This window comes from Mesorhizobium sp. M1312, assembly GCF_040318115.1.
Taxonomy (GTDB): domain Bacteria; phylum Pseudomonadota; class Alphaproteobacteria; order Rhizobiales; family Rhizobiaceae; genus Mesorhizobium.
In genome coordinates this window covers 1-47,620 of sequence record NZ_JAMYLQ010000040.1, presented here as the reverse complement: position 1 = coordinate 47,620, position 47,620 = coordinate 1, and the positions used below count along the sequence as shown (strand labels likewise).

Sequence of the window (47,620 nt, the reverse complement as noted above, 5' to 3'; positions counted from 1 at the left end):
TCGAGAAAACCGCCCGCAATTACCGCGCCGTTGTCACTCTCGCGGCTATTGTCCTATGGTTGCGGTAACTGTCCACACGGCCTAGAGCTTCCCTTTGAACCCGCTGGGCAGCTACATCACAGGCGAACGAATGCTGTAAGCGGCAGATGATCGGAGGCGACCCGCGAAAGCGGCGTGTCATGGGCTTCGACGGTTGAGATCATTCCGTGTCGATTTGCCATGATCCGGTCCAGCGCCAGCAGCGGCAGACTCGATGGAAAGGTGGGGACCGCCAGCGGCGCAGGACCGAAAGTCGTGTGCAGCGTGTTCAGCGCGGAACGGTTTCCGAGTCGCCATTCGTTCAAATCGCCGAGCAGCAGTGTTGGTTTTTCGTCCGGGCTGTTCATGATATCGAGCACGACACGGGCCTGTTCGGAGCGCGATCGGCGCAGCAAGCCGAGATGGGCTGCGATGATGCGCAGAGTTCGGTTCTCGTCCAGATCGATTTCGGCAACCAGGGCTCCGCGCGGCTCCAGCCCCGGGAGCTTTATCTGATGGACATCGCGAACGATGCCCCGTTTGAAAAGCAGAACGTTGCCGTGCCAGCCGTGTCCCTTGCCGTTTCCGAACACCGGCACCGGCACCAGGCCTGTTTCCAATTCGAGGCGCGGCAGATCCAGAAGGCCGGCACGATCTCCAAAGCGATTGTCCGCTTCCTGCAACGCAATGACATCCGGGCCGATTTCCCGGATGACGCGCCCGATTCGTTCGGGATCGAACTTCCTGTCGACGCCCACGCATTTGTGGACGTTGTAAGATGCGACCAGAGTCCCTGCGGCGCGTGTCCCTTCGGACGGCGCGGCCTTCGCCTTCTGCTTTTTTCTGTCCCGAATGGATTTGAGCACACTTGCAGGAAAGCTACGTCCGATTCTTTGCATGAGTCTGCTGCTCGTCCTCACTGCCTTCAAGACTTAGCTTTGTCTCACTCAAATAGGATCTGCAATCGCTGCTTCCATGCCCTGACGAGATTCGGCGAGAAAGCCTCTAAAGGTAGGGCGATCCCAACCACAACACTCGGTCGAACAGGCGGACGATGAATGGCCGGGCTCTCAAGGTTTCGATCGTTACAGACGCGGCGGAGGCGATTGCCGATCCGATCCGCGCTTCAATCTCCGCGGCAAAGCCTGCATCAAGAATCTCTACATCAATCTCAAAATTCAGCCGCAGAGACCGGGCATCAAGATTGGAGGATCCTATAAAAGCCCAAACTCCATCGACCGACAGCAGCTTCGAATGATCGAACGACCCCTCCGTGCGCCATACTCGGCAATAGTGCTTCAGGACCTGATCGAATTGCGCCGTCATCGCCCGGTCGACAAGGAAAAGATTGTTCATCGCCGGTACCACGATGTCGATCTCGACGCCTCGCCTGGCCGCGGTCGTCAGCGCGCTGATCAGTTCCCGATCCGGCAGGAAATAGGGCGACATGATGCGGATCGATTTGCGGGCAACGGAAAATGCCCCGATCAGCAATTTGTGGTTCGTTTCGATGCTGGCATCCGGCCCGGACGCAACCGCCCGCGCCAGCATCGGCTGACCGGGAGCCGCGGGAAGCGTGGCCACGTCCCAGGTGTCGCCTTTCAAGAGCTCGCCGCTCACGAAGCGCCAATCCTCGGCGCCAACCGAAAAAAGGTCGGCCACGACCGGCCCGGTGACCTGAAAATGCGTGTCCCTCGCGCTGGAGGAGCCGGCGAACTCGGCTGAGAATCCCTTTCGGATGTTCATCCCTCCGGTGAACGCAATCGTGCCATCGACGACCAGGATCTTCCGGTGCGTTCTGAGATTGGCGTAGGGAAGACGCAGGCCCATGACAATGTTGCCGTTGAAGAGGTCGGCTGTGATTTTTGCCTCTCGCAGATGCCCAAGAATGCTGGGGACGGAGTAACGCGCGCCCACGGCATCGATCAGCACGCGAACGCTGACACCCCGCTGGACGGCACCGGCGAGAGATTTCACGAAAAGCCGCCCGACATCGTCATTGTCGAAGATGTAGGTTTCGAGAAGGATACTGCGTTGAGCGCCATCAATCGCGCGGCACATTGCGGCATAGGCCTCGTCACCTGTCTCCAATATCGCAATTGCGTTTCCCGAGGTCAGGGTACGCCGCGCCACCCTGTCGCCCAATGTCTTCAGGCCGGTGAAGCGTTGGCCGTACCGCTCGCCAATCAATTCCTCGGCGGCAGTATCGCGCTCATGTTTGGCGGAAGCCGCCTCGCTGGAAAGGGGCCGCATGGCGCTGATCGTTGCACGACGGATACGGTTTATGCCGGCAACGGCGTAGATGATCGCGCCAAGGAACGGCGACAGGAACATCACGCCGACCCAACCTGTGGCGGCGCGGACGTCTTCCTTCGTCATTATGGCGTGAACGATGCCGATGGTCGCCATCACCACCGAAATGATCGCGAGGATCTGGGGCCCATGAGTCATTAAGGTCTGCAACATCGCCAGGACTATCCAGCGAGCGGTTGCAGAACGCAATGCAGCTCATTCCCGGCGCTGATACTCAACAGGAAGCCCCACCGGCCCCATCGCGCCGGCCAGCGGCAAACCCTAGCCAGGGCGCCGAGTGAAAAGCGCTCATCGGCAGGTACTTCGGCCCATTCCCTTCAGCGGTGAAGCACCTTGTGCGGCCGAGGCCGACGGCATGCGATTCGTCTGCGATGGTGGCCTCAAATGCCTTACATTGCAGGCAATTGAGAGACTTCCGAGATCGGCAAAGAATGCTGGAAACCCTGCCCGCATCGAGCCGCTCTTTTTTTGACGACGCAGTGCCGACCGTCGTGGCCGATCTGGCAGGCGATGAGCCCCGATAGCCGGCACAGCGACCGCTTGCAACAGTTCTCCAGAAATTCAATCGATACTGTTGATGTCACTGTATTAATTGTGAAATTTATGCGGACTGCGGATCACCGCGATTGCGTCAGCTCATCACCGATGCCGAGGTCGACGTCCCGATCGACAGATCCAGACACTGGTCGATGCCCCGCTCAACGATCGCAAAGGATCGCCACGCCGTTCTGATCACCGGCCCGGAAGTTCGCATGGTACGCGCGGCCCTGGGCCGTAGAAGAAGAAAGGCGCGGCAACGACGACACTCACGCCGCAGTCACCTTGTCGTTGATCCTGCAACCCATTCGGACCGGTACCAGTCGACGAATTTCTTCAGACCATCTTCGATTGAAACGCTCGGCTTGAAGCCGAAATCGCGCTCCAGTGCCGTCATGTCGGCATAGGTCCGCTCGACGTCGCTGCTCTGCATCGGCTCGCTGTGGCGGATCGCCTTTACACCGAGCAATCTTTCCAGAGTGTCGATGAAATCGCCCAGCCGCACCGGCCGATTGTTGCCGACATTGTAGAGCCTGCTCGGCGGAACTTCTGCCGATGGCGGCTTGTCGAGCACGGTAACGACTGCCCGCACCACATCGTCTACATAAGTGAAATCCCGCCACATCTCGCCATTGTTGAACACCCGGATCGGCTTGCCTTCGAGCATCGCCTTGGTGAATATCCAATAGGCCATGTCGGGCCGGCCCCACGGACCGTAGACGGTGAAAAATCGCAAGCCGGTTTGCGGCACCCCGAAGAGATGGGCGTAGGTGTGGCTCATCAATTCATCGGACTTCTTGGTGGCGGCGTAGAGCGAGACGGGCCTGTCGACCTGATCGGTCTCGCTGAACGGAACCTTGCGGTTGCCGCCATAGACCGAGCTCGACGAGGCATAGACCAGATGCTCGAATGCTGGCTGCGCGCGACAGAATTCGAGCACTTCGAGATGGCCGACGACATTGGAACGGACATAGAGCCTCGGATTGTCGAGTGAATGGCGCACACCCGCCTGAGCGGCGAGATGGACAATCCTGGTTATGCCTCGCCCGGCCAAAGCGGTAGCGAGCGCGCCCTGTTCGGCGATCTCGATCTCATGAAATGAAAAATCCTTGTGGGGCTGAAGGCTGGCGAGGCGCCCCTTTTTAAGCGCCAGGTCGTAATAGTCGTTCATGTTGTCGACGCCGACGACCGCTTCCCCCCTGTTCAAGAGGTGATGGCAAACATGGCTGCCGATGAATCCCGCGGCTCCAGTGACAAGTATAGGCAACAAGGCTCTCCACGCATATGCTGGCACATGATCGCGAAATCGAGATCGATTTCCGAAACGACCATGCACAACATCAAAATGCTACATCCGAATGAAGGACCGTCTCAGTTCGTGCCATAGCCGATAGGCGCCACCGACAAGCTGATCGCTTTAGCTCGCCTCGCGCAGGGCCTCGGCCGCCTGCAGGTCGACCGACACGAGCTGGCTGACGCCCTGCTCGGCCATGGTCACCCCGAACAGCCGGTTCATGCGGGCCATGGTGATCGGGTTGTGCGTGATGATGACGAAGCGCGTCTCGGTCGTGGCGGCCATTTCGTCCATCAGATTGCAGAAACGCTCGACATTGTGATCGTCGAGCGGTGCATCGACCTCATCGAGCACGCAGATCGGCGCGGGATTGGTCAGGAACACGGCGAAGATCAGCGACATCGCCGTCAACGCCTGCTCGCCGCCGGAAAGCAGCGTCATCGTCTGCGGCTTCTTGCCGGGCGGCCGCGCAAGGATTTCGAGACCGGCCTCGAGCGGATCGTCGGACTCGATCAGTTGCAGTTCCGCCGTGCCGCCGCCGAAAAGATGCGAAAACAGCCGCTGGAAATGGCCATTGACGACCTCGAAGGCAGCCAGCAACCGTTCGCGGCCTTCGCGGTTCAGGCTCTGGATCGCCTGCCGCAGCTTGCGGATCGCCTCGATGATGTCCTCACGTTCTGAAACGATGGTCTCCAGCCGGTCCGACAGCTCCTTCTGCTCTTCCTCGGCGCGCAGATTGACGGCGCCAAGCCGCTCGCGCTCGATCTTCAGCCGGTCGAGCTGACGCTCGATCTCAGTCATCTCTGGCATCGGGCTGTCGGCTTCCAAGCCGGTGTGGCGGATGACCAGATGCGGCGGCGTGCTCAGCGCTTCCTGGATGCGCGCCTCGACCTCCAGCCGTCTTTCGTCGGCAGCGGTCAGCCGCTCTTCGGCGCGGACGCGCGTTTCGCGCGCCTCGGCCAGCGACTGGATCGCTGATGTCGCGGCCTTGTCCAATTCGGACTGCCTGTTCTCCGCTTCCTGCAACCGGTCGCCGGCTGCCTGGCGCAGGCTTTCGGCCTCGGCAAGCTGCGACAGCAAGGCGCGCCGCTTGGCGTCGATCTCGTCGGGTGCGTCGGCCAGTCTTTCGCGCTCGGCCTCGGCCTCGGCCTTGCGTTCGCCGAGCGCCGCGATCTGCGTCGCGGCGTTTTCGGCGCGCGCCAGCCAGTTGCGGCGTTCCGCGCCGATGGCGTCGAGGCGGCGCGTTCGCGCTTCGGCTTCCCGCCTTAAACCCTCATGAACGGCGCGGGCATCGGCAAGGGTGGCGCGGTCGCGAGCGACGTTGGCGACCGACCGTTCGAGCTGCAACTGCAGATCACCGAGATCGGGAGCGCTTTGCAGCAGCATCTCAGCCTCGACGAACGCCGCCACCGTCTCTTCATGGCTGTCGACGATGCGCGCGCTGGCCTCGTCAAGTGCGGCACGTCGGCTCGACAGCTCGCCGCCGGCCTTCTCGGCCTCGGCCAGCGCGTTGCGAGCGGCGTCCAGCCCATGCTGGGCATCACGCCCGGCCTGACGGGCGTTGCGCTCGGCCTCGCTCGCTCGAGCAAGCGCCTGCTCGGCATGCGCAAGAGCCTCTTCGGCCTGGCGCAGGATGCGCGTTGCGTGGACCGCCTCGGCGTCGAGCTCGGCCAGTCGGTTTTTTTGCGCCAGCCGCTGCGCGGCGGCGGTCGGCGCGTCGGCGCTGGCGGTGAACCCGTCCCAACGCCACAGCGCCCCTTCGCGACTGACAAGCCGCTGCCCGGGAGCAAGCAGCGCCTGCAGCCGCTTTCCGTCGCCAGCCTCGACGATGCCGATCTGCGCCAATCGGCGGGCCAGTTGCGCCGGCGCGCGCACCACACTGGCAAGGCTCGTGATGCCCTCGGGCAGAGCAGCGTCGCCGGGCTGAACCTCGCTCTGGCCCCAATGCACCGGCGCGCTGCGGTCGAGCGGCACGTCGAGATCCTCGCCAAGGGCCGCGCCCAACGCCGTCTCATAGCCGCGCTCGACGCTGATCTGCTCCAGGACGGAAGGGAAGAGGTCGCCACTCGCGGCATTCAGGATCTTGGCCAGCGTGCGAGCCTCGGTTTCGATTCGCGCCAGCTCGGCCTTTGCATCCTGAACCGGCGGGCGGGCGGCACTTTCCACCGCGCGCGCCTCGGCGACAGCATGTTCGGCGGCAATCGCCGCAGATTCGGTCTCCTCGAGCAGCGCCAGCGCCTGTTCGACTAGAAGCTGCTTCTCGGCGGGATCGGGTAGGCCGGCGACCCTGGAGGCAATATCGGACAATTCCCGGTCGACATCGGCGAGCTGGCGGGCGAAACGGTCGCGGCGCTCAGCGGTGTCGCGCAGCGTTCGTTCGATCTGGTTGCGGGAGGCGGCGGCCTCCGCCCGTTCGGCGGTCAGCCTGGCGAGTTTGGCTTCACTGGCGGCAAGCGTCGACGCCGCCTGTTCGACCGCCGCGCGGGTGCTGGCCTCGCGCTCGGCGGCGCCGGCATTCTCCGTGGTGAGCGCGGCTTCTTCGGTGGCGAGGCGTTCGAGGATATCCGCATTGTCGCGGACCATCCGCTCCTCGCGGGTGATGTCGCCGTCGAGCTGCTGGAGCCGGCGGTCGAGTTCCACTTGGCGGGCGCGGATGCGGCCCGCTTCTTCCTCGATCTGCGTCTTGGCGATCGACAGGCGCTGGAAGGCGGCAGCGGCGGCGGCTTCCGCATCGCGCAGGTCCGGCAACCGGTGGGCGCCGATCCCTTGCTCCCTGGCGGCAGCCATCTGGGCGGCGGCGCGGTCGCCGACCAGTGCCGTGGCAATCGCCAGCGCCGAGCGCGCCTCACCCTCCTGCGTCTTGGCCAGCGTCCAGCGCAGATGCAGCAGTGTCGCTTCGGCCTTGCGGATATCGGCCGACAGGTTCTTGAAGCGCGACGCCTGGCGGGCCTGGCGCTTCAGGCTTTCGATCTGGCTTTCCAGCTCGCCGACGACATCGTCCAGCCGTTCCAGATTTTGTTCGGCCGCCTTCAGACGCAGTTCGGCCTCGTGGCGGCGTGTGTGCAGACCCGAAATTCCGGCCGCCTCTTCCAGCAGCGCGCGGCGCGCCTGCGGCTTTGCCTGGATCAGCTCGCCGATGCGGCCTTGCCCGACCATCGAGGGCGAGCGCGCGCCAGTCGACTGGTCGGCGAAAAGCAGCTGCACGTCCTTGGCGCGGGCTTCCTTGCCGTTGATGCGGTAGAGCGAACCCGCCTCACGTTCGATGCGGCGCGAAACCTGCAACTCGTCTGCGTCATTGAAGGCCGAGGGCGCGGTACGGTCGCTGTTGTCGAGGAAAAGCGTGACTTCGGCGGTGTTGCGGGCCGGACGCGTTCCGGAACCGGAAAAGATGACGTCGTCCATGCCGGACGCGCGCATATTCTTGTACGAGCTTTCGCCCATGACCCAGCGCAGCGCCTCGACAAGATTCGACTTGCCGCAGCCGTTCGGCCCGACGATGCCGGTCAGGCCACGTTCGATGACGAACTCGCCGGGTTCGACGAAAGACTTGAAACCGAGCAGGCGAAGGCGCGAGAACTTCATTCGCGCCACCCCGTAGCCAAGTTCAGCAAAAGTGTTCCGCGGTTTTGCGACAAGAATCCGCGGCACAGCAAAAAGTCGCGCACGCCGAAACGCAGCCGCTTCGGCGCTGCCGAAACATCAGAGCAGAGGGTCAATAATGGCCGAGATTTCCTCAATCGACAGCGCCCCCTTGTAGGTCTTCCCGTTGATAAAGAAGGTCGGCGTCGAGTCGACCTTGAATTCATCGGCGCCGCGCTTTTGGATCGATCTCACATCGTCCAGAAGTTTCTGGTCGGTCAAGCAGGCCTCGAAGGACTCCTGTGTAAAACCGGCCATCTTGGAGATTTGCAGCAGGGCGTCCTTGGTATTGGCGACACCTGCCCAGTTCGCCTGCTGCCTGAACAGAACGTCCACCATCGGGAAATAATTGTCTTTGGAGCAGCGCGCCAGCATGAAACCGGCCTCGGCGCTGGGGTCGAAGGGAAATTCGCGCAGGATAAGGCGGGCCTTGCCGGTATCGATATATTTCGTCTTCAGCGCCGGGAGGGTGGTTTCGTGGAAATGCGCGCAGTGCGGGCAGGTCATCGAGGCATACTCGACGATGGTGACCTTCGCGTCGTCCTTGCCGAGCTGCATGTCGGGCAGTGCGCCGGGCTTAAGCAAGGCGGCCATATCCACCGTCCCCTGGGCCTCGGGCGCCTTGGCCGCGGCAGGAGCGGCCGGCTTCGCCGGGTCGGCCGGCTTCATCGCATCTGCAGGCGCCGCAGGCTTCGCATCCTCCGCCACGGCTTTCTCGCCCGAGTCGCTGCAGGCGGCGAGCAGGGCCACCGCCGGAATGGCGGCCAGCGACGACAGGAGGTTTCTGCGGGACAAAAGACTGGGCATACGAATCACCTGACGATGTTGGATTTTGCAATGCAATGGCTAGAAAAGGCGAGAGTTGGCGCGAATTAAGGCATCGCCGTCACCATTCCAATCGCCAAATCTTATGTACGCGATCACGAACGCGCGAGATTATACCTTCTTTTGACCGAGAATGGTGGCGCCGAGCCGCTCCAGCGAAGCGCGCAGCCCGTCATCCTCGATCCTTCCGACGGTGCCTGACAACTTCATCTTCTCGGCCGCGGTCAGCGGCCGGAAGCTTGGTTTAGGCCGCCCTTTGTCCGCCGTTACCGGCTTTTGCACGATTCTGATGCGGCCGATAGCGTTGAAGCCGAGGAAGGCGTTGACCCTGTTGATGATCTCGCCGGTCTCGTGCTGCAGATGGAGCGCGGCCATGCCTTCGCAGGCGATGACCAGCACCGCCGGCTCGAACGGATCATCTTCATGCATGCGGCGCGGCCACTGGATCTTTTCAGGGCGCGAACGGCTGGCAAGCCGCGGCCCGGCAATCTCCTCCCATGACTGGACGAGCCCGATCGACATCCCGGCCCGCTTGCGCAACACCGGATCGAGAATCTGGGTCGCGAGATCACTCACCGGAACGGGATTGCCGAAGGGCCTTTTCCCTGCCATGTGCGTTCTCCAGTCACGACCTTCACCTCGCATCGGTTAGGCCAGTCCTCGATCAATGGCACTGTACGACCAGACCCGCAAGACCGCATCCGGAGACAGCAGCAAAGCTGCATCTGGAGACAGCGGCAGAGCCGCATCCGGAGACAGCGACCATATCGCGTCCCGCCTGCTCGCCTGGTACGACGAGCATCACCGCGACTTGCCGTGGCGTATTGCGCCGCGCGAGCTGGCACGCAGCGTGCGACCCGATCCCTACCGCGTCTGGCTTTCCGAAGTCATGCTGCAGCAGACCACGGTCGAAGCGGTAAAATCCTATTTCCGGGCCTTTGTCCAGAAGTGGCCCGATGTCGAGGCGTTGGCCGCCTCACCGACCGAGGATGTCATGAAGGCCTGGGCCGGGCTCGGCTATTATTCCCGCGCGCGCAATCTCAAGGCCTGCGCCGATCTCGTCGCACGGCAAGGCGGCAGGTTTCCGGATACACAAGCTGGCTTGAGAGAGCTGCCCGGCATCGGCGCCTACACGGCGGCGGCGATCGCGGCGATCGCCTTCGACCAGCCCGCCGCGGTCGTTGACGGCAATGTCGAGCGGGTCATTTCCCGGCTGTTTTCGATCGTCACGCCGCTGAGCGAAGCCAAGGGTGACATACGCGCCCGTGTCGAGCGCATGGTTCCAGCGACCAGACCGGGCGATTTCGCCCAAGCAATGATGGACCTGGGCGCGACGATCTGCACGCCGCGGCGACCGCGCTGCATGCTGTGCCCGCTGCGAGAGGATTGCAGCGCCACCGTTTCAAGCGATCCCGAACGCTTCCCTGTCCGCCGGCCGAAGGGCGAGAAACCATTGCGGCGCGGGGCTGCCTTCGTTGCCGTACGCGGCGACGGCGCCATTCTTTTGCGCAAACGTGCGGATAAAGGCCTGCTCGGCGGCATGACCGAAGTACCGACGACCGGCTGGACCGCGCGGATCGACGGCGCCACCACGGACGCGGCGGCGCCCTTCCCCGGCAACTGGCGTCCAGCCGGCCGGATTGGCCATGTCTTCACCCATTTCGCGCTCGAACTCGACGTCTTCAAAGCGATGACCGATGGCGCCGCCCCTGCGGGGCATTTCTGGTCGCTGGCCCATGAAATTTCTGGCGAAGCGCTGCCCACTGTCATGAAAAAGGTAATCGAAGCGGCGATACCGGGCGCGACGAAGAAGCAGCGCGCACATTGAATCGCCCACATTGTATCGCCCCACATTGAATTGCCTTGAACGAGGACAAGAATGACCGAAATCCGCCACATCGTTTTCGACATCGGCAGAGTGCTGATTCACTACGATCCGAACTTGCCCTTCAGCCGATTGATCCCCGACGCCGAAGAGCGGAAATGGTTCTTCGGCAATGTTTGCACGCATGATTGGAACATCGAGCAGGATCGCGGCCGGACTTGGGAAGAGGCCGAGGCGCTGCTGATCAGCGAACACCCGGACCACGCCGAAAACATCCGCAACTTCCGCCGCCTCTGGCACGAGATGGTGCCGCACGCTTATGACGACAGCGTCCAGATCATGGACAAGCTGATCGAGAGCGGCCACGACGTCACCATGCTGACCAATTTCGCCGCCGACACGCTGGCTGAAGCCCGGCAGCGTTTCGACTTTCTCAATCGTCCGCGCGGTGTGACCATTTCGGGCGAGATCGGCATGATCAAGCCGGATCGCGGCATCTATGATCATCATGTCGCCGCCTTCGGCCTCGAGCCCGCGGCCACGCTGTTCATCGACGACAGCCAGAAGAATGTCGACGGCGCCAAGGCGGCGGGCTGGCAGTCGGTGCTGTTCATCGACGCCAAGACGCTCGAGGCGGACCTCGATCGCCTGGGGATCAGAGTGTGATCATTGCGACGGGCCTGACTGATTACCCGCTTCAACACGGCGGAGTGCAATAGCATCCTTTGTCGGCCCAGGGCAATCGGGTGAGCTTAATAGGTGGCAAAGCGCGCAACGGCTGTATCTGTGTTTGTCCTCTCAAGTTGATGGACAAGACGGCGTGTGATGGTGGTGGTGCAGTCGCTGAGACGCGCGCTCCACGGCGCTACCATTGGATCGCATCGTCGGGCGCTACTTGACGTGAGAATCGTAGATGCGGTCGAACTCACCCGTCGCCTTGGCAAGATGCAGCCACTGGTCGACGTAGGCCTTGTCCCCTCTTTTGTGTGACGGCTTGTTGGTCAGGAGCAGAATGTGTATAATTAGTCCAATTCATGCACATTGAGAACCGCCATGAGAACCAACATCGAACTCGACGACAAACTGATCGCGGAGGCCATGGCGGCCTCCGGTCTCAGGACCAAGAAAGCGACGATTGAGGCGGCCCTGCGCACTCTGGTGCGCCGGCACCGGCAGGATATGGCTATCGCCGCCCTTGCTGGCGCCGGTTGGGAGGGCGATCTTGACGCCATGCGGGAAGGCCGTTCGCCCGATCAGCATCGATGATCGTCGTCGACAGTTCCGTGTGGATCGCCCATCTCCGCAATACGGAGAGCGTCTCGGTCAGTAAGCTCAGGCATCTCGATGACGCTCAGGAGATTCTGGTCGGAGACTTGATCCTGCTGGAAGTGCTACAAGGCGCGCTCAACGAACCGCATGCCCAACTGATTGAACGAAACCTCCGACAGTTCGCCATTGTACCGATGCTGGATCCGGCGAGGGCAGTCGAAGCTGCCCGAAACTACCGCATGCTCCGGCAGCGGGGCATCACCATCCGCAGGACAGTCGATATGATTATCGGCACATTCTGCATCCAGGGCGGACACGCGCTGTTGCATGATGACCGAGACTTCGACCCGATGGTTCGTTACCTCGGTCTGCGACTCGCATGATCGTGAGATTCCACGGTGAGCGCGCTGTGCGCGGCATCAAGGTGTAACCCGGCGAAAAGGCAAGCCAAGATGCCTGACCCAGCCCGTTCATCGATCTTTACAGCGATACGAAAACCAAACCGATCGAGGCGATGCGACGAGCAGAAGGACGAAGACCGACGACGGCATTGGCGGAACGCGTCGCGACACTTCTCGGTCGAGAAAGCGCGACCCTGCTTCGGGAACGATGTGCAACGAGACCGCCATAGCGGTTATTGTCAGGCCCCTGCCCGCTCCATGCCGAGGCGGGCGATGCGGCGAAGCTCGTCGATCGGGGTCAGGCCGCCGCTGCGCTCATAATGCCAGAAGGTCCAACCGTTGCAGGCATCCAGCCCCTGAACTTCCGCGCCGACCTTGTGGATCGATCCGGCGCTGTCGCCGACCGCCACCGTGCCGTCGGCGCGCACCCGGGCCGCCCAGCGCTTCTTGGCATCATAGAGCGTGGCACCCGGCAGCATCAGCCCGGTGTCGATGAGGCTGACGAATGCAACGCGCGGCTCGGCGCGCTTGCCGGTAAGCACGGTAAGATCAGCCCGATCCAGCGGCCGGACTGCATCGATGCGCTCGTTGGCGGCGTCGATATAGGCCTGCTCGCGCTCGATGCCGACGAAATGGCGGCCGAGGCGCTTGGCCACCGCGCCGGTGGTGCCTGAGCCGAAGAAAGGATCGAGCACGATATCGCCGGGCTTGGTCGAGGCCATCATGATGCGGGCGAGCAGCGCTTCGGGTTTCTGCGTCGGATGCAGCTTGTCGCCATTTTCATTCTTCAGGCGCTCGCCGCCGGTGCAGATCGGAAACAGCCAGTCGGAACGCATCTGGATGTCATCGTTCGACGCCTTCAGCGCTTCGTAGTTGAAGGTGTAGCCCTTGCCCTTTTGGTCGCGCGAGGCCCAGATCATCGTCTCATGAGCGTTCTGAAAGCGGCGGCCGCGGAAATTCGGCATCGGATTGGTCTTGCGCCAGACGACATCGTTGAGGATCCAGAACCCCAGATCCTGCATCTTGGCGCCGACCCTGAAAATGTTGTGGTAGGAGCCGATGACCCAGATGGTACCGTTGGTTTTCAGCACGCGGCGCGCCGCCAGCAGCCAGGCCCGGGTGAAGGCGTCGTAGACCTCAAAGCTGGCGAACTGGTCCCAATCGTCGTCGACGGCATCGACCTTGGACTGGTCGGGCCGATGCAGATCGCCGTCGAGCTGCAGATTGTAGGGCGGATCGGCAAAGATCACGTCGATGGATTTTTCCGGCAGCCGGTCGAGCGCGGCGACGCAATCGCCCTTCAGGATCGTATCCAGCCATTCAGATTGCTGAGGAGCATGGGAAAGCTCGTCGAGAAGACGCACGGCAGACATTGTGACACCCAAAGCACGCGTTACTGTTTACTCCCTGTTATGGTTACCGATCAGCGTAAATATTCGGTGAAGGCCTGGAGGTTCGGACCCCAGGTAATTTGCGAAGATCGGCCTGTTGGTGTATGCCGCGCCGCCTGAACCGTCCCAGCTTCCTCCCTCCCGCTTTCCGGATCGCCAATGCCCCAGCCAGACCTTGTCATCTTCGATTGCGACGGCGTGCTCGTCGATTCCGAAATCATCGCCGCGCGCATCGAAGCCGAGCTTTTGACGTCGGCCGGTTACGAGATATCGGCCGAGGAGCTTTCCGAAACCTATGCCGGGCTGACCTTCAAGGACATCATGATGCGGGTCGAGGAGAAGTCCCGCGTCCCGTTCCAGGCCTCGCTGATCGATCGCGCCGAAGACCTGGTCGACCGTCGGCTGCGCAGCGAGGTTCGCGCCATCGACGGGGTGCACGAGGCGGTCGCCGCAGTGTCCGTGCCGCGCTGCATCTGCTCGAATTCGCGCACCGAGCGGATCGAATTCATGCTGGAGAAGGTGCGTCTGCTGCCGTTTTTCGCCGGGCACATTTTTTCCTCGCTGGAAACGCCGAGCGGAAAATCCAAGCCGGCGCCCGACGTGTTTCTCTTTGCCGCGGAAAAGCTCAAGGCCGATCCGGCGAATACTTTCGTCATCGAGGATTCCGTGCATGGCGTGACCGGCGCCAGGACAGCCGGCATGCGTGTGATCGGCTTCACCGGAGCGGCGCACAGCTATCCCGGGCATGCCGACGCGCTGACCGAGGCCGGCGCCGAAACGGTCATCCGCCGCTGGGCGGAGCTGAAAAGCGTGATCGCCGCCCTGTCGGAATGGTCGGCAGATGCGTGACGCATGCGCCTCCGCCGGAGGCGGCTCCAACGCCGCCGCTATTCGACCGCGGCAATCTTCTTGTCGGTCTTCTTCGGCGGGCCTTCGTCATAGCCGGCGAACGCCTGATAATCCTTCGCGGTCGGCTCGGGAACGACAACGTTCGAATCCGTGAAGACGAACTGGGTGGCACTGGAGGGATTGGTAACCTGGACCTGATGTTGGTGAAGCTGCGAGTAAAGGACCTCGGTGCCGTGCATCACAGCGATACGGATCGGCATGGTGATGGTGCCCGGGCTGAACATCGGTCCCGGAACGACCTTGCCGGCGACGGCGATCGTCATCGTCAGCGAGCCGTTGGCACGGATGCAGTCGCGGGTCACATCGGTGATCGAAGCCTGGTAGATGATCTTCGCGGAATCGTCCTGCTGGTCGCTGCTCGCATCAAGCGCGGCAGCTTCGGCGTCTTGGGCGGCGGCTTTTCTCTTGGGCTTTTGGCTGCCCTTGGCGTAGGTGTTGAAGTAGGCGGTGCCGTCGCGCAGCGTCACTTTCGGACAATAGGCCTGCAATTGGCTGGCGAGAACCTTGGGGTCCGGCGGTGGTGGTGGTGTCGTGTCCGTCTTTCCGAAGCCCAGGATGCCATTGCCGCCTGACTGGCAGCCGGAGGCGGTAAGCATAAAGCCGGTGAGCGCCAGACCCGCGACAAAACGACCGTTGAATGTATGAAACGCCATGAACTGCACTTCCCTCTCGCAAAGCGGGTGACGTATATCAACCGCGCGGCAAAAATGCGACTGAGCAAGTGCGGAAATTAACCACTTTGCCGCGGACGAAACCGCCCGGCAGCAATGGAAGATAACGATGCAATATGTGAGTACCCGCGGGGAAGCGCCCGTGCTTGGATTTTCCGACGCGGTGCTGGCGGGCTTGGCGCGCGATGGCGGTCTTTATGTGCCTGATACCTGGCCGCAGTTTTCGGCGGCCGAGATCCGCGCCATGCGCGGCCTTGCCTATCCCGACCTCGCCATCCGCGTGCTGTCGCCGTTTCTCGGCGGCGAGATCGCGATGCCGGTGTTCGAACGCCTGCTGCGCGAAACTTATGCGACCTTCCGTCACGAGGCGGTCTGTCCGCTGGTGCAGACCGGCTCGAACATGTTCGTTCTGGAACTCTTCCATGGCCCGACGCTTGCCTTCAAGGACGTCGCCATGCAGCTTCTCGCCCGGCTAATGGACCATATGCTTGCCGAACGCGACCAGCGCGCCACCATTGTCGGCGCCACGTCCGGCGACACCGGCGGGGCTGCCATCGATGCCTTCGCCGGGCGCAACCGCACCGACATCTTCGTTCTTTTCCCGCACGGCCGGGTCTCGCCGGTGCAGCAGCGGCAGATGACAACGTCCATCGCCGCAAATGTCCATGCACTGGCGGTCGAAGGCAATTTCGACGATTGCCAGGGCCTGGTGAAGGACATGTTCAACGATCACGGTTTTCGCGACCGGGTGTCGCTGTCCGGGGTCAATTCGATCAACTGGGCCCGCATCATGGCCCAGATCGTCTATTACTTCTCATCGGCGCTGTCGCTCGGTGCGCCCGACCGGCCGGTTTCCTTCACGGTGCCGACCGGCAATTTCGGCGACATCTTCGCCGGCTACGCCGCCAAGAAGATGGGGCTGCCGATCGAGCGGCTGATCATCGCGACCAACGACAACGACATTCTGGCGCGCACGCTGTCGAGCGGCGAATATCGCACGAAAGGCGTCTTTTCGACCACGTCGCCGTCGATGGACATCCAGGTTTCTTCGAATTTCGAGCGCTTGCTGTTCGAGGCGGCCGGCCGCGACGCCTCGACCGTGCGGCGCTACATGGGCGGCCTCAAGCAGTCCGGCGCCTTCACCATCGAAGCGGGCGAGATCGCCAGGATCCGCTCCGAATTCGATGCCGGCCGTTCGACCATGGACGAAGTCGCCGCAACGATCCGCTCAACGCTCGCAGCCAGCGACTATCTGCTCGACCCGCACACGGCCGCGGCCATGCATGTTGCGGCTGCGAAGGCCATCAATTCCGTGCCGATGGTGGTGCTGGGCACTGCCCATCCGGCAAAGTTCCCTGCCGCCGTCGAAGCCGCCAGTGGCGTGTCGCCTGCCCTGCCCGCATGGCTAGGCGGGTTGATGACATCAGAGGAAAAATACACGGTACTTCCATCCGACCTGAAAATGGTGGAAGATTATGTTAGCCGCCACACGCGGGCGGCAAGTTAGGGAGTATTTGCTATATGGGTGTTGAGGTAAGCCGTCTGTCGAACGGCCTGACAGTCGCCACCGAAACCCTTCCAAGCCTCGAATCCGTCGCTCTTGGTGCCTGGGTCAAATCAGGCGCCCGCAACGAGCGTAGCGAAGAGCACGGAATGGCTCACTTGCTTGAACATATGGCGTTCAAGGGAACCAGAAGGCGCAGCGCCTTCGAAATCGCCTCGGAAATCGAGGATGTCGGCGGCGAGATCAATGCCGCCACCAGTGTCGAGACCACCTCCTATTATGCCAGGGTGCTGAGCGACGACGTGCCCCTGGCCGTCGATATCCTCTCCGACATCCTGCAGGAATCCGAGTTCGACCCGCAGGAGCTGGAGCGCGAGCAGCATGTGATCCTGCAAGAGATCGGCGCCGCTCACGATACGCCCGACGACATCGTCTTCGACCGCTTCACCGAGACGGCTTTCCGCCACCAGACGATCGGCCGCTCCATCCTCGGCACGCCGGAAACCGTCAAATCCTTCACCTCGAAGCAATTGCACAAATTCATCGAACGGCAATATGGCGCCGAGCGCATGGTGGTCGTCGCCGCCGGCGACATCAAGCACGACAATTTCGTGCGCGAGGTCGAGAAGCATCTCGGCGGTTTCCGCAGCAAATCCGACAACACGATGCCGCAATTTGCGCAATATGTCGGCGGCGATTTCCGCGAGGACCGCGACCTGATGGACGCGCAGATCGTGCTCGGGTTCGAGGGCCGCGCCTATCATGTACGCGACTTCTACGCCTCGCAGGTCCTGTCGATGATCCTTGGCGGCGGCATGTCGTCGCGTCTTTTCCAGGAGGTCCGCGAAAAGCGCGGGCTGTGCTATTCGGTCTATGCCTTCCACTGGGGCTTTTCCGACACCGGCATATTCGGCGTCCATGCCGCGACCGGGCAGAGCGACATCGCCGAACTGGTGCCGGTGGTTATCGACGAGTTGCAGAAGGTCGGCGAGAGCATCCTGCAGGAGGAACTCGACCGGGCACGCGCCCAGTACCGCGCAGGCCTGATCATGTCCGCCGAAAGCCCGGCCAGCCGTGCCTCGCAGATCGCCCGGCAAATGCTTCTGTTCGGCCGGCCGATCGCCAAGGAAGAGCTGATGGAACGACTGTCGGCGCTGACGGTCGAGCGGCTGACGGACCTGTCGTCGCGGCTGTTTTCGACCAAGCCGACGCTGACCGCCGTCGGACCGGTGGGTACGCTCGCTCCCTATGAGGCGGTCCTCGAATCGCTATCGGGCACGCAGACCACGGCCCGAAAGCTCGCCGGCTAAGTCCATCAAAGCGTCATGTTCGCGCTCCCTTTCTTTCGCCGTGACCTGCCGGCACTGAAGGGCGACCGGGTCACGCTGCGCGTGCCGCTGACCAACGACTATCGCGAATGGTCGGTGCTGCGCGGGGAAAGCCGCGCCTTCCTGGAGCCGTGGGAGCCGCGCTGGAACCCCGACGAGCTCGACCGCACGGCATGGCGGCATCGCCTCAGCCGCTATCGCGAAGACTATGCGCAGGGAACCGCTATAGCCTTCTTTATCTTCGAGAAAGGCAATGGCAAGCTTGTCGGTGGAATCACCCTCGGCAATATCCGCCACGGGGTCGCGCAAAGCGGCCATATCGGCTACTGGATCGGCGAGCGCTACAGCGGCCGTGGCCTGATGACCGACGCCGTCAAGGTGGTGACGCGGTTCGCCTTTGATACGCTGAGGTTGCACCGGATCGAAGCTGCCTGTATTCCCGACAACGCCCGGTCGATCCGCGTGCTTGAAAAAGCCGGATTCCGGCGCGAAGGACTTCTGCGATCCTATCTCAGGATCAATGGCATCTGGCAGGACCATTACCTCTACGCCCGGATCGAAGACGATCCGCCGGGCGCGGGAACGAAGGACTGATTTTTGACGAATTTCCTGCGAATCGGGTCGTTGTTTGCCTTTGTGCTGACGGCAATCGTCGTGCTCTGCGCGGCGTCCTCGGCCGTCGCCGTCGAGCCGATCAAGATCGCCCGCGACGATGTGGCGCTCGACCTTTCGGGCGCCGTCGAAATCTACCGCAACCAGGGCGAGAACTTCCAGGTGTCGACCGCGCCGGGTCCGGACGGCATCGTGCGGCGCATCGAGGTCGAAGCCAATGATGCGCGCTCGACCGGCGACTGGGCGGTGTTCGCGCTTGCCAACACCACCGACCAGCAGCTCGACAGGCTGATCGTCGCACCGCATTTCCGGCTGGTGAATTCCGGCATCTTCTGGCCGGATCTCGGCTCGACCCGCATTGCCGCGATCACGCCCAGCGAGGGCTTCGCGCTCGACCGCCAGACCAGCCCCGACGCCGATGTGTTCCGGGTGACGCTGAATCCCGGAACGGTGATCACCTTCATTGCCGAACTTGCCTCGCCCAAACTGCCGCAGGTCTATCTATGGGATCCGGAATCCTACAAGGACTCGGTCAACTCCTACACACTGTTTCGCGGTATCGTCATCGGCATCGCCGGCCTCCTGGCGCTGTTCCTGACCATCCTTTTCGTCGTCAAGGGGACCTCGATGTTCCCGGCAACCGCAGCACTCGCCTGGGCGGTGCTCGCCTATATCTGCATTGATTTCGGCTTTCTCAACAAGGTTTTGGAAATATCGCCCGGCAACGAGCAGATGTGGCGAGCCGGAACGGAGGTGGCGCTTGCGGCGACCTTCGTGGTCTTCCTGTTCGCCTATCTCAACCTTAACCGATGGCACGGCCATTTCAGCTACGGCGCGCTGGTCTGGATTCTGGGACTGGTGTTGATCGCAGGCGTTGCAATCGTTGATCCGGCGGTCGCCGCCGGCATCGCCAGGCTGTCCTTCGCCGCCACCGCGCTGACCGGCCTCGGCCTGATCATCTTCCTCGGCATACGCGGCTACGACCGTGCCATCATGCTGGTGCCCAGTTGGGTCATGGTCCTGTTGTGGCTATGCGGGTCGTGGATGGCGATCACCGGCATGCTCGACAACGACATCGCCCAGCCGGCATTGGGCGGCGGGCTGATCCTCATCATCCTGCTGATCGGCTTCACCGTCATGCAGCACGCCTTTGCCGGCGGCGCGCTGCATCAGGGCCTGTTCTCCGATCTCGAACGGCAGGCGCTGGCCGTCGCCGGATCGGGCGACACGGTGTGGGACTGGGACGTGATGCGCGACCGCGTCGTCACCAAGCCGGATGTCAGCATCCAGCTTGGCCTTGCGCCCGACAGTCTGGGCGGCGCCGCCCGCAACTGGCTGCCGGTGCTGCATGCCGACGACCGCGACACGTTCCGTACCACGCTCGACGTGGTGCTCGAACACCGGCGCGGCCGGGTGTCGCAGAATTTCCGCCTGCGCGGCGCCGACGGGCACTATCACTGGTTTTCGCTGCGTGCCCGGCCGGTGATCGGATCGGACGGCGAGGTCATCCGCTGCGTCGGCACCATGGTCGACGTGACGGAGCAGAAGAAGTCCGAGGAGAGGCTGCTACACGATGCCGTGCACGACAATCTGACCGGCCTGCCGAACCGGGAATTGCTGATGAACCGGCTGGAGGCGATCATCTCGATCGCGCGCACGGAAGAGAAGGTGCGTCCGACCGTCTTCGTCATCGACATCGACCGGTTCAAGCAGGTCAATGACGGGCTCGGCATCTCGGCCGGCGATACGATCCTGCTGACCGTTGCGCGCCGGCTGCACCGGCTGCTCAAGCCGAAGGATTCGCTGTCGCGCTTTGCCGGCGACCAGTTCGCGCTGATGCTGCTTTCCGAACAGGACCCGGCCCGCATCGCAGCCGTTGCCGACGCCATCAAGCATGCGATCAACAATCCGATCACCTTTGCCAAGCGCGAGATCGTGCTGACCGCCTCGATCGGGCTGGTCACCTGGACCTCGGCGCAGAGTTCGGCCGAGGATATGGTCAAGGACGCCGAGCTTGCCATGCACCAGGCCAAGCGTTTCGGCGGCGACAGGATCGAGCCGTTCCGCCCCGCCTTCCGGACCGTCGGCACCGACCGGCTGCAGTTCGAGTCCGACCTGCGCCGCGCCATCGAACGGCGCGAATTCACACTCGCTTACCAGCCCATCGTGCGCCTCGAAGACGGCAGTGTCGCCGGCTTCGAGGCGCTTTTGCGCTGGGACCATCCGCGCCGCGGCATGATCCCGCCTGGCGATTTCATCCCGGTCGCCGAGAGCTGCGGCCTCATCGTGCAGCTTGGCCTGTTCGCCATGCAACAGGCCGCCGAAGATCTGGCCGGGTGGCAAAAGCAGATCGGCGACGCGCCGCTGTCGGTTTCGGTCAACTTGTCCAGCCGCCAGCTCATCCGCCGCGATCTGGTCAGCGACGTCCGCTCGGTGATCGCGCGGGCCAATCTGAAGCCGCGCTGCTTCCGGCTCGAACTCACCGAATCGTTGGTGATGGATAACCCGGAGCAGACAGCCCATGTGCTGAACAAGCTGAAGAAGCTTGGTATCGGCCTGTCGCTGGATGATTTCGGCACCGGCTACTCATCGCTGGCCTATCTGACGCGCTTCCCCTTCGACACGATCAAGATCGACAAGAGCTTCGTCGACGACGCCACACCGAAGCGCGCGGTGCTGCTCAAATCCATGGTCAACATGGCGCATGAACTCGGCCTTTCGGTCGTGGCGGAGGGCATTTCGGATGAAAGCGATGCGCTCGAACTGCGCCAGATGGGCTGCGAATATGTGCAGAGCTTCATGTTCGGCGCGCCGATGCCCGGCGATCAGGTGCTGAAGACGCTGAAGGAACAGTATCCGCTGACCCAGGTTTGATTTCGTGCAAGTCGTTGTCCCAAAACCGCTGCGCACTTTGGGCGACATGCCAGGGGTCTGCTTCCTGGCGCTCGGAGGTTGCGAGTAACCCGTTTTGGTCACGCGGTATCGAAAACTAATTTGCTACCCGCGGCGCGGCTCCGTCAATATTGGAAGGCCTGAATTAACGGTGGCGATAGAGATAGCTCTCGGAAAGGCCGAGGCGACGGCACGACTGGACGGCCGGGGATGAAGGGATTACGATGCTCTCGCAGATTGCAGCCGTCGTCTTCACAAAAGCACGCTCCCACGGCTTCAACGTCCAGCGGTCGCCGAGTGCCAAGCGCGTGCGAACCCAGCGGGGTAGGATCTCGACTGCCGCCTTCAGAAATGGCCGCTGAAGCGGTCGAGCCACTCCCGGCAAGGCGGGGACGTCTTCCATGATCTCCAGGAACTCCGAGACGATCGGCGACGGGACGAGTCTTTGCCGCATCACATCGAACAGCGCGTAAAGCTCGGCCTGCGACGTGGGGGCGCCGGCCGCACCATAGAGGAGTGCGACGGGGCGAGCCTCAGCAGACATCGCGTCCCGTTCGAAAAAATGCAGACGATGCACATAGACGTGATACGCCTCCATGAAACCAAACCCGGCCGTCGCTTGCACCCAATTCAGCAACTCCGGGTCGGTGGCGTGGTATGGCTCACCTTCGCTGGTTCGACCTGAAACGCGCCCATGCATCCTGACCACACCTTCAATCATGACCTTAGCCTTAGTTCGAGGGCCGTAGACCGTAACCAAGGCAGCGAGGCCCGTACGCTGTAATCGTCGGAGCGCCTGCGAGCGGAATGTGCTGTGCTGCCAAATAGCGTCGCGAACCCGCGGCTCTGCCAATTCGAGCAGCACCGCGGTAACCCCGCCGATGAACAGCGCAACGGGGTTCTTGAAAATACGCCAGGACACCGAGTTGGGCGCTAACAGCGCCGGCTCGCCTTCCGGGGTCGAGAAGTCCATCTGAGATCCGAGCCGCTGGCGCATAAACGACTGCGCAAGAGTATCCACACGACGCTCAAGCGGGCGAGGCAGAGGAATGGTGCCCGAATTGCCAAACATGGTACGCCTCCGACTCCTGGAACAACAAGCGTTGAACCTATGGCTAGGGGATGCAGTATGCACGAACGTCTTGGTCTTTCCGTCGTTCCAGAGTGAACAGCCTGGCGCACTGCGCATGATTCCGCAAGAACACCGGGCCCGGATGGTCATCACGAGCCCGGTCGTGCTGGCCTTATGGGGTAAGATCGAGCGCCGGCACGATTCTGTGATAGGGCAGCCCCGCATCGTCGTTTAGACGCTTCACGTCGGTATCGGAGACAGCATCAAACAGGCACATGCAGCGCCCATCCTCGGGTGCGAAGGTCGAGCGCAGATAGCTGATGTCGGTGCCGTTGGAGGTCATCTCGGCGGCTTTGCTGATCGCCGCCTTCTGCGCACCTCCCAAAGCTTCCATGCTGATGCCCTTGAGGTCGCGTTCCACCATGTAGACAGTCATTTCCAGATCTCCTCCTGTGAACAGTGACCACAGGAGTTGAATGCAGCGGCGGGCGAAAGAGAACGACATTTTTTCTATCGATCGATAGCCGACAGTTATCGATGAAAGGGCTACAATGGCGTTTCGTGGAACCGCCTCGGGAGGGCTCGCCATGGAGATGTTTCAGGTCCGCTACGTGCTTGCCGCCGCGAAGATGCTGAACTTCACCAAGGCCGCCACCGATTGCAATGTGTCTCAGCCGGCGCTCACCAAAGCGGTCAAGACGCTCGAGGGTGAGCTTGGCGCGCCGTTGTTCCACCGCGAGGGAAAGCGCATCCTCCTGAGTGAGTTCGGGCGCTCCATTCTGCCTCATCTTCAGCAGATCATGCAGGAGGCCCACGCAACCAGAACGCTTGCTGATAATTTCAGGCTGCTCAATCAGGTGCCGATCCGCCTCGGCGTCATGTCGACCATCGGCCATGTGAAGCTCGCCCGGTTCCTGGCAAAGTTCCAGCGCGACTATCATGGCGTCGAGCTTGAAGTTAGCGAGGCGAGCGTTCAGGAACTGAAAAACAGGCTTGAGCAAGGCGATCTCGATCTGGCCGTTCTCAATCCGCTGGAGGGATTGGGAGCGGCTTTCCGCGTCCATGATCTCTACAGTGAGCGCTACGTCGTCGTATTCGCGCCGGATCACCGGCTTGCGAGCCTTAATGCAATCAAGTTGGTCGATCTCTCTCAAGAACCCTATGTCGATCGTCTGTCCTGCGAAATGCGGGACCTGGTGATGGGTGTGTGCCGGGAAAGAAACGTCAGCCTTTATGCCCGCTTTCGTTCCGAGCGCGAGGATTGGGTCCAATCAATGGTGCTGGCGCGGATCGGCTTCGCCTTCATGCCTGAATATTCGGTGACATCGCCTGAACTTCTGCAGCGTCCGCTGATCGAACCCGCGGTGGCACGCACGGTGTCCCTGGCTAGCGTTCCGGGCCGGCCCTATAGCCCAGCGACGGCGGCAATGGTCCGAGCTGCCCAGACGTTCGATTGGCCCGGCTAGGCGTCTGTTGCTGAGACTTGAGCTATGCTGATTTGAGATGCCTTCTCTTTTTTTGCGAAACGACTGAAACTTTCTTGCTTCGTTGAAATCGTGCTCGCCCAAGGAGCGCGGGAGAAGGCTCACAATGGCCCGATGGAAATTTGAAGGAGGACAATCATGACGCTACCCAGTTATGCAATGGGTCAGGCAAGTTTCCCGGAGATGTACGAGCGGTGGCTCGTTGGCCCTCTCTTCCGTCCATGGGCCGAGATGGCTCTTGACGAGCTGAAATTGTCTTCGGGCGATCGCGTCCTCGATATCGCTTGCGGAACAGGAATAGTGGCGCGCGTTGCAAGAGAGCGGCTGGGTGAAGCCGGATATATCGTCGGCGTCGACATCAGCCCCGACATGCTTGCCGTGGCGCGGGCTGTAGAACCAGCCATCGACTGGCGTCAGGGCAATGCCGGCGAGCTGCCTCTGCGTAACGGTAAGATGTTCGACGTGGTCGTCTGCCAGCAAGGACTGCAGTTCTTTCCTGACAAACCGGCGGCGGCGGCGCAGATGCGTCGCGCGCTGGCGAAAGGTGGTAGGCTGGCGGTCGCCACATGGCGCCCGGACGACGAAATCCCGTTCTTTCGCGAGTTGCGCCGCGTCGCGGAGCGCCATTTGGGCGCCATCGCCGATCAACGGTACAGCTTCGGGGAAGCGGCTCCACTTGAGGCGCTGCTGCGAGACGTCGGCTTCCACGAGGTCCGATCGAGGATTATTTCGCGCACCATCCATTTCGGGGAAGGCGTACCTTTCCTGCATCTGAATACGATGGCGCTGGTCGGGATGAGTTCCTTAGCCAAGGAAATGGGTGATCAGGAACGCAAGCGCGTCGTGGAGGCGATCGTGAGCGAGAGTGCGCCCGTGCTGCAGCCATACACCATTGGGTCGGGACTGGCCTTCGAGCTCAGCACCAATCTGGCGACAGCCCAAGGCTAAATGACTCTCACCAACGGAGAACTCGTTCGATCGAGTATTGTGCCGAGAATGGCTGCTCATGCACAATCTTCTGTTCGAGAACCGAAGGGATTGCCCCGCTGCGGTCGAGGGCAGACCACCTCAGGGAAATTCCTGCTCGCAATCGAGATGCTTCACAAGCAACGCATTGGCTACGTAGCCCTCGATTAAAATCCGCTTGTTTTACATTTCGAATTATTTTGCCGCACTGTGGCCATTGTGCCGCCATTATCCATGACTAGCTAAATGAAGCACTGACCGTTCTTCTTGTCTTTTTCGACGTTGACGGCTCAACGTTGGAAATAGACCTGCCCCAAGTATCTGGGCGGCTAGACAAGGAACGGAGGGGGACCTGGCGTCACTCCAAGGAACATTTGAATTATTTGCTTGCGGAGCCGTCATCCTTTCGGGCGGACGGCCTTTATCGAAAAGGATCGCAGGGCTTGGCCTGGCGGCGACAGTGGCAGCCATGCCATGGCCGGTCTATTCGGGAGTCTTGGCCAACGGAGTGACCGAAGCCGCAGTTGCCACTGCTGTTCCGTACTCGGCTCTGAGTTTCCCCTCGGCCGCGCCCGAGTTCGACATCATCGATCCAGACACCATATCGACCTCTGGACGCGAGGGAGAACGCACGCTGGCCGACGCATTGAAGGGCACCGTCTCCATCCTTTCCGAAGGCGCGGAACAGATCGTCCTCGGCATGTCGATGCACGAGTTCGGCGAGTACAAGGTGTCGCAGCACATCGCCAGCGAAATCCTTCGTGCAGCCAAGGACACCCAATTTCCTGCCGACACCCTTTTTGCGATCGCCGAGAAGGAATCCTCCTTCGACATCAACAATCGCCCGTCTAAAGGGTCGGCGCTTGGTCTTATGCAATTCCTCGACCAGACCTGGCTCGAGGCGGTGAAGAAGCACGGTGCAGAATTCGGCTTGGGCGACGAAGCGGAACTGATCCGGACCCGCCCCGAGGGCAAGCGCGAACACCATTTCGTCGACGACAAGGCCGAAGAAGAGCGCATCCTTGAATTCAGGCGCGATCCCTATCTGTCGGCAGCACTTGCGGCCAAGAACCTTCTCGCGGCCAAGGAACGCATCGAAGCCCGAATCGAGAAGGCGATGGACGAAAGGGATCTTTACCTACCCCATTTCCTTGGCACTAAGGGCGCAGCGCAGCTCCTGTCGAACGCCGATGAGAAGCCCAATGCCACTGCCAGCAAGATCTTCCCCAAGGCGGCACGCTTCAATACTGCGATCTTCAAGGCCGAGGGAAAACAGCTCACCGTCAGCCAGTTTCACCAGCGCATGCGCTCTTTCTTAGAAGCCCGCATCGGCAAATACAGCGATGTCGAAACCCGCGTGAAAGAGGCTGACGTGTCCTGGACGTCAGGGTTCGAGAATCTCGTCTACGATTTGGGAAAACGGCTGGCGACGGCAATGCGGCGGTAACCAGCCAGGTATAGGGTTTTCACCACTAGGCGTGACCGGCCGCCAGGCTGAGATGGGCGAGGTCGATACCGATCGAGGCGAGAATCCGGTCGTATTTGCGCTCGATGTCGGTATCGAACAGAAGCTCCGCATTTGCCGGGCAGGTCAGCCAACCGTTCTCGGCGATTTCGCTTTCCAGCTGACCGGCGCCCCAGCCCGAATAGCCGAGCGCCATCAGCGCGTGCCGGGGCCCACGGCCCGACGAAATGGCGCGCAATATGTCGACGGTCGCGGTCAGGCAAATGTCGTCGGAGACGGCCAGCGACGATTCCACCCGGTAGTCGCCCGAATGCAGGACAAAGCCGCGGCTGCGGTCCACTGGTCCGCCGTTGCGCACGACGAAGTCGCGGGCCTGGGCGGGCAAGCGGATCGCCTCCTGTTCGTTCATGATGCCGAGCTGCACGAGCAGATCCGGAAACAGCATCTGCTGCGTCTGATTGATGACCAGGCCCATCGCGCCTTCGTCGCTGTGCGCGCAAATGTAGATGACGGAACGCGTGAAGCGGTCGTCCTTCATGCCGGGCATGGCAATCAGGAACTGGTCGTCGAGAAAGCCGCGTCCCGCAGCCATCTTCTTATGGCGCAACAAGTCCATGAAGAGGAGCGTAACGCGTTTCTGAGGCGCCGAAAAGATGCGCCGCGCGCGATTTGGTCGCGGATGTGCATCTAAGGTCACGCAAAAGCTGTGCCCGAGGTCACGCAAAAGCTGTGCCCAAGGTCACGCAAAGCTGTGCCCGAGGTCACGCAAAGCTGTGCCCGAGGTCACGCAAATATGATAACAGCGACGCCATGAAGTCATTGCGCAGCCATGAACGGACGCTCAAATCACCGCCATGCAAAGCTTGAAAGTCCTGCTGCTCAGCGCCGCTGTTGGATGTGGAACCGGCCTCCCTGCCGCAGCCTCCTCGTCGACCTGGTACAATAGCGAAGGCGGCAACGTGCGGCTTGTGACCAGCGGCAAGCCCGACGAAGCCGGGCGCATCCGTGGCGTCCTCGATATTGCGCTCAAGCCTGGCTGGAAAACCTACTGGCGCGATCCGGGCGACGCGGGCGTGCCGCCGCAAATCGATATCTCGGCCAGCACCAACATTGCTAACGCGACGTTTTCGTTTCCGCCGCCCCAGCGCCACGACGACGGCTACGGCAAATGGGCCGGCTATGACCATCCGGTTTCGCTGCCGGTGACATTCACGCTGTCGGCGACGAACGAGCCGGCAGTCATCGATGCCGATATCTTTCTCGGCATTTGCGAGACGATCTGCATCCCGGTGCAGACGAAGCTAACCATGGATCCCAACTCCGATCCGGACAATGTCGAAGACGCCGCGTTGGTGAAGGCGGCTCTTGCAACCCTGCCTGCTCCCGCAAGACCCGATTTTGGCGTCCGGATCCTGCCGGGCGACCGCGAGACACTGATTGTCGAGGCGAGCTTTCCGGGCAATCCCGAAGCAGCGGATTTCTTCGTCGCCGGTGAGCGGGACTACATGTTCGGCGTGCCGGCCCGCAGCGAAAAGGACGGCAGGCTGGTGTTTTCCGTGCCGATCCTCGACAGACCGACGACGACGCCGACAGATGGCGGACTTTATTACACGCTGACAACTGCAGCCGGCGCGGTCGAAGGCCTGCTGCCGTTCCCTTGATCCCTAGCAAAAGGATGTTCAGGTCGAACATCCTTTTGCTCCAAGCTTCCCGACGGTTGCGGGGAACGGCTGAGTTCGCTATCGCAAGGACACTCCCTTCCATTTGTCAAACGAGGACCACGATGATGATTGCAGTTGGCGACAAGCTGCCCCAGGCGACCTTCAAGACGATGACTGCCGACGGCGCAAAAGCGATCACGACGGCCGAGATCTTCTCGGGAATGAAGGTGGTGCTGTTCGCCGTTCCCGGCGCTTTCACGCCGACCTGCAGCAACAACCATCTGCCCGGCTATCTGGATAATTACGACGCTATCCTGGCGCGCGGCGTTGACACCATCGCCGTCGTCGCCGTCAACGATGTTCACGTCATGGGCGCCTGGGCCCGCTTCAGCGGCGGTGAAGGCAAGCTCCTTTATCTTGCCGACGGCAATGGCGATTTTGTCAAGTCGATCGGTCTCGACGCCGACCTTTCCGGCGGTGGCATGGGGCTACGTTCGAAGCGGTTTTCGATGATCGTCGACGACGGCAAGGTCGCCGCGCTCAATGTCGAGACAAAGCCTGGCGTTGATGAATCCGGTGCGGCTCACATTCTCGGACAGCTTTCCGTTTTGGCGACAGCATAGGCCAAAGTTGCCAAAGAACGCTCCAAGACTTCTGAGCCGCATGATTCCCAACAAAAACCGGTTCCGGTTTTCGGACTCGTGCGCTAGCTCTTCGGAGTTCCTTGCTTTGGGGGGACCTCAATGATGTTTGATATCTTCTGGCGCGCTGTGGCGATCGGCATCGGCGCCACGGCGCTCACGGACCTCTGGGCGATTTTCCTGAACACGGTGTTTGCTCAGCCGCGGCCGAACTGGGGATTGGTCGGCCGCTGGGTCTGGCACATCAAGGACGGCAAGGTATTCCACGACGATATCGGCGAGGCAGTACCCTACGCGCATGAATCGGCGCTCGGCTGGGCCTTCCACTATTTTGTCGGCATCGTCTACGGCATCATTCTGGCCGTTTTGGCGGGAGCGGCGTGGCTGGCCGCGCCGACCTTCCTGCCGGCCTTCGTCCTCGGCATCGTCACCGTGGGCGCCGGCTGGTTCCTGCTGGCGCCCGGCATGGGCGCCGGCTGGGCCGCATCAAAGCGCCCCAACCCTATGCAGATCCGCGCCCTCAACCTCGTCTCGCATGCTGTGTTCGCGCTCGGACTTTTCGGCACGGCGCTGCTGATCCGCTGAATACGGCGGACCAGACTGGTTAGTAGCTCTGGGTCGAGCGGCGCACTTTCTTGGCTGCCGGCTGCCTGGCTTGGCCGTTTTCCTTGGCCGAAACGGGCGCGGGCCTAGCCGTCTTGTTCTTGAACGGCGCCATGCCGAGCCGCGCCAGCTCGTCGGCACGCTCATTCTCTGGATGGCCGGCATGGCCCTTGACCCAGTGCCAGACGACCTGATGACGGTTGCGCGCCTCGTCGAGTGCCTGCCACAGTTCGGCATTCTTCACCGGTTGCCTGGCGGCGGTCTTCCAGCCGTTGCGCTTCCAGCCGTCGATCCAGCTGAAAATGCCGTCCTTGACATAGTTGCTGTCGGTATAAAGATCGACGGCACAGGGTTCCTTCAGCGCATTGAGCGCCGAGATGGCGGCCAAAAGTTCCATGCGGTTGTTGGTGGTAGCAGCCTCGCCGCCCGACAGTTCCTTCGTGACGCCGTTGAAGCGCAGGACCGCCCCCCAGCCGCCAGGCCCCGGATTGCCCGAACAGGCACCATCGGTGAAGATTTCAACGCGCTTGGTCATGTCAGTCCATATTCGGAAGGAGATTTGATCGCCCGATGGAAACGCATCCTGCGGATGTATTCGGTCGGATCGCGTTTGATGACCAGCCCGCCGTTGGCAACGGTCAGCCAGTCGTAAAGCCGGGTCAGCATAAAACGCAGTGCCGAGCCGCGTGCCAGGATAGGCAGCGCGGCTTTCTCGTCGCCGCTCAAGGGCCGCACGCTCTGGTAGCCGGCAAGCAGCGCCGTGCCCTTGGTCAGGTTGAAGGAAAAATCCTTCTCGAAGCACCAGGCGTTGAGGCAGGTCGCGACATCGTAGGCGTAGAGATCGTTGCAGGCGAAATAGAAGTCGATCAGCCCGGACAATTTCTCGCCGAGGAAGAACACATTGTCGGGGAAAAGATCGGCATGGATGATGCCCTCCGGCAGGTCTTTGGGCCAGTTCCGCTCGAAATCGGCGAAGTCGGCATCGACCTCGGCCGCCAATTCCGGCTCGACCTCGTCGGCGCGAGGGCGAGCGGCGCTCCACAGCTTGCGCCAGCCATCGATGGCAAGAGCATTCGGACGGGTCATTGGAAAGTCGGCGCCGGCAAGATGCAGTGCCGCCAGCGCCTTGCCGACCTCGCCGCAATGCGCTGATGTCGGCCGCCGCAGCGAAAGGCCTTCGAGGAAGGTGATGATGACCGCCGGCCGGCCGGCAAGTGTTCCGATGACGTCGCCATCATGCGCCGTCACCGGAAGCGGGCAGGAAATGCCCTTCCTCGCAAGGTGACCCATGAGGCCGAGGAAGAACGGCAGGTCGGCCTTGTCGACGCGCTTTTCGTAGAGCGTCAGGATGTAGGAGCCGCTGGTCGTGTGCAGCAGGAAATTCGAGTTCTCGGTGCCTTCTGCGATGCCCTTGTAGGATAGGAGATCGCCGACCGGATAGGCCTTCAGGAACGCGCCGAGCTCGCCTTCGTTGACGTCGGTGTAGACCGCCATGGGCTCTTCACGCGGCTCCGTTGACGAAGGCCATGTCGGCCGCCGTCAGTTCGACGTCGCGCAGGACCCGCATCACCGGAAAATCCTCGGTCTCCGTCGCCGTCACCGCCAGCTCGATCGTCACGTTGAAGCGCTGCCGGAATGCATCGATGATCTCGTCGACGATGATTTCCGGCGCCGACGCGCCTGCCGACAGACCGAGCGTCGAGATGCCGGCGATATCTGTCCACGGAATTTCGGAGGCGCGCTGTACTAGGAGTGACATTGAGGCCCCGGCGCGTTCGGCCACTTCGACAAGACGCCGCGAATTGGAGGAATTGGGGGCGCCGACGATCAGGAAGAGATCGGCACCGGCGGCGGTCTCCTTGACCGCTTCCTGGCGGTTAGTGGTGGCATAGCAGATCGATTCCGCCGCCGCCGCATGCAAATCGGGAAAACGATCCTTAAGCACGCGGATGATGCCGGCGGTGTCCTCGACCGAGAGCGTCGTCTGGGTGACGAAACCGAGTGCCTGCGGGTCGGCAGGCACCAATTTCGCGGCGTCGGCTTCGGTCTCGATCAGGGTGACGGCGCCGTCCGGCAATTGCCCCATCGTGCCGATCACTTCCGGGTGGCCGGCATGGCCGATCAGAAGTACGTGGCGGCCCAGCCGCTGATGGCGCATCGCCTGCTTGTGGACCTTCGAAACCAGCGGGCAGGTGGCGTCGAGATAGAAGAGGTTACGCGCCTGGGCGTCCGCCGGCACCGACTTCGGCACGCCATGCGCCGAAAAGACGACCGGGCTCTGGCGATGCTCCGCCGGTATCTCGGAGAGCTCCTCGATGAACACCGCACCGAGGCTTTGCAGGCCCTCGACGACGTAGCGATTGTGTACGATCTCATGGCGGACATAGACCGGCGCGCCGTATTTCTTCAGCGCCAGCACGACAATCTGGATGGCGCGGTCGACGCCGGCGCAGAAGCCCCTGGGCTGGCAGAGCCTTATCGTCAGCGGCGGCTTTGTGGTCGTGTGAAGCATGATTCCCGGCCGGTTGGTCGTAGCGTGAACTCAAGTCTTGAACTCAAGGCGCGAAATGAGGTGCGCACCCCTACCCTGTCAAGAGCGCCGGTGGCGATCATTAGAGCGACGTGCGTCCGTATGGACGCACAAAGTACGCTCTAACACTTTTAATCTACGCCTCGTGCTTTCCGAAAATCGATTCCGATTTTCGGGCCGATGCGTCTTTCGGCGGGTGGCGAAGCATGAAGATGAGGACGCCGGCAAGGGCAGCGGCAAGGCCGTACCAGGTTACGGCGTATTGCAGATGGTTGTTCGGCAGGTCGATGACGGTCACGCCGCCGACCGGCAGCCCACCCGGGTTCGGCGTGGCGTCGGCGTCGATGAAGAATGGCACCAGCCCCGTGCCGGCCGGCAGACCAGCGCTGGCCGCCATGGCATCGCGATCCTTCCAGTAGAAGATGTTCTTTTGCGGATCATTGTCGGGAAGCATCATCGAGGGCTTTGCCGGCAGCGGATTGCGGGCGAGCCCCGTCACCGTTACCTGGCCCGCACCCTGGCTTTGCGGGCGCTTGGCCGCGTCCTTGAGATCGTACGGTACGAAGCCGCGATTGATCAGGACGAAGCGGCCGTCCTCCAGATGCAATGGTGTGAAGACATCGAAACCGGACTGGCCCTCCCAAGTCGCGAAGAAATGTCGCTCGCCTTGATGCAGGAATGTGCCTGATGCCGTCACCGGCGTGTAATCCACATCGCCGGTGGCGGCGAACCGCTTTTCGACCTCGGCCAACGGCACAGGTGCGGAATGCGTGCGCTGGCCGATGGTCTGGAGAAGACCCTCTTTCCAGTACAGGCGCTGGACCTGCCAGGTGCCGAGCGCCAGAAGGATGAAGAACAGCACGAGGCCGAGGCCAAGCAGCAATGCCGTCTTCGGCCGCGAACGGCCTTTGACTGAACCCGATGTCGTGCTCATTGGCCGAGGTCCAGCCTGCCCTCTGCCGCCTTGCTGCGGTATTGCAGCGTCAAGAGCACCCCCTTGATCAGCCTGAGCGCGCCCAGGCAAAGCACCAGCGCCGGCGGTATCCACAACACGAGATGCAGCCAGAGCGGCGGGTTCAGCGTCACCTCCATCCACAGCGCCAGCCCGACGAGGATGAAGCCGATGATCAGAATGACGAACACCGCCGGCCCGTCGCCGGCATCGGCGTAGGAATAGTCGAGGCCGCAATGGGCGCAACGTTTGCCGACGGTGAGAAAACCGAAAAACAGCCGTCCCTCGCCACAGCGCGGGCAGCGGCCGTGCAGGCCGGCCGAAATCGGATCGATCGGTGGCCAGATCGCCTTATCGTCGCTCATTGCGATACCTTAGTGCCCTTCACCCCAAAAGATAAGGCGGCCACGTCGCCGCAGCCGCCTCATCGATTTCCTGAAGAAGATTTCAGTGACCTTCGATCACCGCGCCGCTCGAGGCCCAGACATAGATCGACGCGAACAGGAACAGCCACACCACGTCGACGAAGTGCCAGTACCAGGCGGCCGCCTCGAAGCCGAAATGCTGCTTGGGCGTGAAATCGCCCTTCATCGCGCGGACCAGACAGACCAATAGGAAGATGGTGCCGATGATGACGTGGAAGCCATGGAAGCCGGTCGCCATGAAGAAGGTGGCGCCGTAGATCGAATCCCTGAAGCCGAACGGCGCGTGCATGTACTCGTAAGCTTGTACCATGGTGAACAGCATGCCGAGACCGACGGTCAGAACCAGGCCGTTGATCAGCCCCTTGCGGTCGCCATGAATGAGCGCGTGGTGCGCCCAGGTCACCGTAGTGCCCGACAGAAGCAGAATGACGGTGTTGTAGAGCGGCAGGTGGAAGGGGTCGAGGACCTCGAGGCCCTTCGGCGGCCAGACACCACCGGTGAAGGCGGCGCGGGCGTATTGCTGTGCCTCGCCGGGAAACAGGCTGGCGTCGAAGAAAGCCCAGAACCAGGCGACGAAGAACATCACCTCCGAAGCGATGAACATGATCATGCCGTAGCGCAGATGCAGCGACACGACACGCGTGTGGTGGCCTTCATGCGCTTCCTTGATGGTGTCCGACCACCAGGCGTACATGGTGTAGATGACGATCAAGAGGCCGATGTAGAACAGCCAGGGATTGGCGATGTTGAAGCCGAAGATCGGGAAATCGCCGCCCTTGAGATACTGCATGTAACAGACGCCGCCGATCGCGGTGACCAGTGCGCCGACTGAGCCTAGGAACGGCCACGGGCTCGGGTCGACGAGATGGTAGTCATGTTGTGGTTTTGCGTGCGCGTCTGCCATATCAACCCCCGAGGCTTCGTTCGGTATGTGAAACTTTGTTGCTTGTGCCTTCGGCCGGCGCCGACGACGCGACCGGTTTGTTCTTCTCGTTCTTCTCGACCGGGAACATCGTGTAGGACAGGGTAATCGTCTTCAGGTCCTTCAGTTCCGGCGCATTGACGATGTCGGGATCTACATAGAACACGACCGGCATGTCCAGCGTCTCGCCAGGCTTCAACGTTGTGTCGTTAAAGCAGAAGCACTCGACCTTGTTGAAATAAGATCCCGCCAGTTCCGGTTGCACGTTGAAGGTCGCGCGGGCGGTGGTTGCGCGGACGAACTTGTTGGTCGCGCTATAATGCGCCTGCGCCGTCTCGCCTATCTTGATGGTGACCGAGCGGGCGACAGGCTCGAACTGCCAGGGCACGCCGGCAGTGTTGGCATCGAAACGAATGGTGATATCGCGGTCGAGCACGCGGTCGGCATATTGCTGCGTTGCGCGTTTCACGGTGCCGCCGTAACCGGTCGCCTGGCAGAACATCGCGTAGAGCGGCACCGCCGCATAGGCCATGCCGATCATGCCGCCAAAAAAGGCGATGCAGACGCCGGCGACGATGCGGTTGGTGTTCTTCTTTTGAGGTTGGGTCACTGTTTGGCGGTTCATCTTAAGCCTCACATCGTTCCGGTGAGGTTGTGACCGAACTTCACGACGGTCGCGATATAGAAGATGACGACAAGCACCGCCAGCGCCAGGCCGATGGCTACCGAGCGGTTGCGCCGAGCCTTCTGCTGGCGCTCGGTCAGCGTGACGAGTTCAAGCTTCTTGTCGGCCATGGTCATGCTCCGCCCGCCAGCGCGCGCCCGACAACGCAGTCGGCAAGATAGATGGCGAAGATGGCGAAGAGGTAGAGCAGCGAGTAACCGAACAATGCCTTAGCCGGCTTCATCACATGGTCGTCGTCCGCCATCTGCAGCACCTTCCACGCATACCAGACGAAGCCGGCGCCAAGCAGCACCGCAGCGATGCCATAGGCTGGCGTGGTGAATCCGAGCGCCCATGGCAGCACGCCAACCGGCGCAAGGATCAGCGCGTAGGCAAAGATCTGGCGTCGGGTCGAAGCCTGGCCGGCGACATTCGGCATCATCGGAATGCCGGCCCTGGCATAGTCCTCGGACTTGAAGAGAGCGAGCGCCCAGAAATGCGGCGGCGTCCACAAAAAGATGATCAGGAACAGGACGACGCTTTCCAGGCTGACCGTTCCGGTCACTGCGGCCCAGCCGATCACCGGCGGAATGGCGCCGGCTGCACCGCCGATAACAATGTTCTGCGGCGTCCAGCGCTTCAGCCACATCGTGTAGACAACCGCATAGAAGAAGATGGTGAAGGCCAGCAGCGTCGCCGACAGCCAGTTGACCAGCACGCCTAGCGTCATCACCGACAGCACCGACAGCACCAGGCCGAAACTCAGCGCCTCGCCTGGCCGGATGCGGCCGGCCGGCACCGGACGACCGGCGGTCCTGGTCATCACTGCATCGATATCGGCGTCATACCACATGTTGAGCGCGCCGGACGCGCCAGCACCAATGGCGATAGCCAGGATAGCAATCACCGCCAGCAGCGGATTGATGGTCACAGGTGCCGCGACCAGGCCGACAAAAGCGGTGAACACCACCAGCGACATAACGCGCGGCTTCAACAGGGCGAAGAAATCGTCCGCCGTCGCTTCCGACATGCGAAAGCCCGGTTCGTCAGTCAATGTGTCGTCGACAAGGGCCATGCGTACTTAAAGTCCATCATTCCGTTGGCCAAAACCGCCGAGCGGACCGGCGGTTCCGTATTCGCCCAGGCAGAAGCCTATTTGATCTTCGGCAACTGTTCCCACTGGTGGAAGGGCGGCGGCGAAGGCAGCTGCCATTCGAGCGTCGTCGCACCCTCGCCCCATGGGTTGGCGCCGGCAACCCGCTTCTTCTGGAACGCCTCGAACACGCCGTAGAGGAAGATGACCACGCCGACGGCGGAAATATACGAGCCGTAGGACGACACCATGTTCCAGCCGGCAAACGCATCCGGATAGTCGATGTAGCGGCGCGGCATGCCGGAGAGGCCGAGGAAATGCTGCGGGAAGAAGACGAGATTGACGCCGACGAAGGTGACCCAGAAGTGGGTGTTGGCGATCACCGGCGAATACATGTAGCCGGTCATCTTCGGGAACCAGTAGTACCAGCCGGCGAAGATGGCAAAGACCGCGCCCAGCGACAGCACATAATGGAAATGCGCGACCACGTAGTAGGTGTCGTGCAGCGGGCGGTCGAGACCGGCATTGGCAAGCTGGACGCCGGTAACGCCGCCGACGGTGAATAGGAAGATGAAGCCGATCGCCCACAGCATCGGGGTCTTGAGCGAGATCGACCCGCCCCACATGGTGGCGATCCACGAGAATATCTTCACGCCCGTCGGCACCGCGATAACCATCGTGGCGAAGACGAAATAACGCTGCGTGTCGAGCGACAGGCCGGTCGTGTACATGTGGTGCGCCCAGACGATGAAGCCGACCGCACCGATCGCGACCATGGCATAGGCCATGCCGAGGTAGCCGAAGATGGGCTTCTTCGAGAAGGTCGAGACGATGTGGCTGACGATGCCGAAGCCCGGCAGGATCAGGATGTAGACTTCCGGGTGCCCGAAGAACCAGAACAGGTGCTGGAACAGGATCGGATCGCCGCCGCCGTCCGGCGCGAAGAAGGTGGTGCCGAAGTTGCGATCGGTCAAAAGCATGGTGATGCCACCGGCCAGAACCGGAAGCGACAACAGCAGCAGGAAAGCGGTGATCAGCACGGACCAGGCGAACAGCGGCATCTTGTGCAGCGTCATGCCGGGTGCGCGCATGTTGAAGATGGTGGTGATGAAATTGATGGCGCCGAGGATCGATGAGGCGCCGGCGATGTGCAGCGACAGGATTGCAAGGTCCATCGCCGGTCCCGGCTGGCCCGATGTCGATAGCGGCGGATAGATCGTCCAGCCGCCGCCGACGCCGTAGGCGCCAGGCGCGCTCGGCACGAAGGCCGAAATGATCAGCAGGATGAAAGCCGGTGGCAGCAACCAGAACGAAACGTTGTTCATGCGCGGGAAAGCCATGTCGGGCGCGCCGATCATGATCGGCACCATCCAGTTGGCGAAGCCGCCGATCAGCGCCGGCATGACCATGAAGAAGATCATGATCAGCGCATGCGCGGTGGTAAAGGCGTTGTACATGCTCTTGCCGCCGTCGAGCGCGGCGTCGGCATTCAAGCCGTAGACCATCTGCGCCAGGCCGGTGAAAATCTGGATCCCCGGCTCCTGCAGTTCCATGCGCATGACGACTGAAAGGGCACCGCCGACGCAGCCCGCCATGATCGCGAAGATCAGATAGAGCGTACCGATGTCCTTGTGGTTGGTCGAATACACCCACCGGACCCAGCCATGATACGGCTTGTGGTCGTGGTCGTGAGCTGCAGCGTCTGCCATGTTCGGCTCCGTTCCCTGATCTTTTCTGGTCGCGGCATCAGTTGCCGGCGGCCGCTACCTTGTCTTTGCCGTCGACCTCGGCCATCAGCGCCTTGTTGGCGCCGGGAAGGTCGGTGCCGGCTGCCGCCAGCCAGGTCTTGTACTGGGCGTCGGAGACGACGCGGATTGCGATCGGCATGAAGGCGTGGTCCTTGCCGCAGAGCTCCGAACACTGGCCGTAATAGAGGCCTTCCTTTTCCGCCTTGAACCAGACCTCGTTGATACGGCCCGGAACCGCGTCGGTCTTGATGCCGAAGGACGGCATGGCAAAGGCGTGGATCACGTCCGCCGCCGTCACCAGCACTCGGGTCATGGTGTTGACCGGCACCACCATCTCGTTGTCGACGGCGAGCAGGCGCGGATAAACGCCGCGATCCTCCTTACCGGCCGCCGCGCGGTCAGAATCCGCCAGGATCGCGGAGTTGAAGGAAAGCGTGTTTTCGGTCTGGTATTCGTAGTCCCAGTTCCACTGGTTTCCCGTCGCTTTAACGGTCAACTTGGCTTCCTCCGGCGGTGTGTATTGCGCGGTCAAAAGCTGGAACGAGGGGATGGCGAGCATAAGCAGGACGACGACCGGCCCAACCGTCCAGATCACCTCGATCAGCGTGTTGTGGCTGGTGCGCGACGGGATCGGGTTGATGCTCGCGCGGAACTTCAAGATGCAATAGGCGATAAGGGCGAGCACGAAGAGCGTGATCGGTACGATGAACCACAGCGTATAGTGCTCGAACCAGGCGATCTGCCGCATCATGTCGGTGGCGGCGGGCTGGAAGGTCACCTCCCACGGCGAAGGCTGGGCCGCGTGGGCGGATGCACCAGTGAACAGTGTGGCGGCAGCCCAAGCGCTTGTCAGAAATTTGGCGCCTGCTAGGAATTTTCTCATTGCCGTCATTATCTCCCAGTTCCTCGCGATCGGACCGCAAGAATATCGAACGACGCCGGGACGGGAATCCCGGACAGTCCCGAGGCTGGTTCAAACCATACTCTATTTGCCTCTGCAAGAAAGGAGCGGAGGAAACCGTGCGGCATTTTTGCGCGCAAGCGCGGCTGCGCATTTCGGCGGCGGCCGCGGCGGTGGCGGATCGCGGAAGCCCGAGCGGCGGAGTGTCCTGGCAAAATGCGCCGGCCGGTCGCAATTCGGGCGAATTTGGCACGGAAAAGCGCACAATTGCCTTGGTCGAGGCAGGCCGGCAGTGGTCTCATCCCTTGGCGCGGCTTAAAGTGCCGTGATTCGCAATGGAGCCCGTCATGAACTCTTGGCTTTGGAGACTTGGGCTTTCGAGACTCGCGCTTTCGAGAAGCTTGGCGAAGGTCATCCTTGTCGCTGCCGTGTCTGGCGTTGCCCTCTCTGGCGTTGGCTTGTTTGGCATCGGCCAGGCCAATGCCGCACAGCCAAGCGGCAAGGTGCGGTCGACGCATGGCGCGTGGTCGATCATCTGCGACACTCCGGCCGGCGCCAAATCAGAACAATGCGTGATGATGCAGAACGTCGTCGCCGAGGACCGTCCCGAGATGGGGCTTTCCGTCGTCGTGCTGCGCACCGCCGATAACAAGGCCGAAATCCTGCGCGTGCTGGCGCCGCTCGGCGTGCTGCTGCCCAACGGGCTCGGCCTCAATGTCGACGGCAAGGATATCGGCCGCGCCTATTTCGTGCGCTGCTTCCAGGACGGCTGCTATGCCGAGGTCATTCTCGAAAAGCCGCTGCTCGACACGCTGAAGACCGGAACGTCAGCCACCTTCATCGTCTTCCAGACGCCGGAGGAAGGCATCGGCATTCCAGTCGAGCTCAAGGGTTTCGCCGACGGTTTCGCCGCCCTGCCTTGATCCGGTCAGAATCTAAAATCCTACCAACGAAAAGAGATTGTGACCGGCCTTTAGCGATGACAATGGTCATTGCCGATTGTCTGGGCGCACCTTCGCGCCTACATCGTGAGGACAATCTCTTTCCACGGACGGACCTGCCATGAACAGCCTCATCGGCCAATTCGACATTTCCGACGATCGCATCAAACAGATCGTCGCCGAGACCATCAACGGCGCCGACGACGGCGAGCTGTTCCTCGAATACAGCGAGAGCGAAGCGCTGATGTTCGACAATGGCCGGCTGAAGACCGCCAATTTCAACACTGACCAAGGCTTTGGCCTGCGCGCGGTCGCTGGCGAAGCGAGTGGCTACGCGCATTCCAGCGACCTTTCGGAAGCATCGCTGCTGCGCGCGGCCGACGCCGTATCAACGGTCAAGAGCGGCTACTCCGGCACGCTTGCTGCGGCTCCCGCCCGCACCAACCGCCATCTCTACGGCGACGAGAACCCGATCCCCTCGCCCTCCTTCGAGGCCAAGGCCAAACTCCTTCAGGAAATCGATGCGTGGCTGCGAGCCGAGGATCCGCGGGTGCGACAGGTGACGGCATCGCTCGCCGCCTCCTGGCAGCATGTCGAGATCGTGCGGGCCGACGGCCAGATGGTGCGCGACATTCGCCCGCTGGTCAGGATCAACGTGTCGGTGGTGGTCGGCAATGGCGACCGCCAGGAGAGCGGCTCCTACGGCATGGGCGGACGCAAAGGCTTTGGCGAATTCCTGGTCGAGGAGAGCTGGAAGCACGCCGCTAAGGAAGCGCTGCGGCAAGCGCTGGTCAATCTCGAGGCCATCCCGGCGCCGGCCGGCACCTTCGACATCGTGCTGTCCAGCGGCTGGCCGGGCGTGATGCTGCACGAGGCCGTCGGCCACGGGCTGGAAGGCGACTTCAACCGCAAGAAAACATCGGCCTTCGCCGGGCTGATGGGCCAGCAGGTGGCAGCGAAAGGTGTCACCGTCGTCGACGACGGCACCATCGCCGAACGGCGCGGCTCGCTGACCGTCGATGACGAAGGCACGCCGTCGGCGCGCAACGTGCTGATCGACGACGGCAAGCTTGTCGGCTACATGCAGGACCGCCAGAACGCCCGGCTGATGGGCATGAACGCCACCGGCAACGGAAGGCGCGAAGGCTACGCCCACCAGCCGATGCCGCGCATGACCAACACCTACATGACGTCAGGCGACATGGAGCCGGACGAAATCATCGCCTCGGTCAAGAACGGCATCTATGCCGTCTCCTTCGGCGGCGGCCAGGTCGACATCACCTCGGGCAAATTCGTGTTCGGCTGCACGGAGGCCTACATGATCGAGAACGGCAAGGTGACGCAGCCGATCAAGGGCGCCATGCTGATCGGCAATGGGCCCGATGCCATGCATCGAGTTTCGATGATCGGCAACGACATGAAGCTCGACTCTGGCATCGGCATGTGCGGCAAGGCCGGCCAGGGCGTGCCAGTCGGCGTCGGCCAGCCGCATCTCAGGATGAACCAGATGACGGTCGGCGGCACAAGGGTCTGAGATCGGCGCGCCAGCTATTGGGGTCGCGAAAAACCGGCCCTCTCCGCCGCTGCCGCCCACCTCGGCAAGTGACTGTAGGGGTAGCGGCAACCGCCAGAGTCACCTTTCCAGGTGCTGTGATTGATAGACGTCCACAAGTGGCACCGAAGTCATGCCCGTCTTCGTGGGACGCACTCCTGCAGATGCCGGCTAAACATCACAGTCTCGGCTTCAGAGCCTTGAAGTCGGCGCGATCTCCAGCTATCTTACGATCGTCTTACACTAGAGGATAAGCCGTTATGGCTGCTTCAGAAAAGCTCACAACCACTGTTTCGACGAAGGGGCAGGTCATCCTGCCCAGCGCGATCCGGAAACGAAGGGAATGGGGCGCCGGCACACGCCTTCTAGTCGAAGATATTCCGGAGGGCGTGCTACTGAAGCCTGCGCCGGTCTTCGCCGAGACGCGGCCAGAAGACGTGTTTGGATCCTTGCCCCATAAAGGTAGGGCGAAGACATTGGAAGAAATGGACGCGGGTGTGCTCGCCGAAGCGCGGCGACGGCATGCTCGCGATTGATACCAACCTCATCGTCCGTTACCTGACGGGCGATCATCCCAAGCAGTCTCCCCGCGCCCGGGCGCTGATCGACGGCCAACCGGTCTTTGTCGGCGTCACGGTGATCTTGGAGATCGAGTGGGTGTTGCGCAGCGCCTATGGTTTTGCGCCGCTCGAAATCGCCCGCACGCTACGGGCATTTAGTGGGCTCCCCACGGTGGAGGTGGAAGACGGAGCGGTCGTGTCGTCCGCGCTCGACCTCTCGGAAAAGGGATTCGATTTCGCTGATGCTCTGCATCTGGGCAAGTCCGCTCACTGCGCCGGCTTCGTGACTTTTGACCGAAAGTTCGTCAAGGCCGCAAAGGCGGCCGGATATGAGGGCGTGCAAGAAGCATAGCCGTCTCCCGGTCAGGTTCGAACTGCCCTACAGCCACGAAGCTGGGGTTTTCGGCAAGCGATGGTCGGGATCGATGACCTTCAGACGGGGTGCGTTGCTCTCGTTCCACTGCCACAGCGCGACGCATGTGCCGCCCGGCGACATGAAGGAGGGGTAGATCACGCCATGCTGCCCATCGGCAAGCAGGCGATCTCTCAGCGTGTGCGTCTCAGGGACCGAGCCTTGATCCATGATGTCGCGCCATTCACATCGGTGAATGTCTGCCGTCACGCCGAGCTTGGTCAGCACGTCAGCGTCCGTCAGATCGGCCAGCCGCGCGCCTGAAAGTTCGAGCTGCGCAATCAGCGCCGGATGCTGGACAAAGCCCTGATTGTACTCCGCCCAAGCCGTGGACAATTCCCGCGCGGCATAGATCGTCGGCGTGCCTACCGGATTCCAACGACCGCCAAAGCGGGCCGCTCCTTCGCCGGAAAGCGGCAGATGCGCCCAACGGGGTACGAAGGCACGCCATAGGCTGAGCCTCGTTTCAGGCATAGATGCCGGAGCGGACTGCCTCCAGATAGGCAAGCACCTTGTCCGTTTTGCCCTCTCGAACGAGATCGTAGGCGGTCTTTCCCGCCCAGCCGGGGATTGGCTGATGCTTGAACCAGATCGCCGCACGCTGTTCATCGCCGGCCATCTCGCCTGCCATCGCCAGGATACGGACAATCGGACTCAATGCGGCGTCGACCTTGCGCGCGCCGGTCTTGGCGGCAAGCGTGTTGCGCGCGACGCCGATCAGGCCCGCCAGTTCGGTCAGATTGACGCCGAGCAGTTCGGCGACCCGCCTTGCCGAGAGAAACGGCGTGCGCTCCTCGCCGAAGCGCGACGCTGGAATGTCGAGGGCTACTGCCATGGCGATTTCCTACCTCGTTTTGACAACACCTCATCAAAATATGCTCAATCGAGGCGCAATTCAAGCTCAACGGATGCCAACCTGCATTCCTGCCAGCCTATCGCCTTCGCTTCGGCTTCTCCAATAGCGCGACAGCCTCGATGTGCTGCGACCACAGGAACTGGTCGATCGGCGTCACGCTTTTCAGAGCATAGCCACCATCCATGAGGATGCGCAGGTCGCGCGCCAGCGTCACCGGATTGCAGGAAACCGCAGCGACAAACGGCACGTCGGAGCGAGCGATCTGCTTCGACTGGTCCTCGGCGCCAGCGCGGGGCGGATCGAAAACGACGCCATCGAAGGCATTCAGCTCCTTGAAAGTGAGCGGCCGCCGGAACAGGTCGCGGCGCTCGCTAGTCACCCGCTTGAGACCGCTGGCGAAACGGAACGCCCGGTCAAGCGCCGAAAGCGCTGCCGCGTCGCCCTCCACCGCATGAATTTCCGACTTCGCTGCGAGACGTAGCGCAAAGCTGCCGCAGCCGGCGAAGAGATCGGCGACCTTTTTGGCGCGCGCGAGGTGCCGGCCGACGATGTCCGCCATCGTCTGCTCGGCGGCCTCGGTGGCCTGCAGGAAGGCGCCCGGCGGCACCGCGACAGCGACGCCACCGAACGTGACAACCGGCTTTTTGGGCTCAATGATGATCTCGCCATCGATCGAAAGCCTTGCCAGCCCCTGAGCGATGACGAAATTGGAGGCGACACGGCGCTGGTTTTCGCCAAGCTTGCCGGATTCGTGAACCGCGACATCAAGGCCGGAACCGGTCGCCGTGACCGTCATGCGGAACGATTTCGTCGTAGCGCAAACCAGTTCGGCAAGTGCTCTCAGCCGGTCGAGCTTTGCAACGATCTCGGGCAGCGAGATCGGGCATTCTTCGATGGAAATGATTTCGGACGACAGCGCCCGAACGAAGCCGAGCAGCATGCCGGCCTCGCTGCGCCGGGCGGTGTACACGACGCGCCGGCGCGTCTGCGGCGCGCACGGAACCAGCGCGTCAATTTCGCAAGTGATACCCTTGCTATTGAGCGCATGCGCAACCTTGTCGCGCTTCCACCGATGATAGGCCTCGGCTTCAAGATGCTGGATGGCGCAGCCGCCGCATTCGGTGAAATGCCGACAGGCAGGGTCGATGCGAAGCGGCGAAGCCTCCAACACCGATATCAGCGTGGCGCGATCCCTTTCACGCGCGGCGGCGACGGTTTCACCGGGCAGCGTGAACGGAATGAAAAGCTCGCCGGTTTCGGTCTCGGCGACGCCGTCGCCCTGGGAGCCCAGCCTGGTGATCGTGAAGCGCGCGTTCATCGGCTTCCAATCCCGCCCTTCTTCACTCCGGCATCCTTGATCCCGGCGAGCAGGAACTCGCGGTTGCCATCGCCACCTTCGATCGGCGACAGATGCAGTCCCAGCGAGCGCCAGCCGGGGACGCCGTCGAGCCAATCCTGCAGCAGGCCGGCAACCCGCGCGGCATCGTATGGATCTTTCAGCAAGCCGCCCTTGCCGATCGCCTCGCGGCCCGCCTCGAATTGCGGCTTGACCAGAAATATTGCTCTGGCGCCGCTCCTGGCAATGGCGAGCGCCGGCGGCAGCGCCAGTTTCAACGAGATGAAGCTGACATCGGAGACGATAAAATCCGGAATGCGGTCGGCGAGATCGGCGGCCGAAAGATCACGGGCGTTCAATCCCTCGATCACCGTCACACGCGGATCGCCAGCGATATCCGGATGTATCTGGCCATGCCCGACATCGATCGCCGTGACATGGGCTGCGCCGCGTTCGAGCAGCACTTGAGTGAAGCCTCCGGTCGAGGCGCCGACGTCGAGCGCTTCGCTGCCGGCTGGATCGAGACCGAAATGATCGAGCCCGGCGATCAGCTTCAGCGCAGCACGCGACACGTAACCCTGCGCCGGATCATCAACGGCTATGAGGCAATCAGCCAGGACGGTCTGGCCGGGTTTGCGGGCGATGACGCCATCGACCGTCACGGTACCGCGCTCGATCGCGTCGCGGGCGCGAGAGCGGCTGGGGAACAGGCCGCGCGCGACGAGAAGTTCGTCGAGCCGCTGGCGTGTGCTGGCTGGCAAAGGGGAGTTCATCGGCCTTCATGGCGAAAGCCTGTCACGAAGGCAAGGATATTGGGGAAGACAACGAACATCTTGCGAAAGCGGCGAGCGCATCAGGCTGCGCCACAACTTGTTGAATATCGCACCACGTCCGGCACACTGTTGGGAACGATATGCCGATTTGCTGCCAGAACGTGAAGGAGGACGAATGCTGACCGGAACCTCCCATTGTGGCGCGGCCCACTGGACGTTGGAGGGCGATCGCGGCTCGATCACAGCCTGCAATTGCACGCTTTGCCGCCGCTATGGCGCGCTTTGGGCTTACGATTATGTTGACGAACGCATCCGCATTGCGGGACCGACAATTTCTTATACGCGTGCCGGAAAGGATGCTCCGTCGCTCGAGATTCTGTTCTGTCCGACATGCGCCAGCGTTCTGGCCTGGCGTGGCTTGCGATCAAGTGCCGCCGGTCGCACTCGGATCGCCGTCAATGGGAGGCTTGCGCCGCCAGACACCGTCGCCGACCTTCTAATCGACCATTTCGATGGTCTCCATAAGTTCGAGGACCTGCCGCGCGATGGTCGCCGCGTGCGCGATATGTGGTTCTAGTGGAAAATCTGACACTCAGCGCCGGTGCGGAAGCGCGGAAGATGATTCCTTGGCGAAGGTCGTTCGCGACCGGCCGAATTCACGCCCATGACCCATCGGTGACCTTCATCAGCCCATTTCGCTGCCGATGGCCGACGCTCACCCCAACCAGCGTTCCTGACCCAAAGCCGACCAGAGCAGCACTAGGCTCCGAAGCGATACTCTATGATCATGGAAGCAGTTGCCCAGCGCCGGAAAACCTCCATGGAGCGCAGGCTTGCGGCGATATTTGCCGCTGACATCGTTGGCTACAGCCGCCTTATGGAAGCCGATGAGGCGGATACCCTCGCGCGCCTGAAGAGCACCCGCGAGAACCTGATCGATCCGAAGATCACCGCTCATAAGGGGCGCATCGTGAAGCTCATGGGCGACGGCGCGCTGATAGAATTCTCCAGCGTGGTCGACGCGGTCGGTTGCGCCGTCGAAATCCAGCGGACTATGGCGGAGTGCAACGCCGAACTGCCGAAGGAAAGACAGCTCGAATTCCGCATTGGCGTAAACCTTGGCGATGTGATTGTCGAAGGGCAGGACATCTATGGCGACGGCGTGAATGTCGCGGCGAGACTGGAAGGACTGGCCGAACCCGGGGGCGTCCTGATTTCTGGAACGGCATTCGATCAGGTCGAGAGAAAGCTGGATTTTGAGTTCGAGTTTTTGGGTGAACAACAACTCAAGAACATCGAAAAACCTGTTCGCCTGTATCGGGTGAGCCCGCGGACACGCGCCGCGTCCTGAGCAGTTCCAGCAAAACGCAAACATCATATCGAATGGCGCCGGCTGACAGTCGCGGCGACGGCGCTGATCCTGATCGCCGGAGGTGTAGCGCTTTGGAACGTGCTCGGCGACGGTTCAGGTCCGCCGGTCGAGGTGGCCTCCAGGGAAAGAATGGCGCTCCCGCTACCTGACAAGCCATCGATCGCTGTATTGCCATTCACCAACATCTCGAGCGACGCCGGCCAGGAGTACTTCGCCGACGGCATGACCGATGACTTGATCACCGACCTTTCCAAGGTTTCCGGCCTCTTCGTGATCGCGCGAAACTCGACATTCATTTACCGCGGCAAGCCGGTAAAAATCAGCCAGGTCGCCGAAGAACTTGGCGTGCGTTACGTTCTCGAGGGAAGCGTACGGCGAGCCGGCGAGCAGGTGCGAGTCAACGCCCAGCTCATTGATGCCCTCACCGGCGGGCATGTGTGGGCGGACAGGTTCGATGGAAACGTCGCCGATATTTTTGCGGTCCAGGGGTCGCAAAGATCGTCGAAGCGTTGAAGGTCAATCTCACCATCACCGAAAAAACGGAAATTGCCCGCGCCAAGCCGGACAATATCGAAGCCAAGGAAGCTTTCGAAGAGGGTTGGAGCCTTTATCTCCGTTACAACGCCAAGGACACAGCTGCCGCCATCACTTCCTTGAAAAAAGCAACCGAACTTGATCCCGAATATGGGCGCGCTTATGCCGCTCTGGCGATGGCCTACTTCCGCGTCGTTGACTCGCTCTGGGGTAAAGAACTCGGTAGGGACGAACCATATTTCTGGTGGGGAGCTCACGATTACGCAGAGCTGGCCAAGAAATATCCAACGTCACTGTCTTACACGGTCGAGGCATTGCGCGACGTTTATCAAGGCCTGGCCGAAGATGCACGCAGGAATGCGGGTCGAGCGATTGCATTGGATCCCAACGACCCCGAGGCACACATCGGAATGGCTTGGGCGCTGACGATCTCAGGCGAACCCGCCGAAGCGCTGAATTTCGTCGCGACCGCCATGCGGCTCAATCCGAACTATCCAAGCCACTACGTTCTCGCTCGTGGAATGGCGCTTTTTGCAATGGGCGATCTGAAACAAGCGGCTGAGGTGTTCGGAGAAGGCGTCAGGCGAAACCCAGACGCAACTGCGCTCTTTCTACCTCTCAGTTCCGTGCTGGCGCAGCTCGGTCGCGCGGCGCCCATCCTCTGAGCGGCGCCATATTGGTCTTGGTCCAGGTCTCGTCAATGAACACCAGGCGGGAAGGATCGATGCG

Annotated in this window: 49 protein-coding genes; 23 read left to right on the top strand and 26 right to left on the bottom strand. The window is 61.8% G+C overall.

Annotated elements, in window-relative coordinates; translation table 11 throughout:
- Positions 1–116 precede the first annotated feature (116 nt).
- The 6 genes from NKH36_RS31105 to NKH36_RS31080 all read right to left on the bottom strand — a co-directional run bounded on the left by NKH36_RS31105 (position 117) and on the right by NKH36_RS31080 (position 9,238).
- Complete coding sequence (locus NKH36_RS31105; RefSeq protein WP_352965834.1) at positions 117–917, bottom strand: endonuclease/exonuclease/phosphatase family protein; 801 nt, start codon at positions 915–917, stop codon at positions 117–119.
- 106 nt (positions 918–1,023) lie between these two features.
- The gene (locus tag NKH36_RS31100; protein ID WP_352965831.1) at positions 1,024–2,484 is read right to left on the bottom strand and encodes a phospholipase D-like domain-containing protein; all 1,461 of its coding nucleotides are present in this window, start codon (positions 2,482–2,484) and stop codon (positions 1,024–1,026) included.
- A gap of 664 nt (positions 2,485–3,148) precedes the next feature.
- Positions 3,149–4,135 (bottom strand): NAD-dependent epimerase/dehydratase family protein, encoded by a 987-nt coding sequence (locus NKH36_RS31095; protein WP_352965828.1) that lies wholly within the window; start codon positions 4,133–4,135, stop codon positions 3,149–3,151.
- Positions 4,136–4,285: 150 nt separating this feature from the next.
- On the bottom strand, positions 4,286–7,744 hold the full coding sequence (gene smc / locus NKH36_RS31090) for a chromosome segregation protein SMC (protein ID WP_352965826.1): 3,459 nt from the start codon (positions 7,742–7,744) through the stop codon (positions 4,286–4,288).
- A 117-nt stretch (positions 7,745–7,861) separates the two neighbouring features.
- Entirely contained in the window at positions 7,862–8,608 is a 747-nt protein-coding gene (locus tag NKH36_RS31085; RefSeq protein ID WP_352965823.1) for a DsbA family protein, read from the bottom strand.
- A gap of 129 nt (positions 8,609–8,737) precedes the next feature.
- A complete protein-coding gene (locus NKH36_RS31080) occupies positions 8,738–9,238 on the bottom strand; it encodes a DUF721 domain-containing protein (RefSeq protein WP_352965821.1) in 501 nt (166 codons plus the stop codon).
- A gap of 55 nt (positions 9,239–9,293) precedes the next feature.
- Between NKH36_RS31080 and mutY the strand changes: the two genes are divergently transcribed.
- The 4 genes from mutY to vapC all read left to right on the top strand — a co-directional run bounded on the left by mutY (position 9,294) and on the right by vapC (position 12,103).
- Positions 9,294–10,454 (top strand): A/G-specific adenine glycosylase, encoded by a 1,161-nt coding sequence (mutY, locus tag NKH36_RS31075; RefSeq protein ID WP_352965818.1) that lies wholly within the window; start codon positions 9,294–9,296, stop codon positions 10,452–10,454.
- A 51-nt stretch (positions 10,455–10,505) separates the two neighbouring features.
- Positions 10,506–11,117: an HAD family hydrolase gene (locus NKH36_RS31070; protein ID WP_352965816.1), complete on the top strand. Its 612-nt coding sequence runs from the start codon at positions 10,506–10,508 to the stop codon at positions 11,115–11,117.
- A gap of 387 nt (positions 11,118–11,504) precedes the next feature.
- Positions 11,505–11,717, top strand: coding sequence for a type II toxin-antitoxin system VapB family antitoxin (locus NKH36_RS31065; RefSeq protein WP_352965813.1), 213 nt, complete (start codon positions 11,505–11,507; stop codon positions 11,715–11,717).
- Positions 11,714–12,103, top strand: coding sequence for a type II toxin-antitoxin system VapC family toxin (vapC, locus tag NKH36_RS31060; protein ID WP_352965810.1), 390 nt, complete (start codon positions 11,714–11,716; stop codon positions 12,101–12,103). Before NKH36_RS31065 ends, vapC begins: the two co-directional genes overlap by 4 nt.
- 257 nt (positions 12,104–12,360) lie before the next feature.
- On the opposite strand, the gene NKH36_RS31055 is transcribed toward vapC, so the two are convergent.
- On the bottom strand, positions 12,361–13,494 hold the full coding sequence (locus tag NKH36_RS31055; RefSeq protein WP_352965807.1) for a site-specific DNA-methyltransferase: 1,134 nt from the start codon (positions 13,492–13,494) through the stop codon (positions 12,361–12,363).
- 177 nt (positions 13,495–13,671) lie between these two features.
- On the opposite strand from NKH36_RS31055, the gene NKH36_RS31050 reads away from it, so the two are divergent.
- Positions 13,672–14,361, top strand: a complete 690-nt coding sequence (locus NKH36_RS31050) for an HAD family hydrolase (protein ID WP_352965804.1) — start codon at positions 13,672–13,674, stop codon at positions 14,359–14,361.
- A gap of 38 nt (positions 14,362–14,399) precedes the next feature.
- Here NKH36_RS31050 and NKH36_RS31045 read toward each other — a convergent pair whose 3' ends face one another.
- On the bottom strand, positions 14,400–15,074 hold the full coding sequence (locus tag NKH36_RS31045) for a hypothetical protein (protein ID WP_352965801.1): 675 nt from the start codon (positions 15,072–15,074) through the stop codon (positions 14,400–14,402).
- 127 nt (positions 15,075–15,201) lie between these two features.
- On the opposite strand from NKH36_RS31045, the gene thrC reads away from it, so the two are divergent.
- From thrC to NKH36_RS31025, 4 genes are read left to right on the top strand one after another with little or no spacing between them, the layout of a single operon-like run.
- Entirely contained in the window at positions 15,202–16,599 is a 1,398-nt protein-coding gene (gene thrC / locus NKH36_RS31040) for a threonine synthase (protein WP_352965798.1), read from the top strand.
- 14 nt (positions 16,600–16,613) lie between these two features.
- Positions 16,614–17,906: a M16 family metallopeptidase gene (locus tag NKH36_RS31035; protein ID WP_352965795.1), complete on the top strand. Its 1,293-nt coding sequence runs from the start codon at positions 16,614–16,616 to the stop codon at positions 17,904–17,906.
- Between the two features lie 15 nt (positions 17,907–17,921).
- The gene (locus tag NKH36_RS31030; RefSeq protein ID WP_123147085.1) at positions 17,922–18,518 is read left to right on the top strand and encodes a GNAT family N-acetyltransferase; all 597 of its coding nucleotides are present in this window, start codon (positions 17,922–17,924) and stop codon (positions 18,516–18,518) included.
- A gap of 3 nt (positions 18,519–18,521) precedes the next feature.
- The gene (locus NKH36_RS31025) at positions 18,522–21,410 is read left to right on the top strand and encodes an EAL domain-containing protein (RefSeq protein WP_352965792.1); all 2,889 of its coding nucleotides are present in this window, start codon (positions 18,522–18,524) and stop codon (positions 21,408–21,410) included.
- A 163-nt stretch (positions 21,411–21,573) separates the two neighbouring features.
- Here the strand turns inward: NKH36_RS31025 and NKH36_RS31020 are convergent, their stop codons facing one another.
- Positions 21,574–22,500, bottom strand: coding sequence for an oxygenase MpaB family protein (locus NKH36_RS31020; RefSeq protein WP_352964994.1), 927 nt, complete (start codon positions 22,498–22,500; stop codon positions 21,574–21,576).
- Between the two features lie 172 nt (positions 22,501–22,672).
- A complete protein-coding gene (locus NKH36_RS31015; protein ID WP_352964992.1) occupies positions 22,673–23,005 on the bottom strand; it encodes a DUF4242 domain-containing protein in 333 nt (110 codons plus the stop codon).
- Positions 23,006–23,051: 46 nt separating this feature from the next.
- Here NKH36_RS31015 and NKH36_RS31010 point away from each other — a divergent pair, with 46 nt between their 5' ends.
- The 3 genes from NKH36_RS31010 to NKH36_RS31000 all read left to right on the top strand — a co-directional run bounded on the left by NKH36_RS31010 (position 23,052) and on the right by NKH36_RS31000 (position 26,397).
- Complete coding sequence (locus NKH36_RS31010; protein ID WP_352964989.1) at positions 23,052–23,966, top strand: LysR family transcriptional regulator; 915 nt, start codon at positions 23,052–23,054, stop codon at positions 23,964–23,966.
- Between the two features lie 156 nt (positions 23,967–24,122).
- Positions 24,123–24,932: a class I SAM-dependent methyltransferase gene (locus NKH36_RS31005; RefSeq protein WP_352964987.1), complete on the top strand. Its 810-nt coding sequence runs from the start codon at positions 24,123–24,125 to the stop codon at positions 24,930–24,932.
- Positions 24,933–25,458: 526 nt separating this feature from the next.
- Complete coding sequence (locus tag NKH36_RS31000; protein WP_352964984.1) at positions 25,459–26,397, top strand: transglycosylase SLT domain-containing protein; 939 nt, start codon at positions 25,459–25,461, stop codon at positions 26,395–26,397.
- Between the two features lie 25 nt (positions 26,398–26,422).
- Here NKH36_RS31000 and NKH36_RS30995 read toward each other — a convergent pair whose 3' ends face one another.
- The gene (locus NKH36_RS30995) at positions 26,423–27,031 is read right to left on the bottom strand and encodes a YqgE/AlgH family protein (protein ID WP_023799312.1); all 609 of its coding nucleotides are present in this window, start codon (positions 27,029–27,031) and stop codon (positions 26,423–26,425) included.
- A 238-nt stretch (positions 27,032–27,269) separates the two neighbouring features.
- Between NKH36_RS30995 and NKH36_RS30990 the strand changes: the two genes are divergently transcribed.
- The 3 genes from NKH36_RS30990 to NKH36_RS30980 all read left to right on the top strand — a co-directional run bounded on the left by NKH36_RS30990 (position 27,270) and on the right by NKH36_RS30980 (position 29,302).
- On the top strand, positions 27,270–28,076 hold the full coding sequence (locus tag NKH36_RS30990; protein WP_352964982.1) for a protein-disulfide reductase DsbD domain-containing protein: 807 nt from the start codon (positions 27,270–27,272) through the stop codon (positions 28,074–28,076).
- A gap of 122 nt (positions 28,077–28,198) precedes the next feature.
- Positions 28,199–28,699: a peroxiredoxin gene (locus NKH36_RS30985; RefSeq protein WP_352964980.1), complete on the top strand. Its 501-nt coding sequence runs from the start codon at positions 28,199–28,201 to the stop codon at positions 28,697–28,699.
- 123 nt (positions 28,700–28,822) lie between these two features.
- Positions 28,823–29,302 (top strand): DUF2938 domain-containing protein, encoded by a 480-nt coding sequence (locus tag NKH36_RS30980; protein ID WP_352965001.1) that lies wholly within the window; start codon positions 28,823–28,825, stop codon positions 29,300–29,302.
- Between the two features lie 19 nt (positions 29,303–29,321).
- On the opposite strand, the gene rnhA is transcribed toward NKH36_RS30980, so the two are convergent.
- The 11 genes from rnhA to coxB all read right to left on the bottom strand — a co-directional run bounded on the left by rnhA (position 29,322) and on the right by coxB (position 38,537).
- The gene (rnhA, locus tag NKH36_RS30975) at positions 29,322–29,855 is read right to left on the bottom strand and encodes a ribonuclease HI (RefSeq protein ID WP_352964978.1); all 534 of its coding nucleotides are present in this window, start codon (positions 29,853–29,855) and stop codon (positions 29,322–29,324) included.
- Complete coding sequence (locus tag NKH36_RS30970; RefSeq protein WP_352964977.1) at positions 29,852–30,814, bottom strand: homoserine kinase; 963 nt, start codon at positions 30,812–30,814, stop codon at positions 29,852–29,854. The genes rnhA and NKH36_RS30970 overlap by 4 nt, the downstream gene beginning before the upstream one ends.
- A 7-nt stretch (positions 30,815–30,821) precedes the next feature.
- Complete coding sequence (gene ispH, locus NKH36_RS30965; protein ID WP_352965787.1) at positions 30,822–31,832, bottom strand: 4-hydroxy-3-methylbut-2-enyl diphosphate reductase; 1,011 nt, start codon at positions 31,830–31,832, stop codon at positions 30,822–30,824.
- Positions 31,833–31,986: 154 nt separating this feature from the next.
- On the bottom strand, positions 31,987–32,784 hold the full coding sequence (locus tag NKH36_RS30960) for an SURF1 family protein (RefSeq protein ID WP_352964973.1): 798 nt from the start codon (positions 32,782–32,784) through the stop codon (positions 31,987–31,989).
- A complete protein-coding gene (locus NKH36_RS30955; RefSeq protein ID WP_352964971.1) occupies positions 32,781–33,167 on the bottom strand; it encodes a DUF983 domain-containing protein in 387 nt (128 codons plus the stop codon). The genes NKH36_RS30960 and NKH36_RS30955 overlap by 4 nt, the downstream gene beginning before the upstream one ends.
- An 82-nt stretch (positions 33,168–33,249) precedes the next feature.
- Entirely contained in the window at positions 33,250–34,131 is an 882-nt protein-coding gene (locus NKH36_RS30950; RefSeq protein ID WP_128284965.1) for a cytochrome c oxidase subunit 3, read from the bottom strand.
- Position 34,132: 1 nt separating this feature from the next.
- The gene (locus NKH36_RS30945; RefSeq protein WP_352964969.1) at positions 34,133–34,774 is read right to left on the bottom strand and encodes a cytochrome c oxidase assembly protein; all 642 of its coding nucleotides are present in this window, start codon (positions 34,772–34,774) and stop codon (positions 34,133–34,135) included.
- Positions 34,775–34,782: 8 nt separating this feature from the next.
- Positions 34,783–34,950: a cytochrome c oxidase system small membrane protein gene (locus NKH36_RS30940; protein WP_023799323.1), complete on the bottom strand. Its 168-nt coding sequence runs from the start codon at positions 34,948–34,950 to the stop codon at positions 34,783–34,785.
- Complete coding sequence (locus tag NKH36_RS30935; protein ID WP_352964967.1) at positions 34,947–35,888, bottom strand: heme o synthase; 942 nt, start codon at positions 35,886–35,888, stop codon at positions 34,947–34,949. Before NKH36_RS30935 ends, NKH36_RS30940 begins: the two co-directional genes overlap by 4 nt.
- Before the next feature lie 77 nt (positions 35,889–35,965).
- Complete coding sequence (gene ctaD, locus NKH36_RS30930) at positions 35,966–37,615, bottom strand: cytochrome c oxidase subunit I (RefSeq protein WP_254018901.1); 1,650 nt, start codon at positions 37,613–37,615, stop codon at positions 35,966–35,968.
- 37 nt (positions 37,616–37,652) lie between these two features.
- Complete coding sequence (gene coxB / locus NKH36_RS30925) at positions 37,653–38,537, bottom strand: cytochrome c oxidase subunit II (protein WP_352964965.1); 885 nt, start codon at positions 38,535–38,537, stop codon at positions 37,653–37,655.
- A 365-nt stretch (positions 38,538–38,902) separates the two neighbouring features.
- Between coxB and NKH36_RS30920 the strand changes: the two genes are divergently transcribed.
- The 4 genes from NKH36_RS30920 (at position 38,903) to NKH36_RS30905 (ending at position 41,960) form a co-directional block, all read left to right on the top strand.
- Positions 38,903–39,478, top strand: a complete 576-nt coding sequence (locus tag NKH36_RS30920) for an invasion associated locus B family protein (RefSeq protein ID WP_352964963.1) — start codon at positions 38,903–38,905, stop codon at positions 39,476–39,478.
- A gap of 139 nt (positions 39,479–39,617) precedes the next feature.
- On the top strand, positions 39,618–41,030 hold the full coding sequence (tldD, locus tag NKH36_RS30915; RefSeq protein ID WP_352964961.1) for a metalloprotease TldD: 1,413 nt from the start codon (positions 39,618–39,620) through the stop codon (positions 41,028–41,030).
- Between the two features lie 278 nt (positions 41,031–41,308).
- Positions 41,309–41,584 carry an AbrB/MazE/SpoVT family DNA-binding domain-containing protein gene (locus tag NKH36_RS30910; protein ID WP_352964959.1) on the top strand — a complete coding sequence of 92 codons (276 nt, stop codon included), beginning with the start codon at positions 41,309–41,311 and terminating at the stop codon, positions 41,582–41,584.
- Entirely contained in the window at positions 41,571–41,960 is a 390-nt protein-coding gene (locus NKH36_RS30905) for a type II toxin-antitoxin system VapC family toxin (RefSeq protein WP_352964957.1), read from the top strand. The genes NKH36_RS30910 and NKH36_RS30905 overlap by 14 nt, the downstream gene beginning before the upstream one ends.
- A gap of 27 nt (positions 41,961–41,987) precedes the next feature.
- Here NKH36_RS30905 and NKH36_RS30900 read toward each other — a convergent pair whose 3' ends face one another.
- From NKH36_RS30900 to NKH36_RS30885, 4 genes are all read right to left on the bottom strand, one after another.
- Positions 41,988–42,494: an RES family NAD+ phosphorylase gene (locus NKH36_RS30900; RefSeq protein ID WP_352964955.1), complete on the bottom strand. Its 507-nt coding sequence runs from the start codon at positions 42,492–42,494 to the stop codon at positions 41,988–41,990.
- On the bottom strand, positions 42,487–42,855 hold the full coding sequence (locus tag NKH36_RS30895; RefSeq protein ID WP_352964952.1) for an antitoxin Xre/MbcA/ParS toxin-binding domain-containing protein: 369 nt from the start codon (positions 42,853–42,855) through the stop codon (positions 42,487–42,489). The genes NKH36_RS30900 and NKH36_RS30895 overlap by 8 nt, the downstream gene beginning before the upstream one ends.
- A 97-nt stretch (positions 42,856–42,952) precedes the next feature.
- On the bottom strand, positions 42,953–44,194 hold the full coding sequence (locus tag NKH36_RS30890; protein WP_352964950.1) for a class I SAM-dependent RNA methyltransferase: 1,242 nt from the start codon (positions 44,192–44,194) through the stop codon (positions 42,953–42,955).
- The gene (locus tag NKH36_RS30885) at positions 44,191–44,985 is read right to left on the bottom strand and encodes a TlyA family RNA methyltransferase (RefSeq protein ID WP_352964948.1); all 795 of its coding nucleotides are present in this window, start codon (positions 44,983–44,985) and stop codon (positions 44,191–44,193) included. Before NKH36_RS30885 ends, NKH36_RS30890 begins: the two co-directional genes overlap by 4 nt.
- Positions 44,986–45,160: 175 nt before the next feature.
- Between NKH36_RS30885 and NKH36_RS30880 the strand changes: the two genes are divergently transcribed.
- From NKH36_RS30880 to NKH36_RS30865, 4 genes are all read left to right on the top strand, one after another.
- A complete protein-coding gene (locus NKH36_RS30880; protein WP_352964946.1) occupies positions 45,161–45,562 on the top strand; it encodes a GFA family protein in 402 nt (133 codons plus the stop codon).
- Positions 45,563–45,766: 204 nt separating this feature from the next.
- Entirely contained in the window at positions 45,767–46,336 is a 570-nt protein-coding gene (locus tag NKH36_RS30875) for an adenylate/guanylate cyclase domain-containing protein (RefSeq protein WP_352964944.1), read from the top strand.
- A 150-nt stretch (positions 46,337–46,486) separates the two neighbouring features.
- The gene (locus NKH36_RS30870; RefSeq protein ID WP_352964942.1) at positions 46,487–46,870 is read left to right on the top strand and encodes a hypothetical protein; all 384 of its coding nucleotides are present in this window, start codon (positions 46,487–46,489) and stop codon (positions 46,868–46,870) included.
- Positions 46,871–47,067: 197 nt separating this feature from the next.
- Positions 47,068–47,556 carry a tetratricopeptide repeat protein gene (locus NKH36_RS30865; RefSeq protein ID WP_352964999.1) on the top strand — a complete coding sequence of 163 codons (489 nt, stop codon included), beginning with the start codon at positions 47,068–47,070 and terminating at the stop codon, positions 47,554–47,556.
- Positions 47,557–47,620 lie beyond the last annotated feature (64 nt).

Excerpts from the sequence above, each read along its gene's own strand:
- NKH36_RS31105 (WP_352965834.1), bottom strand. The coding sequence starts at position 917 with ATGCAAAGAATCGGACGTAGCTTTCCTGCAAGTGTGCTCAAATCCATT.
- NKH36_RS31100 (WP_352965831.1), bottom strand. The coding sequence starts at position 2,484 with ATGTTGCAGACCTTAATGACTCATGGGCCCCAGATCCTCGCGATCATT.
- smc (WP_352965826.1), bottom strand. The coding sequence starts at position 7,744 with ATGAAGTTCTCGCGCCTTCGCCTGCTCGGTTTCAAGTCTTTCGTCGAA.
- NKH36_RS31085 (WP_352965823.1), bottom strand. The coding sequence starts at position 8,608 with ATGCCCAGTCTTTTGTCCCGCAGAAACCTCCTGTCGTCGCTGGCCGCC.
- NKH36_RS31080 (WP_352965821.1), bottom strand. The coding sequence starts at position 9,238 with ATGGCAGGGAAAAGGCCCTTCGGCAATCCCGTTCCGGTGAGTGATCTC.
- mutY (WP_352965818.1), top strand. The coding sequence starts at position 9,294 with ATGGCACTGTACGACCAGACCCGCAAGACCGCATCCGGAGACAGCAGC.
- NKH36_RS31070 (WP_352965816.1), top strand. The coding sequence starts at position 10,506 with ATGACCGAAATCCGCCACATCGTTTTCGACATCGGCAGAGTGCTGATT.
- NKH36_RS31065 (WP_352965813.1), top strand. The coding sequence starts at position 11,505 with ATGAGAACCAACATCGAACTCGACGACAAACTGATCGCGGAGGCCATG.
- vapC (WP_352965810.1), top strand. The coding sequence starts at position 11,714 with ATGATCGTCGTCGACAGTTCCGTGTGGATCGCCCATCTCCGCAATACG.
- NKH36_RS31055 (WP_352965807.1), bottom strand. The coding sequence starts at position 13,494 with ATGTCTGCCGTGCGTCTTCTCGACGAGCTTTCCCATGCTCCTCAGCAA.
- NKH36_RS31050 (WP_352965804.1), top strand. The coding sequence starts at position 13,672 with ATGCCCCAGCCAGACCTTGTCATCTTCGATTGCGACGGCGTGCTCGTC.
- NKH36_RS31045 (WP_352965801.1), bottom strand. The coding sequence starts at position 15,074 with ATGGCGTTTCATACATTCAACGGTCGTTTTGTCGCGGGTCTGGCGCTC.
- thrC (WP_352965798.1), top strand. The coding sequence starts at position 15,202 with ATGCAATATGTGAGTACCCGCGGGGAAGCGCCCGTGCTTGGATTTTCC.
- NKH36_RS31035 (WP_352965795.1), top strand. The coding sequence starts at position 16,614 with ATGGGTGTTGAGGTAAGCCGTCTGTCGAACGGCCTGACAGTCGCCACC.
- NKH36_RS31030 (WP_123147085.1), top strand. The coding sequence starts at position 17,922 with ATGTTCGCGCTCCCTTTCTTTCGCCGTGACCTGCCGGCACTGAAGGGC.
- NKH36_RS31020 (WP_352964994.1), bottom strand. The coding sequence starts at position 22,500 with ATGTTTGGCAATTCGGGCACCATTCCTCTGCCTCGCCCGCTTGAGCGT.
- NKH36_RS31015 (WP_352964992.1), bottom strand. The coding sequence starts at position 23,005 with ATGTCGTTCTCTTTCGCCCGCCGCTGCATTCAACTCCTGTGGTCACTG.
- NKH36_RS31010 (WP_352964989.1), top strand. The coding sequence starts at position 23,052 with ATGGCGTTTCGTGGAACCGCCTCGGGAGGGCTCGCCATGGAGATGTTT.
- NKH36_RS31005 (WP_352964987.1), top strand. The coding sequence starts at position 24,123 with ATGACGCTACCCAGTTATGCAATGGGTCAGGCAAGTTTCCCGGAGATG.
- NKH36_RS30995 (WP_023799312.1), bottom strand. The coding sequence starts at position 27,031 with ATGGACTTGTTGCGCCATAAGAAGATGGCTGCGGGACGCGGCTTTCTC.
- NKH36_RS30990 (WP_352964982.1), top strand. The coding sequence starts at position 27,270 with ATGCAAAGCTTGAAAGTCCTGCTGCTCAGCGCCGCTGTTGGATGTGGA.
- NKH36_RS30985 (WP_352964980.1), top strand. The coding sequence starts at position 28,199 with ATGATGATTGCAGTTGGCGACAAGCTGCCCCAGGCGACCTTCAAGACG.
- NKH36_RS30980 (WP_352965001.1), top strand. The coding sequence starts at position 28,823 with ATGTTTGATATCTTCTGGCGCGCTGTGGCGATCGGCATCGGCGCCACG.
- rnhA (WP_352964978.1), bottom strand. The coding sequence starts at position 29,855 with ATGACCAAGCGCGTTGAAATCTTCACCGATGGTGCCTGTTCGGGCAAT.
- NKH36_RS30970 (WP_352964977.1), bottom strand. The coding sequence starts at position 30,814 with ATGGCGGTCTACACCGACGTCAACGAAGGCGAGCTCGGCGCGTTCCTG.
- ispH (WP_352965787.1), bottom strand. The coding sequence starts at position 31,832 with ATGCTTCACACGACCACAAAGCCGCCGCTGACGATAAGGCTCTGCCAG.
- NKH36_RS30960 (WP_352964973.1), bottom strand. The coding sequence starts at position 32,784 with ATGAGCACGACATCGGGTTCAGTCAAAGGCCGTTCGCGGCCGAAGACG.
- NKH36_RS30955 (WP_352964971.1), bottom strand. The coding sequence starts at position 33,167 with ATGAGCGACGATAAGGCGATCTGGCCACCGATCGATCCGATTTCGGCC.
- NKH36_RS30950 (WP_128284965.1), bottom strand. The coding sequence starts at position 34,131 with ATGGCAGACGCGCACGCAAAACCACAACATGACTACCATCTCGTCGAC.
- NKH36_RS30945 (WP_352964969.1), bottom strand. The coding sequence starts at position 34,774 with ATGAACCGCCAAACAGTGACCCAACCTCAAAAGAAGAACACCAACCGC.
- NKH36_RS30940 (WP_023799323.1), bottom strand. The coding sequence starts at position 34,950 with ATGACCATGGCCGACAAGAAGCTTGAACTCGTCACGCTGACCGAGCGC.
- NKH36_RS30935 (WP_352964967.1), bottom strand. The coding sequence starts at position 35,888 with ATGGCCCTTGTCGACGACACATTGACTGACGAACCGGGCTTTCGCATG.
- ctaD (WP_254018901.1), bottom strand. The coding sequence starts at position 37,615 with ATGGCAGACGCTGCAGCTCACGACCACGACCACAAGCCGTATCATGGC.
- coxB (WP_352964965.1), bottom strand. The coding sequence starts at position 38,537 with ATGAGAAAATTCCTAGCAGGCGCCAAATTTCTGACAAGCGCTTGGGCT.
- NKH36_RS30920 (WP_352964963.1), top strand. The coding sequence starts at position 38,903 with ATGAACTCTTGGCTTTGGAGACTTGGGCTTTCGAGACTCGCGCTTTCG.
- tldD (WP_352964961.1), top strand. The coding sequence starts at position 39,618 with ATGAACAGCCTCATCGGCCAATTCGACATTTCCGACGATCGCATCAAA.
- NKH36_RS30910 (WP_352964959.1), top strand. The coding sequence starts at position 41,309 with ATGGCTGCTTCAGAAAAGCTCACAACCACTGTTTCGACGAAGGGGCAG.
- NKH36_RS30905 (WP_352964957.1), top strand. The coding sequence starts at position 41,571 with ATGCTCGCGATTGATACCAACCTCATCGTCCGTTACCTGACGGGCGAT.
- NKH36_RS30900 (WP_352964955.1), bottom strand. The coding sequence starts at position 42,494 with ATGCCTGAAACGAGGCTCAGCCTATGGCGTGCCTTCGTACCCCGTTGG.
- NKH36_RS30895 (WP_352964952.1), bottom strand. The coding sequence starts at position 42,855 with ATGGCAGTAGCCCTCGACATTCCAGCGTCGCGCTTCGGCGAGGAGCGC.
- NKH36_RS30890 (WP_352964950.1), bottom strand. The coding sequence starts at position 44,194 with ATGAACGCGCGCTTCACGATCACCAGGCTGGGCTCCCAGGGCGACGGC.
- NKH36_RS30885 (WP_352964948.1), bottom strand. The coding sequence starts at position 44,985 with ATGAACTCCCCTTTGCCAGCCAGCACACGCCAGCGGCTCGACGAACTT.
- NKH36_RS30880 (WP_352964946.1), top strand. The coding sequence starts at position 45,161 with ATGCTGACCGGAACCTCCCATTGTGGCGCGGCCCACTGGACGTTGGAG.
- NKH36_RS30875 (WP_352964944.1), top strand. The coding sequence starts at position 45,767 with ATGATCATGGAAGCAGTTGCCCAGCGCCGGAAAACCTCCATGGAGCGC.
- NKH36_RS30870 (WP_352964942.1), top strand. The coding sequence starts at position 46,487 with ATGGCGCTCCCGCTACCTGACAAGCCATCGATCGCTGTATTGCCATTC.
- NKH36_RS30865 (WP_352964999.1), top strand. The coding sequence starts at position 47,068 with ATGGCCTACTTCCGCGTCGTTGACTCGCTCTGGGGTAAAGAACTCGGT.